At 56.3% G+C, this 57,671-nt stretch carries 47 protein-coding genes and 2 pseudogenes (2 of these 49 only partly in view); 20 read left to right on the forward strand and 29 right to left on the reverse strand.

Going from position 1 to position 57,671, the window contains the following annotated elements; all coding sequences use genetic code 11:
- A protein-coding gene (uvsE, locus tag JWG43_RS00830) for a UV DNA damage repair endonuclease UvsE (RefSeq protein WP_240193285.1) crosses the window boundary here: on the reverse strand, positions 1 to 860 show its 5' portion. It extends 112 nt beyond the left edge of the window; 860 of the gene's 972 nt are visible here — the first part of the coding sequence; it begins with the start codon at positions 858 to 860; its stop codon lies beyond the left edge, outside the window.
- Positions 861 to 1,036: 176 nt separating this feature from the next.
- Between uvsE and JWG43_RS00835 the strand changes: the two genes are divergently transcribed.
- A complete protein-coding gene (locus tag JWG43_RS00835; RefSeq protein ID WP_205240907.1) occupies positions 1,037 to 1,624 on the forward strand; it encodes a chalcone isomerase family protein in 588 nt (195 codons plus the stop codon).
- Positions 1,625 to 1,737: 113 nt separating this feature from the next.
- Here the strand turns inward: JWG43_RS00835 and JWG43_RS00840 are convergent, their stop codons facing one another.
- Positions 1,738 to 2,379, reverse strand: coding sequence for a TVP38/TMEM64 family protein (locus JWG43_RS00840; RefSeq protein ID WP_205240908.1), 642 nt, complete (start codon positions 2,377 to 2,379; stop codon positions 1,738 to 1,740).
- 78 nt (positions 2,380 to 2,457) lie between these two features.
- On the opposite strand from JWG43_RS00840, the gene JWG43_RS00845 reads away from it, so the two are divergent.
- Together JWG43_RS00845 and JWG43_RS00850 are read left to right on the forward strand one after the other, a co-directional pair.
- A complete protein-coding gene (locus JWG43_RS00845; RefSeq protein WP_205240909.1) occupies positions 2,458 to 3,171 on the forward strand; it encodes a SagB/ThcOx family dehydrogenase in 714 nt (237 codons plus the stop codon).
- 70 nt (positions 3,172 to 3,241) lie between these two features.
- Positions 3,242 to 4,240, forward strand: a complete 999-nt coding sequence (locus JWG43_RS00850; RefSeq protein WP_240193286.1) for a M28 family peptidase — start codon at positions 3,242 to 3,244, stop codon at positions 4,238 to 4,240.
- Positions 4,241 to 4,466: 226 nt separating this feature from the next.
- Here JWG43_RS00850 and minE read toward each other — a convergent pair whose 3' ends face one another.
- From minE to JWG43_RS00880, 6 genes are all read right to left on the reverse strand, one after another.
- On the reverse strand, positions 4,467 to 4,727 hold the full coding sequence (gene minE / locus JWG43_RS00855) for a cell division topological specificity factor MinE (protein WP_205240910.1): 261 nt from the start codon (positions 4,725 to 4,727) through the stop codon (positions 4,467 to 4,469).
- Positions 4,728 to 4,731: 4 nt separating this feature from the next.
- Complete coding sequence (gene minD, locus JWG43_RS00860; protein ID WP_205240956.1) at positions 4,732 to 5,541, reverse strand: septum site-determining protein MinD; 810 nt, start codon at positions 5,539 to 5,541, stop codon at positions 4,732 to 4,734.
- 360 nt (positions 5,542 to 5,901) lie between these two features.
- Entirely contained in the window at positions 5,902 to 6,759 is an 858-nt protein-coding gene (gene minC, locus JWG43_RS00865) for a septum site-determining protein MinC (RefSeq protein WP_205240911.1), read from the reverse strand.
- A gap of 348 nt (positions 6,760 to 7,107) precedes the next feature.
- Positions 7,108 to 7,338 carry a thioredoxin family protein gene (locus tag JWG43_RS00870; protein WP_205240912.1) on the reverse strand — a complete coding sequence of 77 codons (231 nt, stop codon included), beginning with the start codon at positions 7,336 to 7,338 and terminating at the stop codon, positions 7,108 to 7,110.
- An 81-nt stretch (positions 7,339 to 7,419) separates the two neighbouring features.
- Positions 7,420 to 8,718 carry a permease gene (locus tag JWG43_RS00875; protein ID WP_205240913.1) on the reverse strand — a complete coding sequence of 433 codons (1,299 nt, stop codon included), beginning with the start codon at positions 8,716 to 8,718 and terminating at the stop codon, positions 7,420 to 7,422.
- Between the two features lie 57 nt (positions 8,719 to 8,775).
- Positions 8,776 to 9,111: an ArsR/SmtB family transcription factor gene (locus tag JWG43_RS00880; protein ID WP_205240914.1), complete on the reverse strand. Its 336-nt coding sequence runs from the start codon at positions 9,109 to 9,111 to the stop codon at positions 8,776 to 8,778.
- 280 nt (positions 9,112 to 9,391) lie between these two features.
- Between JWG43_RS00880 and JWG43_RS00885 the strand changes: the two genes are divergently transcribed.
- The 4 genes from JWG43_RS00885 (at position 9,392) to pabB (ending at position 14,742) form a co-directional block, all read left to right on the forward strand.
- Positions 9,392 to 10,396, forward strand: coding sequence for a hypothetical protein (locus tag JWG43_RS00885; RefSeq protein WP_205240915.1), 1,005 nt, complete (start codon positions 9,392 to 9,394; stop codon positions 10,394 to 10,396).
- Positions 10,397 to 10,417: 21 nt separating this feature from the next.
- Positions 10,418 to 11,200 (forward strand): arsenite methyltransferase, encoded by a 783-nt coding sequence (locus tag JWG43_RS00890; protein ID WP_205240916.1) that lies wholly within the window; start codon positions 10,418 to 10,420, stop codon positions 11,198 to 11,200.
- 496 nt (positions 11,201 to 11,696) lie between these two features.
- Positions 11,697 to 12,881 (forward strand): acetyl-CoA C-acetyltransferase, encoded by a 1,185-nt coding sequence (locus JWG43_RS00895; protein WP_205240917.1) that lies wholly within the window; start codon positions 11,697 to 11,699, stop codon positions 12,879 to 12,881.
- A gap of 94 nt (positions 12,882 to 12,975) precedes the next feature.
- Positions 12,976 to 14,742, forward strand: coding sequence for an aminodeoxychorismate synthase component I (gene pabB / locus JWG43_RS00900; RefSeq protein ID WP_205240918.1), 1,767 nt, complete (start codon positions 12,976 to 12,978; stop codon positions 14,740 to 14,742).
- A gap of 82 nt (positions 14,743 to 14,824) precedes the next feature.
- On the opposite strand, the gene JWG43_RS00905 is transcribed toward pabB, so the two are convergent.
- From JWG43_RS00905 to JWG43_RS00920, 4 genes are all read right to left on the reverse strand, one after another.
- Entirely contained in the window at positions 14,825 to 15,988 is a 1,164-nt protein-coding gene (locus JWG43_RS00905) for a DHH family phosphoesterase (RefSeq protein ID WP_205240919.1), read from the reverse strand.
- A gap of 262 nt (positions 15,989 to 16,250) precedes the next feature.
- The gene (locus JWG43_RS00910; protein WP_205240920.1) at positions 16,251 to 17,384 is read right to left on the reverse strand and encodes an osmoprotectant NAGGN system M42 family peptidase; all 1,134 of its coding nucleotides are present in this window, start codon (positions 17,382 to 17,384) and stop codon (positions 16,251 to 16,253) included.
- Entirely contained in the window at positions 17,385 to 19,145 is a 1,761-nt protein-coding gene (gene ngg, locus JWG43_RS00915) for an N-acetylglutaminylglutamine synthetase (RefSeq protein WP_240193288.1), read from the reverse strand.
- A gap of 9 nt (positions 19,146 to 19,154) precedes the next feature.
- The gene (locus JWG43_RS00920; RefSeq protein ID WP_205240921.1) at positions 19,155 to 20,927 is read right to left on the reverse strand and encodes an N-acetylglutaminylglutamine amidotransferase; all 1,773 of its coding nucleotides are present in this window, start codon (positions 20,925 to 20,927) and stop codon (positions 19,155 to 19,157) included.
- Between the two features lie 902 nt (positions 20,928 to 21,829).
- On the opposite strand from JWG43_RS00920, the gene JWG43_RS00925 reads away from it, so the two are divergent.
- The 5 genes and pseudogenes from JWG43_RS00925 to JWG43_RS00940 all read left to right on the forward strand — a co-directional run bounded on the left by JWG43_RS00925 (position 21,830) and on the right by JWG43_RS00940 (position 24,337).
- On the forward strand, positions 21,830 to 22,378 hold the full coding sequence (locus JWG43_RS00925) for an REP-associated tyrosine transposase (protein WP_205240922.1): 549 nt from the start codon (positions 21,830 to 21,832) through the stop codon (positions 22,376 to 22,378).
- Between the two features lie 265 nt (positions 22,379 to 22,643).
- Positions 22,644 to 23,687: an RNA 3'-terminal phosphate cyclase gene (gene rtcA / locus JWG43_RS00930; protein ID WP_205240923.1), complete on the forward strand. Its 1,044-nt coding sequence runs from the start codon at positions 22,644 to 22,646 to the stop codon at positions 23,685 to 23,687.
- Between the two features lie 126 nt (positions 23,688 to 23,813).
- A pseudogene (locus tag JWG43_RS20135) lies at positions 23,814 to 23,882 on the forward strand (BrnT family toxin); the annotation flags it as partial.
- A gap of 109 nt (positions 23,883 to 23,991) precedes the next feature.
- A complete protein-coding gene (locus JWG43_RS20140; protein ID WP_371925133.1) occupies positions 23,992 to 24,081 on the forward strand; it encodes a BrnT family toxin in 90 nt (29 codons plus the stop codon).
- A complete protein-coding gene (locus JWG43_RS00940; protein ID WP_205240925.1) occupies positions 24,074 to 24,337 on the forward strand; it encodes a BrnA antitoxin family protein in 264 nt (87 codons plus the stop codon). The genes JWG43_RS20140 and JWG43_RS00940 overlap by 8 nt, the downstream gene beginning before the upstream one ends.
- Before the next feature lie 169 nt (positions 24,338 to 24,506).
- Here the strand turns inward: JWG43_RS00940 and JWG43_RS00945 are convergent, their stop codons facing one another.
- Both JWG43_RS00945 and JWG43_RS00950 read right to left on the reverse strand, forming a co-directional pair.
- Positions 24,507 to 24,965 carry a hypothetical protein gene (locus tag JWG43_RS00945; protein ID WP_205240926.1) on the reverse strand — a complete coding sequence of 153 codons (459 nt, stop codon included), beginning with the start codon at positions 24,963 to 24,965 and terminating at the stop codon, positions 24,507 to 24,509.
- Positions 24,966 to 25,284: 319 nt separating this feature from the next.
- Positions 25,285 to 26,649 carry a multiheme c-type cytochrome gene (locus JWG43_RS00950; RefSeq protein WP_205240927.1) on the reverse strand — a complete coding sequence of 455 codons (1,365 nt, stop codon included), beginning with the start codon at positions 26,647 to 26,649 and terminating at the stop codon, positions 25,285 to 25,287.
- A 271-nt stretch (positions 26,650 to 26,920) separates the two neighbouring features.
- Here JWG43_RS00950 and JWG43_RS00955 point away from each other — a divergent pair, with 271 nt between their 5' ends.
- Entirely contained in the window at positions 26,921 to 27,334 is a 414-nt protein-coding gene (locus tag JWG43_RS00955; RefSeq protein ID WP_205240928.1) for a (deoxy)nucleoside triphosphate pyrophosphohydrolase, read from the forward strand.
- A gap of 95 nt (positions 27,335 to 27,429) precedes the next feature.
- Here the strand turns inward: JWG43_RS00955 and JWG43_RS00960 are convergent, their stop codons facing one another.
- From JWG43_RS00960 to JWG43_RS00990, 7 genes are all read right to left on the reverse strand, one after another.
- The gene (locus JWG43_RS00960; protein ID WP_205240929.1) at positions 27,430 to 27,741 is read right to left on the reverse strand and encodes a P-II family nitrogen regulator; all 312 of its coding nucleotides are present in this window, start codon (positions 27,739 to 27,741) and stop codon (positions 27,430 to 27,432) included.
- A 1-nt stretch (position 27,742) separates the two neighbouring features.
- On the reverse strand, positions 27,743 to 28,684 hold the full coding sequence (locus tag JWG43_RS00965; protein ID WP_205240930.1) for a sodium-dependent bicarbonate transport family permease: 942 nt from the start codon (positions 28,682 to 28,684) through the stop codon (positions 27,743 to 27,745).
- 79 nt (positions 28,685 to 28,763) lie between these two features.
- Positions 28,764 to 29,348: an indolepyruvate oxidoreductase subunit beta gene (locus JWG43_RS00970; protein WP_205240931.1), complete on the reverse strand. Its 585-nt coding sequence runs from the start codon at positions 29,346 to 29,348 to the stop codon at positions 28,764 to 28,766.
- A complete protein-coding gene (gene iorA / locus JWG43_RS00975; protein ID WP_205240932.1) occupies positions 29,345 to 31,204 on the reverse strand; it encodes an indolepyruvate ferredoxin oxidoreductase subunit alpha in 1,860 nt (619 codons plus the stop codon). The genes JWG43_RS00970 and iorA overlap by 4 nt, the downstream gene beginning before the upstream one ends.
- A 137-nt stretch (positions 31,205 to 31,341) precedes the next feature.
- A complete protein-coding gene (purE, locus tag JWG43_RS00980; RefSeq protein WP_205240933.1) occupies positions 31,342 to 31,866 on the reverse strand; it encodes a 5-(carboxyamino)imidazole ribonucleotide mutase in 525 nt (174 codons plus the stop codon).
- Between the two features lie 276 nt (positions 31,867 to 32,142).
- Positions 32,143 to 32,520 (reverse strand): Na-translocating system protein MpsC family protein, encoded by a 378-nt coding sequence (locus tag JWG43_RS00985; RefSeq protein ID WP_240193289.1) that lies wholly within the window; start codon positions 32,518 to 32,520, stop codon positions 32,143 to 32,145.
- 54 nt (positions 32,521 to 32,574) lie between these two features.
- Complete coding sequence (locus JWG43_RS00990; protein ID WP_240193290.1) at positions 32,575 to 33,585, reverse strand: alpha-hydroxy-acid oxidizing protein; 1,011 nt, start codon at positions 33,583 to 33,585, stop codon at positions 32,575 to 32,577.
- A 214-nt stretch (positions 33,586 to 33,799) separates the two neighbouring features.
- Between JWG43_RS00990 and JWG43_RS20145 the strand changes: the two are divergent.
- Positions 33,800 to 33,901: pseudogene (locus tag JWG43_RS20145) on the forward strand (phosphoketolase family protein); the annotation flags it as partial.
- 39 nt (positions 33,902 to 33,940) lie between these two features.
- On the opposite strand, the gene JWG43_RS01000 reads toward JWG43_RS20145, so the two are convergent.
- Both JWG43_RS01000 and JWG43_RS01005 read right to left on the reverse strand, forming a co-directional pair.
- A complete protein-coding gene (locus JWG43_RS01000) occupies positions 33,941 to 35,680 on the reverse strand; it encodes a transposase (protein ID WP_205240936.1) in 1,740 nt (579 codons plus the stop codon).
- A 194-nt stretch (positions 35,681 to 35,874) separates the two neighbouring features.
- Positions 35,875 to 36,495 carry a superoxide dismutase gene (locus JWG43_RS01005; protein ID WP_205240937.1) on the reverse strand — a complete coding sequence of 207 codons (621 nt, stop codon included), beginning with the start codon at positions 36,493 to 36,495 and terminating at the stop codon, positions 35,875 to 35,877.
- A gap of 1,011 nt (positions 36,496 to 37,506) precedes the next feature.
- Here JWG43_RS01005 and JWG43_RS19830 point away from each other — a divergent pair.
- From JWG43_RS19830 to JWG43_RS01025, 5 genes are all read left to right on the forward strand, one after another.
- Complete coding sequence (locus tag JWG43_RS19830) at positions 37,507 to 37,911, forward strand: hypothetical protein (protein ID WP_275888405.1); 405 nt, start codon at positions 37,507 to 37,509, stop codon at positions 37,909 to 37,911.
- Positions 37,793 to 38,395: a sigma-54-dependent Fis family transcriptional regulator gene (locus JWG43_RS19835; protein WP_275888404.1), complete on the forward strand. Its 603-nt coding sequence runs from the start codon at positions 37,793 to 37,795 to the stop codon at positions 38,393 to 38,395. The genes JWG43_RS19830 and JWG43_RS19835 overlap by 119 nt, the downstream gene beginning before the upstream one ends.
- Positions 38,396 to 38,434: 39 nt before the next feature.
- Positions 38,435 to 38,860 (forward strand): cache domain-containing protein, encoded by a 426-nt coding sequence (locus JWG43_RS01015; protein WP_371925134.1) that lies wholly within the window; start codon positions 38,435 to 38,437, stop codon positions 38,858 to 38,860.
- 459 nt (positions 38,861 to 39,319) lie between these two features.
- A complete protein-coding gene (locus JWG43_RS01020; protein WP_205240939.1) occupies positions 39,320 to 40,663 on the forward strand; it encodes a DUF2254 domain-containing protein in 1,344 nt (447 codons plus the stop codon).
- Positions 40,656 to 40,832 carry a hypothetical protein gene (locus JWG43_RS01025; protein ID WP_205240940.1) on the forward strand — a complete coding sequence of 59 codons (177 nt, stop codon included), beginning with the start codon at positions 40,656 to 40,658 and terminating at the stop codon, positions 40,830 to 40,832. Before JWG43_RS01020 ends, JWG43_RS01025 begins: the two co-directional genes overlap by 8 nt.
- A gap of 312 nt (positions 40,833 to 41,144) precedes the next feature.
- Here JWG43_RS01025 and JWG43_RS01030 read toward each other — a convergent pair whose 3' ends face one another.
- From JWG43_RS01030 to JWG43_RS01055, 6 genes are all read right to left on the reverse strand, one after another.
- Complete coding sequence (locus tag JWG43_RS01030; protein ID WP_205240937.1) at positions 41,145 to 41,765, reverse strand: superoxide dismutase; 621 nt, start codon at positions 41,763 to 41,765, stop codon at positions 41,145 to 41,147.
- Between the two features lie 251 nt (positions 41,766 to 42,016).
- Positions 42,017 to 42,328, reverse strand: coding sequence for a BON domain-containing protein (locus JWG43_RS01035; RefSeq protein WP_205240941.1), 312 nt, complete (start codon positions 42,326 to 42,328; stop codon positions 42,017 to 42,019).
- 308 nt (positions 42,329 to 42,636) lie between these two features.
- Entirely contained in the window at positions 42,637 to 51,411 is an 8,775-nt protein-coding gene (locus tag JWG43_RS01040) for a glycoside hydrolase family 94 protein (protein WP_205240942.1), read from the reverse strand.
- Between the two features lie 33 nt (positions 51,412 to 51,444).
- On the reverse strand, positions 51,445 to 51,801 hold the full coding sequence (locus tag JWG43_RS01045; protein ID WP_205240943.1) for a response regulator: 357 nt from the start codon (positions 51,799 to 51,801) through the stop codon (positions 51,445 to 51,447).
- 566 nt (positions 51,802 to 52,367) lie between these two features.
- Positions 52,368 to 54,074, reverse strand: a complete 1,707-nt coding sequence (locus JWG43_RS01050; protein ID WP_205240944.1) for a sigma-54 dependent transcriptional regulator — start codon at positions 54,072 to 54,074, stop codon at positions 52,368 to 52,370.
- The gene (locus tag JWG43_RS01055) at positions 54,071 to 55,810 is read right to left on the reverse strand and encodes a PAS domain-containing sensor histidine kinase (protein WP_205240945.1); all 1,740 of its coding nucleotides are present in this window, start codon (positions 55,808 to 55,810) and stop codon (positions 54,071 to 54,073) included. Before JWG43_RS01055 ends, JWG43_RS01050 begins: the two co-directional genes overlap by 4 nt.
- 546 nt (positions 55,811 to 56,356) lie before the next feature.
- Here JWG43_RS01055 and JWG43_RS01060 point away from each other — a divergent pair.
- Positions 56,357 to 57,671, forward strand: partial view of a two-component system sensor histidine kinase NtrB gene (locus JWG43_RS01060; protein ID WP_205240946.1) — the 5' portion only. Its footprint extends 71 nt past the window's final position; only the first 1,315 of its 1,386 coding nucleotides appear in the window; the start codon lies at positions 56,357 to 56,359; its stop codon lies off the right edge, out of view.

Consider the following 57,671-nt stretch of genomic DNA (forward strand, 5'->3'; position numbering starts at 1 on the left):
TCCTTTGCCTTGGCTTCGACATCAACGGTCATGGCTCGCCCTAGCCAGCAGGAGGGGATATCGGCCGGATCGATATAATCGGCATGGGCCTTGGGATATGTTCCCTTCCAGCCGAATTTGGGGGATGAGAGGTGACAGTACTGCTCCCGGCCTGACCCCTGCCAGGTCGATTCCGCCAGCCGGGTCGCTTCTTCAACAGATAAGCCGTCGGGTTTGCAGCGGTGGTGATGCACATCGTAGACCAGGGGAATGGAGAGTTGCCGGCACAGCGGCAGCAGGTCGGTCACCGTATAGCTGACATCATCATTTTCCAGGGTCAGGCGGCTGCGGACATTGTCCGACAGCTGGGCAAAGACCCGGGCAAAACGCTCCAGGGCCTGCCCTTTATCCCCATACACCCCACCCACATGAATATTGATGACATCAGCGCCCACCGCTGCCGCCAGCCGGCCCTGATACTCCAACTCCTGGATGGAGCTGGCGACCACCGCCGGATGCGGTGAGGGAAGCACCACAAACTGATCCGGATGAAAACTGAGACGGATGTTCTTTTTTTGGGCGGTATCACGGACTGTGGTCAGCACTTGGGCAATGCCTTGTCCATCGGGGAGCTGGTCCAGCGAATAACCGACCTCGGGGTGGGTCATACGGGGGAACAAGGGCGACATGATGCGAAAAGCACCGATGCCGAGCCGGGCAACGGTGTCCACGGCACGGAGCAGGTTTTCCGCATTGTTGCGACAGATATGGGAGAGCTTGCGCAACTGCTCCCCGCGCGGCAGGGTCGACAGCGCCCTGGCCGTGGTGGTCCGAAACGATATTGGTTCCTCTTTGAACAGACAGCACAGTCCTAAACGCATCCTCACCCACCTCTCCAGATATCCCATGGATCCTGCTTGCAACCATAGCAGAGTGTGCTATTGTGATAACGAGTCCGATTTTCCAAGTCAGGCAGTCTTTGGCTCATCGCCTCTCGCCGGGGAGGAAGTCCAGGCAGAGAGGTACAATTTGATGCATCCACTTCCGGGAGAAGACCATGACGTCTCGTCGCACCGTTTGCGCCCTGCCCTTTTTCTGCCTGCTTCTGGTATTCCCGCTTTTGATCACCCGGGCAGCGGCTCAGACAGTGACCATTGAAAACGTCGTCTTTGCCGACCGGGTCACCATTGGCGGCGAGTCCGTGCCCCTGCGCAATGCGGCCTTGCTTCGTTATCTGCGATTCATCAAGGTCTATGTCGCGGCCCTGTATCTGCCTGCCTCGGCCCCCGGGGCAGATGTGCTGACCGATGTGCCCAAGCGCCTGGAGATTGCCTACCTGATGTCGTTTGCTAAGGATGATTTCGCCAAAGGCGCGGCTCCGGTTCTGGAACGTAATCTGACCGCGGCGGAGCTTGCAGCAGTGCAGGAACGCATCGACCGCCTCAATGCCGCGTATCGGGATGTCCAAGCCGGTGACCGGTATGCGCTCACCTATGCCCCCGGCGAGGGAACGGTACTGACCTTGAACGACGAACCCCTAGTTACCATCGAGGGCGCTGATTTCGCTGCCGCCTATTTCGGTGTCTGGCTGGGGCGGGAGCCCCTTGACAATAAACTGAAGCGGGATCTGCTGCGGGGTCCATGAATGGTTGACCGGGTTCCCGCGGCAGGTGGTCTTGCCTTCCCTGGAACACTGGAACACGCAAGGCAGTCGGTGGATATGTACGGTGCCATGGATCGCCGACCGGGGGACCATTGCTATAATTTCAGCGCCTTTTTGCCCCAGATCCCCATCATCGAGAAGGCAACAAGAAAAAACAGCGGCAGAAGGGTGGCGAAAGAAATGGCCTGGCTGCTCTCCTGAATATGGGTGGCGTGATACACGGCGGAGCAATAAATATAGCCTTTGAAGGCATATCCCAGCGCAGTACTCAACACGAAGGGACCGAGCTTGACCTTGAGAATCCCTGAGCTGTAATTGATGATGGAATGGGGAAACCCGGGAAAACAGCGCAGCGCAAAAAGCTGGAAAAATCCTGAATTCTGTTTGAGCAGCTGATACCCCTTGAATCGGGCGATTCTGGCGGTCCACACCGGGGACAGCCAGGCGGAAAAATAATAGGCCGCCAGAGCGCCGAGCAGGCCGCCGGCAACCACCAGCATTGTCCCCACCCAGGGCGGATAGACGGCCGCCAGACTGATTACAAGCAGGGAGCCGGGAAGCGCAAAGGCGTACAACACCGCCTGGATAAGGACCACCAGCAACATCATCCACCAGAGTTGCGCCACTGCCTCAAATTTTTCCAGCTGGCCTGTCAGATCGATATAGCCGGCCTGCTGGGCAACGATGCCGGCAAGGAGTACGCCGGGCAGAATCAGTAGTTTTATGGTATCTTTCATGAAACCCTGGATCGGTGACGGATGGAGGCTTGTTTGGGGTTTATAGTGGCGGGATACTTCGTTATCAAGGAGGGTTACATGCACCGATTTTTTTCTCAACTGGTCAGCACGATTCCATGGCGGCAATCAAGCGGATTGCTTGTGTTCGCCATCCTTCTTTTTGCTTCAGGAGGCAAGGCTATGTCCCTCGATCAGCAACAACCGCTCATCCCCCTGCCGGCCCCGGTGGTTGATGGCAGCGTTTCCCTTGAACAAACCCTGCTGCAGAGACGTTCCCTGCGTGATTTCGACGATGAACCCCTGACCCTGAGCCAGGTGGCCCAGCTGCTCTGGGCCGCGCAGGGCGTCACCCATACCAGGGGATTCAGAACCGCGCCCTCGGCCGGTGCGCTGTACCCCCTGGACACCTATCTGATTGCCGGCAAAGTGACGGACCTGGAGCCAGGGGTGTATCTGTATGTCCCCCAGAGTCATGCCCTGATCGAGAAAGCTTCCGGAGACATACGCCCCCAGCTCAGTCGAGCCGCTCTGGGACAGCTCCCGGTGCGTGACGCCCCGGCCACCATCCTCTTCACCGCCGTCTATGATCGCATTACCGGGAGATACGGCCCGCGCGGAGAGCAGTACGCGCACATCGAAGCCGGCCATACAGCCCAGAACATCACCCTGCAGGCCGTCGCCCTGGGCCTTGGCTCCGTGGTTATCGGCGCCTTCCAGGACGATCTTGTCCGCCAGGTGATTGAACTGGAATCCGGCTCAACGCCTTTATATCTCATCCCCGTCGGCCGGTGACGGATTAGGGTAAGCGGCCCGAGGAACCCTGTGACCGCTTACCATTCAAAAGCTTGATAAACGTAGCAGCATGCTGGAAAAAACCCTCTTATCCCGGATCCGGATCTGGACCCTGTGCCTCGCTTTTGCGGGCACTTTCTCTGTCAGCGAGGCCGCCATGACCGATCTTCGGTTTGACAAAGACATCAGCAAGCAGCGTATCGAGCAGCACCTGTATCTTCTCACCAAGGAGATCGGCGAGCGCAGTGTCCGCCGCTGGGAAAACCATGCCCAGACCCGGGACGCTCTCGAGGAGATTTTCCAGCGCATCGGCCTGCGGACAACCCTCGAGACCTACGACTACAAGGGCACCCCTGTTGCCAACGTGATTGGCGAAATCAATCCGGGCAAACATTCGACCCAACGCTATCTGGTCGGAGCCCATTACGACTCGGTTGCCGGTACCGTGGGTGCCGATGATAATGCCAGCGGGGTCGCCGTTCTCCTTGAATTGGCCGAAGTTCTTCAGGAAAACCGCAACCTGCTGGATCCGTCCCTGTCCATCCGCCTGGTTGCCTTTGCCCTGGAGGAACCACCGGTGTTTTCCACCTCGTATATGGGCAGCAAGGTCCATGCCAGCGCCATGAAAGCAAACCAGGAACAGTTGACAGGCATGATCTGCTTGGAAATGGTGGGCTACACCTGCCACCGGGAAGGGTGCCAGTCCTACCCCTTCCCTCTGCAGTTTATGAAGTATCCGAAAAAAGGGGATTTTATCGGTATTGTCGGCAACTTTCGCTCGAGAAAATTCACTGCCGCCCTGATGGACGCGTTCAGCAACAACCCGGCGCTGCCGGCAATTACCCTCTCAGTGCCCTTCAATGGCTGGCTCATGCCGGCCATTCGCCTCAGTGATCATGCCCCCTTCTGGGATCAGGGTTTCAAGGCGGTGATGATCACCGACACCGCGTTTTACCGCAACCCCCACTATCATCTCTCCTCGGACACCATGGAGACCCTGGACATCGACTTCATGGCGGAACTGGTCCGCAGCCTGCTGCTCTTTTTCCTCGCCGCGGATAGCCGCTGATCCGTACGCAGCTTTATCGCCCACATGGTGAGCTCCTACGGAAACAACGCAGTAAACAAAACAACACCCCCAACATACCGGCCGCAACCGGAAGCTCATACAACAGAAAACGGTGGCAGAGTGATCAGCAGGCGATCAATGTCCGCGCCGAGGGCAGTTGTCCCGACAGACGGGTGCAGTGCCGGGTGGGCCACCGCCGGTGCAGACAGGACCTGGATGGATGCGGCTATTTCCTGCTCGGCTCCGCCAGGGAAATGTTGAGTTCAAGCACCTCACAATCCCCTTTCCGATCCAAGGATAATTTGATCTGATCTTCGTTGATCTGGATATATTTCCGCACGACCTCAACAATATCTTTCTGCAGTCGCGGCAGAAAATCCGGTGTCGATGCATGCCGCCGCTCATGGGCAACGATAATCTGGAGTCGCTCTTTGGCCAGAGAAGCGGAACTGGGACGCCTCGATCGAAAAAAATCTAGGAATTTCATACCATCAGTTTCCAAATATGCGGGATATAAAGCTTCTTTTGGGAGCTTCCATAAAGCGAAGAGGCCGATCCTTGCCCAAAAACCGATCCACCATGTCAAGGTAGGCCTCCCCCGCATCGCACTCGGCGGTCAGGGTCACCGGAACTCCCGAGTTGGAGGCGGCAAGAACCGCTTTGGACTCAGGCACCACGCCAAGAAAAGGAATGGCCAGGATCTCCCGCACATCATCGGCACTGAGCATATCGCCCCGATCGACCCGGATCGGATCGTAGCGGGTCACCACCAGGTACTCCTTGACCGGCTCCATATCCTGGACAGCTCTGCGGGTTTTGCTGGCCAGCATACCGATAATCCGATCCGAATCACGCACCGAGGAAATCTCGGGGTTGGTGACCACCAGTGCTTCATCGGCATAATACATGGCGGTGATCGCACCCTTTTCGATGCCGGCGGGGGAGTCACAGATGATAAATTCAAAATTCTGCTGCAGGGAGGCTATAACCTCCCCGACCCCTTCCAGGGTCAAGGCCTCCTTGTCGCGGGTCTGGGAGGCGGGCAGAATGAACAGGTTGCCAACCCGTTTATCCTTGATCAAGGCCTGATTGAGCGAACCTTCCCCGTGGATGACATTGAGCAGATCGTACACCACCCTACGTTCGCAGCCCATGATCAGATCAAGGTTGCGCAAACCGACATCAAAATCAATAACAACCGTTTTATACCCGCGCAGCGCCAGTCCCGCTGCAAAAGCAGCACTGGTGGTCGTCTTGCCCACTCCACCTTTGCCGGATGTCACTACTACCACTTTTCCCAACTTCGGTTCCTCCTTTTGGTGGAATCTATCCTCATTCATCGAGTACGGCTCCTCAGGGATTGTTCAGGTCTTGCAGTCGTTCCCCTGCGACCCGGTGAACGGTCACGATTATTCAAGCTCCCCCTCTCCATGCAGGCCCAGACTGCCTGCCGGGGAACAGGTACAGGACGAGTACCTTGAAAAAAGGTTTGATTATACCATGGGCGGGATTATCCCGCACTGCAGTATTCCTGAATCCGTGACGGCTGGACGCTTTTTTTGAATATATACTGCTGTAATCATTTTATAATTGCAGCGGAATCCTTGATAATAACCATTCACCAACACCTCATTTACGGAGGAACGCTCACGGGTCCAGGTTCACGCATAGGGGGTAAAGGTCCCTATGGCTTTGAAGCGCAGGCCATTTTCCTCGAGGGAAATTATCACGCTCTGATTGAGAAATCGTTTATCCAGCATTTCGTTGACCACATATTCCCCCGCAACGGCAACGAGTTCGGGGTTGCACTGCAGACTGAAAATTCGCGCGCTGGTATTCCCGCCGGTGCCTGCCAGGGCCCGGCCGCGCAGGGTGCCATAGACATGAATATTGCCGGCGGCAAGAACCTCCGCCCCGGCGTTGACCGAAGAGAGAATGACCAGATCTCCGTGGGGCGCCACGATCTGCTGACCGGAGCGAATGGGATGGGTGATCACCCGGGTTGCGACGACGGGAGCTTCCTGGTCCGCCGCCGTTTCAACCGCTGGAGAGATTCCGGGTCCCGGCGGGGGCGATGGTGCTGGTGGCGCTTCTTCCTTTTGTGGTGGCTTTTTTGGTGACTTTTGTGGCGGCTCCTGCTCGACGGGCTTCTTTTCTTCCGGTATGGCGACGGCTTTCTCCGCCCTTGCCGCGGGCAGCACGCCCAGCCCTGCCTGATGGGCCCGCATCTCGATGTCGGCTTCATCCCCGCGGACCCCGACGGGAACCAGCCCCAGCCCGCGGATTGTGTAAGCAAGGGAGAGGATATCTACCGCGGCCTGCCGCTCTTCGTCAAGCCCCTTGAGGTCGATGATGACCGGCGCATTTTTAAAAAAGGCCCGGGCCTGGTTTATTTTTTTGCGCAGCTGCGAGGAGAGCAGGTCCGGGTCGACCTCTCTGACATGCAACACCATGACTGTGAGCACACTGCCTTTCAGCTCAAAAGCGGAATGCTCAGAGGAAGTATTGTCTGTTTTCATGGAACGATCCTTGTTCGGCAGAATTCAAGGCCATATCATATACAAACTCAGACCGCAAATCTCAACCATTACTCTGCGCTCCGCAAGTCCTGGTGATGCAATCATCCTGGATCCGCCCCGAAGGACGTCTGGTGAAAATCATGGGAGAGTGGCAGGTACAGCGGGGAGCAAGCATTTGCCCGCGGATGGTGGACGGGGAGCAATCCTTTATAGAAACCCACCATGAGCGATCACAGACCAACCCCGTGGGCGAAAGCAGATTCCCTTGTTGTGCTGGCTCTATCGCCCCGGGGTGGGTTCCTGCGGGGGAGTGCGGAGGACGACAAAACTCGCCGAGACGCAAGATTGTTACTGCATCATTTTTTTGATTTCTTCGATGCTTGGCACTTTACCAACACTTTTCACTGCACCATCGATGACCAGACCGGGGGTCATCATCACGCCATAGCCCATGATCAGATTGACGTCGGATACTTTTTCCAGCTCATACTTCACCCCGAGTTCATCGGCGGCGGCTTTTGCGGTTTCCGCCAGTTTGTTGCACTTGGCGCATCCGGGTCCGAGAATTTCAATTTTCATTGTTTGCTCCTTGTGTTTTCAGGGTGCCGTGGAACTGTCCCTTAAACCGATGTCAACCGGAAGGAAAGCTCCTGGCGGAAGTTAAAAAAATGTTCCGTAGAAATAGCCGCTGAAGGTGGCCATGACAACCACCAGGACGATAAAGGTGGCGGTTTTGCGGATGCCGAGCACACTGTTGATCACCAGCATATTGGGCAGGCTCAGAGCCGGGCCGGCCAGCAGCAGGGCCAGGGCCGGGCCCTTGCCCATACCGTTGCCGATAAGGCCTTGGAGGATCGGCACCTCGGTCAGGGTGGCAAAATACATCAAGGCGCCGGCAAATGAAGCGAAAAAATTGGCCTGGAGCGAATTGCCGCCCACAGCCCAGACCACCCACTCGGAAGGGATCAACCCCTCCTGACCGACCCGGCCGAGCAGGGCACCGGCGATAAAGACGCCAAAAAGCAGCAAGGGCAGGATTTGCTTGGCAAATCCCCAGGAGGTGGTAAACCAGTCCCCCAATTCCCCTTTATCCGTGCTGATAAAAATGGAAAGGCCGATAAAACCGGCGGTAAAGGCAACTACCGGATGCTCCGGGAGCAGCAGGGCCAGGATGGCGACCACAGCGGCAATGGCGGCGATTTGCCAGGCCCGCATCTGAAACCAGCGCACCAGCATCAGGCCGAGAGCCGCGGCAAAAGCCGCGGTCAGAAACCATTTCGCATCGTAGACAGCGGCCCAGATCCCGCTTGTCTCTTGCGGCTGTCCCCAGTTGGCAAAAACCAGAATACCGATCATGGCGGCAAAATACAGGCTATTCTGCCCCAGCGTCCGTTTCGCTTCCTCCTCGGGCATGGCCATCTGCAGGGCTTGCTGTTGTTGCTCTTCGCCACGGAAAATAAAAGCCATGGCCAGACCGATGACAACACTGAAGAAAATGGCGCCCACGGCCCTGGCAATGCCCATCTCCAGGCCCAGCACCCTGGCGGTGAGCACAATGGCCAACACATTGATGGCCGGCCCGGAATAGAGAAAAGCGCAGGCCGGACCAAGCCCGGCACCCATGCGGTAAATACCGGCGAACATGGGCAGGATGGTGCAGGAGCAGACGGCGAGAATCGTCCCGGAAACCGAAGCCACCCCATAGGCGAGAATTTTATTGGCTCTGGCCCCGAGGTATCGCATCACCGCATTCTGGCTGACAAAGACACCGATGGCGCCGGCAATGAAAAAGGCGGGGATCAGGCAGAGAAGAACATGCTCCCGGGCATACCAGCGGACCAGGTGAAAAGCCTCGAGCATGGCGTTGTCAAAACGGTCATACCCCACCGGCAGATAAAAACAGGCCAGAAACACGCCTGCAATCAGTGCCAGATATTGCCACTCATTTTTCCAGCTCATACCACAACCCAACCTGGTTATTTGGCAAAATAACCATATATTTTTCAACAAAAAAACCTACGCCAGCAGCGCTACCCGCTCCCTGACGCTCGTTTCGATCACCGCCTCGACACATGGCAGATATTTGATGATGCAAGGAACTTTAAGGCGATAATAGACCTGTTTCCCCCGTTTTTCATCCTCGACCACCCCGGCCTGTTTGAGCACGGCCAGATGTTTGGATATGGTGGAAAAATCGGCGTCAATAAATTCGGCCAGCTCGCAGACGCACTTTTCCCCATCAGCCAGCTGCTCGGCCATCCACAAGCGGGTCGGATGCCCCAGGGCTTTAAGCACATTGGCCTTGGCCTCGATCAGGGCTTTTTCCCTGCTGTTCGGTGGTTGCCTTTTCATGTGTCATTTGGTAAAACAACCATTCTTTAAAGTCAAGGGGAATTATCATGTTCCCGGGTCTGTGAGCGTCGGTTCCCGCATCAGCCTGGTTGCTCGTGGCCGTTCGATTAAAGTACACTTTATCGGACGGTTACGGGCAATGAAGATGGCGAGAGGTCGGAGGCCCCGAAGGGTGGTGGGTCAAGGCATATTGTAAAAAATGCCGCCGAACCGAGAATCTGAGTACAGCAAAATATATTCACAACAAGAATCCAGCCGTTACGGATTCAGATACAATACCATGGCTTCACAATTACAATACCCGCGAAAAAAAAGAGCGCTGTCTTTCCGCCTGGGTCAGTTGCTGACCCTGTTGGCAGTTCTGATGATTACGGTCGAAATCGGCATGCTGCTGCTGGGCGGCAAAGGCCTGTGCGCAAGCGAAGGGTGCCTGGTGGTCGATCAACTGACCACTGTTTCTCCCCTGCTGTTCAATCTCGTTGGCCTGTTCTTTTTTCTCCTCCTTCTACCGGGCTGGCGTTATGCCGGCAGTCAAAGCGATATCCGGGCGCAACTGTTCCGGCTGCTGCTCCTCGGCGGCCTGGCCGCCGAGGGAGTGCTCATCGGTTTTCAGCTGTTGGTTGTCGACACTTTCTGCCTCTATTGCCTCATTGTTTTCACCTTTATTCTGCTGCTGAACCTGCTGGCCGGGATCAGGCAGCTGCTGGCCGGTCTCTTTGTGTTCGCAACCGTGCTCCTGACTATGTTCAGCCTTGAATTCAGCCAGACCGTCGACGGATCACAAACCGTTGACAACGGTGTTTTTGCCAGCAGACCAAGCCCGACGGCGACCACCACGGCGCATTTTTTCTTTTCCTCCACCTGTCCCCATTGCAAGACCGTCCTCGATGCCATGGTCGACGACCCCGGCCTGACCATCCACTTCAATCCGACCGACTCGATATCCTCCCTCGAGGTGGCCGGCGTGACCCTGAATCCGGACTATTCCGCCGCCGCCAACAGGGCGTTTCTCCGCTCCGTGGGCATCGAGGAAATTCCGGTTCTTCTGATCCATACGGATACCGGCGGATATCTGCTCATCAGGGGCGAACAAGCTATTCTCCAGCACCTGGCCAGTCTGCGCGTTGCACAACACGAAACCGTATTCCCGGCGATTGGCACCTCCTCCTTCACCTCCGACACCGACCCCCTGATTCCCCCGGCGGCTCCGATTGATGGCGCCTGTTCGATAGCCACCGATTGCGACGAGGATCCTTTACTGCCCTGGATTGAACCAAGGCCATGAAAAACATAAACAGGAGTCATTATGTACCAAGTCGAAAAAGATGCCATCAGGATAGCGGTTCGGGAGCGATACACCCAGGCCGTGGAAAACAGCTGCCGGGGCCCCGGTTGCTGCAGTGCTCCGGAGGCGGACCGTTCTCTGGAGATGGGCTATTCTCCCGATGAAATGCGGGCGGCGCCAGAGGGAGCGAACCTTGGCCTGGGATGCGGCAACCCGCGGGCCATTGCCTCTCTGAGAACGGGGGAGGTGGTGGTTGATCTTGGCAGCGGCGCCGGTTTCGATTGTTTTCTGGCCGCGGGCCAGGTCGGACCGGAAGGCCATGTCATCGGGGTGGACATGACCCCGGCCATGATCACCAAAGCCCGCGCCAATGCCCAGCAGCATGGGTACACCAGCGTGGAGTTTCGTCTTGGTGAGATCGAAAACCTGCCGGTGGCCGACTCGACTGCTGATGTGCTGCTCTCCAACTGTGTTATCAATCTTTCCCCGGACAAACCCAGGGTTTTTGCCGAGGCTTTCCGCGTACTCAAACCCGGTGGTCGGCTGGCGATCTCCGATATTGTCGCCCGTGCCGAAATGCCCGCCCATCTCAAAGCCGACATGACCCTCTATACCTGTTGCGTTGCCGGGGCGTCATTGATCGGTGACCTGCGGGCCATACTGGAGGCCGTCGGTTTCACCCGGATCGAAATCACACCCCAGGAAGAAAGCGCCGCATTCATCCGTACCTTGGCCCCGACGGAGGTCGCCATCACCGACTATATTGTTTCCGCCACCATCACAGCGGTCAAGCCGCTCGGCTGAACCTTCCGGATGACCAGGCATCGGGGGGCGTGCGAACGGACGCTCACGGATCCAGGACAATGATATTGTCGCCTTTCCTCTTCCGCTGTTGCATCTCTTGTTTTATAACGACAGACTTGTTAGGATTCGTCGGGAATCGGTTCCTGAATCCGTGATCCTGAATCCGTGACGGCTGGACTCTTGTTTCGGTTATATCTTGTTGTAATCATTTTATAATTGCAGAGAAACCCTTGACAATACCTTTCACCAGCCGCCCTTCGGGGCATCCGTCCGCACGCCATCTTCATTGCCCGTAACCGTCCGATAAAGTACACTTTAATCGAACGGTCACGAACAACGAAGCTGACGCACGGACGAACGCTCACGGATTCAGGGAGATGGCTGACCGCTCACGGATATGACCCGCGTTCACCCTTTTTGCCCCACAATCCATTACACCGGTCCTGCCTTGCACGACCGGTTCCTTTTCATGAACCTCTTTGCAGGAGGAGTTGCGATGCGTGAAGTAGTTCTCGTTGGTGCCTGCCGGACAGCAGTCGGCAGATTCGGCGGCACCCTCAAAGATGTCCCAGCCGTGGAACTCGGCGCCCTGGTCATTAAAGAAGCCCTTTCCCGGGCCGGTGTCCAGCCGGAAATGGTCGATGAAGGCATTTTCGGTTGCGTGCTCTCCGGTGCCCTGGGCCAGAATCCGGCTCGACAGGCCATGCTTGCCGCCGGCATTCCCCAGGAAGTGCCGTCAATCACCATCAACAAGGTCTGTGGCAGCGGCCTCAAGTCCGTTATCCTCGCCGCCCAGGCGATCAAGGCCGGAGATGCCGACATCATCGTTGCCGGCGGCTTTGAAAACATGAGCGCCACCGCCTACGCCCTGCCCCAGGCCCGCTTCGGCTACCGGATGAATGCGCCCGCCAACGGTATGGTCGACATGATGATCCATGACGGCCTGTTCTGCGCCATGAACAAGTGCCACATGGGCAAGACCGCGGAAAATATCTGCGAACGTTGGAATCTCAACCGGGAAGAACTGGATGCCTTTGCGGTGGCCTCGCAGAACAAGGCGGAAGAAGCCATTGCCGCCGGGCGCTTCAAGGATGAAATCGTTCCCGTAATGATTCCGCAAAGGAAGGGCGAGCCGATCTGTTTTGACACCGACGAACACCTGACCCCGGGCTCAACCGTGGAAAAACTGGCAAAACTTCGGCCCGCCTTCAAGAAGGACGGCATGGTGACCGCGGCTAACGCCTCCGGCATCAATGACGGCGCTGGCGCGGTTGTGGTCATGTCCGCGGATAAGGCCAGGGAACTGGGGATCACCCCCATGGCCAGACTGACGGGTTATGCCTCCGCCGGTGTCGATCCGCTCATCATGGGTATCGGTCCTTCCGCGGCCACGCCCAAGGCTTTGACTAAAGCCGGCAAAACCCTGGAGGAGATCGAGCTGATCGAGGCCAACGAGGCATTTGCCTCGCAGAGTATCGCGGTTGCCAGGGATACAGGGTTTGACATGGCCAAGGTCAATGTCAACGGCGGCGCCATTGCCCTGGGCCATCCCATCGGTGCTTCCGGAACGCGTATTCTCGTGACCCTTTTGCATGAAATGGGCAAACGTGATGCCCGCAGCGGCTTGGCAACGCTCTGTATCGGGGGCGGCATGGGCATTGCCGCGGTTGTAGAACGCTGAAAGCAGCAACCCCTCTCCCGAAAACTCCATCGAAAAATCTATCGCCAGGCGGTGCAGACGGCACAGACGGCACCGCCTGGCGATCGGCACCGGCATGATTGTTCTCAGGGATCAAGATAGCGGCCGATGGCTGCATTTTTCCCGACCACGGCATGTGGTTGTTGCCCACAGGACCGAGGAGGTCGCGGCCTGTCTGGAGGAAATCGATCTGCTGGTGAGAAACCGGGGCTGGGCCGCCGCCGGTTTTCTCGCCTATGAGGCGGCCCCGGCCCTTGATCCGGCCCTGGAGGTGTTCAGTGATCAGGACCACTTCCCGTTGCTCTGGTTCGGCCTTTATCCCCCGCCTGAGCCCGTGGACCTTGAAAAGTCAGGCATGCCGCTGCCCGAGCTGGCCTGGACGGCCACGGTCAGCAAGGAGCAATACACCGGGGCCATCGCCCGCATTCAGGCCCTGATCGCCGCCGGGGACACCTATCAGGTCAACTACACCTACCGCCTGCACGCCCCGTACAAGGAAATCGGCGCAACGTGGCCGCTGTTCACCCAACTGGCCCGGGATCATGCCCCCGCCTACGGCGGCTATCTGGAAATCCCTGACTGGACTATTCTTTCCCTGTCGCCGGAGCTTTTTTTCCGCCTGCACGGTGAGCGGATAGAATCCATCCCCATGAAGGGCACCATTGGCCGGGCCCCGATAACGGCCGACGACCGCGAACAGGGGCAACATCTGCGCGACAGCGGCAAGGATCGGGCGGAAAATGTGATGATCGTCGATATGGTCCGCAATGACCTCAGCCGTATCGCCGAGCCGGGCTCGGTGCGGGTCAGGGAGCTGTTTGCGGTGGAACGCCACCCCACCCTCTGGCAGATGGTGTCGCCGGTGCAGGCCCGCACCCACACCCACACCTCTTTCCAGGAGATCTGCACCGCCCTTTTCCCCGCCGCTTCGATCACCGGGGCCCCCAAAGCCCGGACCATGGCCATTATCAGCGAGCTGGAAGCCGGGCCACGGCGCATCTACACCGGTGCCATCGGCTTTTTCCTCCCCGACCGGCGGGCGCAGTTCAATGTCGCCATCCGCACCCTGCTGCTGGACCACCGCGGCGGGAGGTTCGAATACGGCGTGGGCGGCGGCATCACTGCTGATTCCACCGCGGAGGGTGAATGGGAGGAAACTCGATTGAAAAGCCTGGTCTGCCGCACCCGGCCGCCGCAATTTTCCCTCCTCGAGACCCTGCTGTGGACTCCGCAACAGGGATACCTGTTTTTAGCCGAACATGTGCGCCGGATGCAGGCCTCAGCGGAATACTTCAGCCGTCCCTTTGATCCGGATCTGCTGCGGGCACGACTGACGACTGAGGCCAGGGAATTTGCCCGGGTGCCGCAGCGGGTCCGGGTCCTGCTGGACCGGGACGGTGGCCTGGAGATCGAGGCAACCCCGAGCACACCCCACGACCACGGGCGACCTGTCCGGCTCGTGCCGGCACCCTGCCCCATTGACGACACCGATGTCTTCCTCTATCACAAAACCACCCGGCGGGAGGTGTATGAACGAATGCGCGCTGCCCTGCCCCCGGAGGCGGATGATGTGCTCCTGTATAACCGCCGGGGGGAAATCACCGAGACCACCATCGCCAACATCGTGGTCACCATCGACGGCCGGGACTATACCCCGCCGGTCCATTGCGGTCTGCTGGCGGGGACGCATCGCCAGCACCTGCTCGATGGCGGCCGCCTGGAAGAACGGGTGCTGACCCTGGAGGATCTCAGCGGTGCCGAGAGATTTGCCCTCATCAATTCGGTCCGCGGCCGGTATCCGGCAGTGCTGCTGGCCGGCAGGCTCTCCGTCCGCCCAGCGTAAAAGCACCGGAACTGACGGCACGGGGTTGCGGGCATCGCAACAGGTATGATGGATGGGTTAGGTGGTGACGCCGTGGTCCTGTTCAGGTTTTACTGTCATCCTTGCCATGTTTGGCGCCAATCTTCGCGCACACCTTCTGGGTGATCTTCTCGTCAAACAGATTCCACTTCCGCTCCTGATAATCGCCCCCTTCCCCACCCGCAAGGAAACCCATGGGGACGTGAAAGCCGCCGGCTGACATTTTCCCGCCACCAAAATAGTGCCCACTGGCATCCTTGCCGAACACTTCCTTGATGAACTGATCAGGATCGATGGTGATCCGGTTGGTGCGCATGGAACCGACAATCGCTTCCTCCCAATTTTCGCCGGTGACGATGCCAAAGACAATGGCGGTGTGGACATTTTCCTCGGTGAGCAGGAAGTCGGCAGCCTGGGGGATCGCATCACGGTCATCGGCGCGCAGATAGCCGACGCCGGATAAGGAAAAACTCTCAATAATCTTGCGGCTGCCAAGGGCCTTGTGGATCACCTTCATGGTTTGCTTGGATCTGGCCTGATTCATTATCTGGGCCAGGATATCGGCATCCCGGTAGCGGGAGAGAAAGGCAGCCGCCTGGAAATCCTCATCCCGGGCATAGACAAAGCCGTTGGTATCGGTGATGATGCCATGGGTCAGCGCGGTGGCCATCAGGGTATGAGTCTTATCGCTTGGTTTCATTTCAATGATACCATTTTGCAGATACTGCGCATAAATGGAGGAGGTCGAGCCGATTTTGGGACGGATATCCTTGAAGAGTGGTTCAAGTCGACCCTGCGGTTCATGATGGTCGATGACAATGAGCGACGGCACCTTGCTTTTTTCCAGGTCATCAATGATTGTCCCGACGGTGGTCCCCTGGTTGTCGAGGAAAACAGCCCCGGCGAATTGGGTTAAATCCAGGGATGTATCATATTGCATCAGTTCAATGCCCAACAATTTCACCAGGGCGATATTCTGCTGATGACTGATGCGGCCGCCATGGACCAGGGTGGTTTGAATTTCAAAGGCCCGACTGATGATCTGATGGGCAAAACCACAGGCAATGGCATCCGGATCCGGAAAATCCTGGAGCACGACAACATGTTTTTCGCCTCGGCGTGAGGCCAGTTGCTCTGCCAGGTCCAGCCGAGCTGGCTGTTGAACCTGTTGCGTTTGTTGAACCTGTGCTTCACTGTCCGCGGGAACTTCTTTTATCGTCTCGTCCATATGCCCCCCTCCGAGCAATAAGGGATGTCCCCCTTCACCAGCAGTCCAAACAAGCAAAAACCGAAGACCCTCCGAGGTCACACCATCCATCTGCCGGTGAGTACAGGAGTCGCTGTTGAAGTGGTATAGAATGCTCTTTCTTTCCTGAATCCCTGACGGCTGGATTCTGGGTGGGTTTTATTTTACTGTACTCAGGGTATAATTACAGCGAAATCTTTGCTGACACCTGAATCCGTCAACGAAAATTCACGGATCCAGGCAGTCAGGACTCCCGCGGTCTCTGTTCCGATGACGGGTTGATGAGCGGGTAGGCCTGTTCCGGGCCGATGACATTTTCATCCTGGGCAAAAAGCGGTGGCGACTGCAGATAGGCCATGACCAGGGCAGCCACCGCCCGCAGGGATTGAATATGCAGCCGTTCATAGCCATGGGAGGCATCGAGCCCGAAGCAGATCAACGCGGTGCGGATATCATTGCCTGCTTCCAGGGCCGCGGCCGAATCACTGCGGTAAAAGAGAAAAACATCCCGGCTGAATTCAATTTCGTGCTGCATGCAGAGATTGATCAGGTGCCGGGTCAGGTGCATGTCAAAAGGCCCGCTTGAATCTTTCATCGCCAGGGTGACCCCGGTTTCTATGGTGTTCTGATCAGGGGCAATGGTTCCGTTGTCCACGGAAACCATCTCGGCCACGTCCCCGTGGAGGATATGGGAGGCCCCCACACCCACTTCCTCGGAAATGGTGAAGAGCAGATAACAGTCCAGCGGGAGCGCCTCGTCCTGTTCCTTGAGGGCTTTGGCCGCGGCGAGAATTGCCGCCACCCCGGCCTTGTCATCCAGATGGCGGGCATTGATATGGCCGCTGGCACTGGACTCATAACCGGGATCGATGGAGACATAATCGCCGACCCGCAGTCCCAGATCCCAGAGGACATCCAGGGAAGAACAGATCTCATCCAGACGGATCTCCAGGTTGGACCAGGCCGCCGGCTGGGCGTCCACCTCTTCGTTATAGCGGTGCCCCGAAGCCTTGAGGGGCAGGATGGCGCCCCGGAACCGGCGGCTGTCGGAATGCACGGTGACCCGGGCCCCTTCGGCAAAGCGGGCGGACCAGGTGCCGATGGGGACCAGGCTCAGACGGCCATTTTTTTTCAGCCCCTTGACCATGGCACCCAGGGTGTCCAGGTGGGCGACAACCGCCCGGCGGGGATGTTCCCGTTGTCCCTTGATTCGGGCCCGGATAGCGCCGCGCCGGGTCAGTTCATAGGGGATGGCCAGCTGTTCCAACTCGGAGCAGACGGCGCGGACGACATCGTCGGTCATGCCGGAAGGACTGGGGATATGGAGCAGTCGTTCGAGAATCTGCTCCATATAGGCGGAGTCGATGCGGTTCAGCATTCAAACGATCTCCGCCAGATATCTGGTCTGCGGAAAGAGCAGGTCGATGAACCGTTCCGCGGTGGGCTGTGGCTCGTGGTTGGCCAGCCCGGGCCGTTCGTTGGCCTCGATGATCACATACTCGGGCCGACCGATGTCCGGAGCAAGAAAATCAAAGCCCACCACGGGAATACGCAGGGCCACCGCCGCGGCCTCCGCCGCCTGATTGAGATCCGGGTGCACATCGGCGGTGACATCATGAATGGTGCCGCCGGTATGGAGGTTGGCGGTTTTCCGCACCCGCAGCCCCCGGCCCGCCGGCAGGCGATCATCAAGAGCGAAGCCTTGCCGTTCGATGGTGCGGACGGTTTCCTCATCTACAGGGATAACGCTTTCCCCGTGGGTGGCTGCTGCCCGGCGCCGGCTCTGCCGTTCGATCAACTCGCGCACCGTCATGGTGCCGTTGCCCCGGATGCACGCCGGTTTGCGTACCGCCGCAGCCACCACCTTGTAATCGATGACAATGATGCGCAGATCCTCGCCCTGGACAAATTCCTCGAGAATCACCTTTTCACAGAATGTCGAGGCCTTGTCCACCGCTGCCAGCACCTCGTCGATCTGGTCGAGATCAACAAAGACGCCTGCCCCCTGCTCGCCGCGGGCCGGCTTGACCACCACCCGCTGATGGCGGTCGAGAAAGGCGTTGACCTGTTCGTTGGATTGGGCCACCGCCTGGGCTGGGACCCGCATGCCGGCCTGTTCCAGGATTTTCCTGGTCACCACCTTGTCGTCGCAGCGGCTCATGGCGATGGCGGTGGTCAGTTCGCAGAGCGACTCCCGGCAGGCAATGCTTCTCCCGCCCAGGGACAGTTCAAAGTAGCCGTGTTCGGCATCGAGCACCTCGACCCCGATGCCCCGACGCCTGGCTTCACCGGTTATGATCCTGGCATAAATATTGAGTTCCTCTTCCGGGTCCGGACCGATGAACAGTGCTTCGTTGATGAGGTTCTTCTTTTTGATCGAGTACACCGGGACCTGCTCGAAACCAAGCTTGTCATAGAGCGCGATGGCTTCCTTGTTGGTGTGCATCACCGAAAGATCCAGGAAACTGCGCCCTTTTTCCATGAAATACATGATCAGTTCGCGGACCAGGGCCTCACCGATACCGGGAATCTGACTTTGCTGATCCACGGCCAGGGCCCACAGACTCGACCCGTTATCCGGATCGCGGAAGGCCTGGTGATGGTCCACGCCGGTGACCGCGCCGACAATGGCCCCGGAATCGGGATCCAGCGCCACCAGCACGATCAGCGCGGGATCCTCCAGGGTTTTGGTATAGAAGCCGTCATAGCAGGGCACCATGCCCCGGGCCAGATAAATCCGGTTTAAAGCCGCCGCATCGTCGCCGGCCCCCAGGGGCCGGACAAGCGGTCCGCCGGGTACGCCTGGCGGCAACCGGTAATTCTGGAAATCGAGCCGATAAGCCAGGGAGGGATCGAGAAAAAGTTCCTGCGGAGCGTAGGAGATCACCACATGGGGATCGCGCATGTAGATGGCGATATCCCGTCGGCCGCGCTGTTCACGGCGAATCATTCGTGCCAACTGCTCGGGGCTGGTAAAGGTCTGACCAAAAATCAACCGGCCCCAACCGCAGTCGACGCTCACTTCTTTTTCCATCCGGGTTGAGGTGTTTTTAAAGAGCGGCTTGCCCCAATGCTTGAGGGAAGCCATGCAGGAGGGGTCCATGGGGTTGCCGCAATCACCTGTGTCGTTGCTCGTCATGTCGAATCCTCAGATATTGTGGGTCTGCAGCCACATTTCCAGAAGCGCCACCTGCCAGAGCTTGGAACCGCGCAACGGGGTGATGTGCGCATCCGGTTCCTCGAGCAGCAGGTCGACATAGTCCTTGTTGAATAAATTTCGCTGGCGGGCAGTCTCATTGGTCAAGGTTGCACGGACAAACTCAAGATACGGTCCCTGGATATATTTGAGGGCCGGAACCGGAAAATATCCCTTGGGCCGGTCAATCACCGCGTGGGGGATGACCTGCCGGCCGGCCTCCTTGAGAATCCACTTGCCCCCTTCCCTGATCTTCAACTCCGCCGGGATACGCCCGGCCAGTTCCACCAGCTCATGGTCAAGAAAGGGCACCCGGGCCTCCAGACCCCAGGCCATGGTCATATTGTCCACCCGTTTGACCGGATCGTCGGCCAGCATGATGGTGGTGTCCAGGCGCAGGGCCTTGTCAATGGCCAGCGGTGCGCCGGGATGCTCGAAACAGGCGGCCACGAACTCGCGGCTGTAATCCGCGCCGAAAAAGTCGGGATGCACCACCCGGCTGTACTCCTCCTGATCGCGGTCAAAAAAGACCCGGCAGTAATCGGCCACCGGATCGGTACTCTCGGCCAGAGGCGGATACCAGTGATACCCGGCAAACACCTCGTCCGCCCCCTGACCGCTCTGCACCACCTTGACATGCTTGCTGACCTCCTGGGAGAGGAGGAAAAAGCCGACATTATCATAACTGACCATGGGCTCGGACATGGCGGCAAAGGTCTGGGGCAGGGTCTCGATCAAGCGGGCCGAGGGGACAAAAATTTTATGGTGCCGGGTCCCGTAGTGCTCGGCAATGAGGTCCGAGTACTGAAACTCATCCCCTTTCTCGCCGCCGGCCTCTTCAAAGCCGACGGAAAAGGTGTTGAGGCCCCGCTGCCCTTCCTCGGCCAGCAGACCGACCAGCAGACTGGAATCCAGCCCACCCGAGAGCAGCACCCCCACCGGTACATCGGCAACCATGCGCCGACGCACCGCTGTTTTCAGGGTCCCCAGGACCTGATCCCGCCAGACCTCCGCGGGGATCGCCCGGTCCTCCTCATTCTGTTCCACCGCCATCCGCCAATAGATATGGTCCTGGAAAGAACCACCAGCCTCATAGATGCGCATGGTGGCCGGCGGCAATTTGCGAATCCCCCGGAGCATGGTATGGGGTGGCGGCACCACGGCATGCCAGTGCAGGTAGTGGTGCAGGGCCACGGGGTCGATGCTGGTATCCACATCACCCGTGGCCAGAAGCGCCGGCAGGCTGGAGGCAAAGCGCAGCCCATCGGGTTTTTCGCAGAGATAAAGCGGCTTGATGCCGAGCCGATCCCGGGCCAGGATGAGCCGGCCGCTGTCGCGTTCAAAGAGGGCAAAGGCAAACATGCCATTGAAGCGCTGGACGCAATCCGGCCCCCAGGCGTGCCAGGCCTTGAGGATGACCTCGGTATCACCGTGGGAAAAAAACCGGTATCCCATCCCCTTGAGCATGGCCCGTAATTCAGGATAATTATAGATGCAGCCATTAAAGACAATGGCCAGACCCAGTTCGGAATCGATCATGGGCTGTTGCGCCCGCTCACTGAGGTCAATGATTTTCAGGCGTCGATGCCCCAGGGCAACGGGCCCCTGCATATAACTCCCCACCGCATCGGGACCTCGAGGAATCATTTGTGCCATCATTTTCTGGACAACGGTCAGGGACGCGGGAACTCTCTTAAAAGAAATATCACCACATATACCACACATGTGTCTGGGCCCTCCGGTATTGAAATCAACGAGAACAGGATCAGGATCCACCTGCATGCAGACGAGGCGCCGTGTTGATGGGGGATAAACGGCCAAGCGCGCCGGCGAATGGAACCAAGGCATGGGAGGTACTCTTCCGCGGGGTCCATTGGCCAGCGCAACAAAGAGTCAGGGAAGAGAGCCGTTTCTGAACAGGAACTGCGTCAACAATCGCAGCTGCTGCCGGTCGTGCCGACGCGACGGTCTGTTTTGACGGGTTGGCAGGATGAAGACGATCATGTCAGGGGGCGTCGGCTGACCAACCTGCCTTGACCAGGTGATCCGCCGGGAAGGCAGGCAATGTTGCGACAGCAAGACAGCTGCGGCTGTGTCGGCAGCAGTATGTCAACGGATATGATCAGTTCACTGCATTTTATATGCAATTTTAAATATTCATGCATTAAATATATATGAATTAAATGTATATATAACATATTGATGGGATTTGTCAATATTACGCTTGAAACGGACAAAAAATGACCATCTTTATTTCAAATGCGGCAAGGGCTTGTGCTGATCCAGGACGGTTGACGTGTTAAAATAGTGGTGCTGCTTGGCGGGTGAGCTATTCGCAAAGCATTTTCTCGGGTACGATGAGGACGACGAAAGTGACTTGTTCCGCGTGGGCAAACGATACGACCGTTTGCCCACCCTACGGAGCATCGGTGTTGATTGCTGTTTGGTCAATAATATCGTGGGCTTTGTAGGGTGGGTAGGCGTCTGTTTGCCTGCCCACGCCGATAAATTCTACGACCTTTTGCCCAACCAACCACGGCATCGGTGTCGATTGACGAGTTCGGCAAGGATGGGCACGGCAGTTTCGTGCCCACGCAGATTTTCATACACCAAAGAGGATCGAATGTATGGCACGATATCGCCGCTCCAGCATCGCCGGAGGGACGTATTTTTTTACCGTGGTCACCTATCGTCGTCGATTCCTGTTTGACCACGCAAAGAGCAGACAAATTTTACGGGAAATTGTTCAGGAGGTGCGGGCAAAGCACCCATTCACCATTGATGCCTGGGTTATGCTCCCCGACCACATGCATTGCCTCTGGACATTGCCCGAAGATTGTGCCGATTTTTCCCTGCGCTGGAACCTGATCAAGGCCGGTTTTTCCAGACGGGCCAAATCATTTTTTCATGTCGATGTCTGGATGAATGCATCAAAACGGAAGCATAGAGAATCGACCATATGGCAACGACGATTCTGGGAACACAGGATCAGAAATGAGAGGGAATTCCGAATATATGTAGATTACACCCATTACAACCCCGTCAAGCATGGGTGGGTTGACAAGGTTGTGGATTGGCCTTTTTCAACATTTCACCGGTATGCGAAGGCCGGTATGTATCCCCAAGGGTGGGGTGACCATGCGATGGATATTGACCTTCCTGGAGTAAGGACATGAGGATTTTGTGACACCGGCAAACAGCCGCGTGGGCAGACGATACGGCCGTTTGTCCACCCGGTTGACAGAAGAGATTGATGTGCAGAAAACATAGGTGCTGGTTGTCGGGGGAGCGATTCCCGAATTAGTTTATTCGAGTAAGACAACGACAACAACAGCAACAACGTAAGGCACCGCGTGGGCACGATACTGCTGTGCCCACCCTACCGCTCTAATCGCGTATAAACAAAGGGTTAACAGATAATGTGCACTGGAGATGATGGTTATGAAGCCAATGAGCATCGATGGCAGTTATGGTGAGGGGGGCGGGCAACTTACCCGTCTGACGCTGGCATTAGCCGCCCTCACCGGCAGATCCGTCCATCTCTCGCGCATCCGGGCAGGGAGGGCCCGGCCCGGGCTGCGGGCACAGCATCTTGCCGCGGCACGGGCGGTGGCAGCCCTGTGCGGGGGTGAACTGCAAGGCGACAGGGTTGACAGTTGCGAACTGTATTTTCGCCCCGGCCGGATTGCGGCCGGGGATTTCCGGTTCGAAGTGGGAACGGCGGGCAGCATCACCCTGGTTCTCCAGGCGGTCCTGCCGGTGGCCCTGCGGGCCGGTAAACCTTGCCGGCTCACCATCACCGGCGGCACCGATGTGCCCATGGCACCACCCCTGGATTATCTCCGCCTGGTGTTTCTGCCCTTGCTGGAGCAGATGGGCGTCAAGGTCGAGATCGAATGTATCCGCCGCGGGTATTATCCACGGGGCGGCGGCGAGGTACGGTTTGGTCTTGATCACTGCCCAGACCTTAAGCCGCTGCAGCGTTTCGAAGCAGGCACCCTGCACACCATTGCAGGAACGGCCCACGTCGCCCACCTGCCCGGTCATATTGCCGAACGAATGGCCCAGGCGGCCCGGGAAACGTTGGCTGAAAATCAGCCGATGCAAATTGCTGCCCATGTCCTGGACGGTACCCTGGCTTCCGGCCCGGGCGGTGCGATCGTTCTGGCCGCCCGGACAACCACCAGCATCCTGGGTGCGGCCGCGGTGGCTCGGAAAGGGGTTCCCGCTGAGCAAATCGGCAGCGAGGCCGGTCACGCCCTGTGGATGGAACTGGACTGCGGGGCAGCGGTGGATGTGCATGCCGCGGACCAGTTACTCATCTATCTGGCTATGGCAAAGGGCCGATCACAACTCTTCGTGCGCGGGGTGAGTCAACACGCTCAGACAGCGATGTGGATTATCGAGAAATTTCTGCCGGTCCGGTTCACGGTGCAACCGTGGCAGGGGCTGTATCGGATTGATGTTGCCCAGATCGATGGGTAAACAGCAGGTAAAGATGACAGAGAGGACGAAGGATAATAATACCGCGGCGAGGTATGTCTAGTTGCCGGACCGATATGCACACTATCCAACCTTGACAATATGTATTGAATATGCATAAATTAACACATGGATATTGAATTTGACCCTGGAAAATCGAGGGAAAACTTACGAAAACATCGTGTCAATCTTGCTGACGCTGAACAAGTGCTCCATGATCCGATGGCATTGACAATCGAAGATCCGGAAAGCAAAGGGGGAGCAACGCTTCATAACTTTGGGGATGGACGCAACAGGGATCCTTCTCATGGTTGTGTATACTTTTCGGGGAGAAAATATTCGTCTTATCTCGGCGCGTAAGGCAAGTAAGGCAGAAATGGAGATGTATTATGCGTAAAGAATATGATTTCAGTCAAGCAAAGCGGGGATCGGTTCTGCCTGCATCTGGAAAAACTCGAATCACCATCATGCTTGATGATGATATCCTGGAGTTCTTCCGAGCCAAAGCAGCCACAGCCGGGGCCGGTTATCAAACGCTGATCAACAGTGCTCTACGGGAAGCTGTCGTCAAAGAGAACAAGAGTACACAGGGAGAACCGTTGACTGTGGAAACGTTGCGTCAGATATTACGCGAAGAATTACATTCGATTTAACAACACTTGGGAACAGATTGCGGTTCCTGTTCAGTAAATCAGGTCAATGGGGCAAGCTCCTGACAGTCAGGACGGTTTTTTGGGACTGAGCGCCTTGCCCAAGGCTTAAGAAAAGACCTGGGGGCAGAGTTGAACAATCAGACCTCCCAGGTCTTAAGGTGTGCAGCCATTACTCGTGCATTTTGAACTGTGCCAGGTCCTCCTCGGTCAACTCATGGGATCGCTTCAGGGTCCAGTGGCCGACCCATTGCTTGAACACAGCCAGATTTTCCTGACGTTCTTCATCGGTTGCGCCCAGGTACATGAACATGTTGCCCGGGGAGCCGTCCTGGGTATTGGTGCCGTCATCGAGGCGCCGCATCAACGCGCCGGCATCATCACCGCTCACGAATTCCTTGACCATCTCTAAGGTGGTCATGCGCGGCCCCTGGGAAAGGGCCTCATACTTTTCTTTGTCGGCATCAAATGCTTCCAGCAGCGGAGCATGCTCCCCGTGACAGGCAAAACAGTGCTGTTCCATCAAAGGTCTGATATCATTCTGGAATGTGACTCCTCCTCCATGGGAAGCGGCATAGGCCAGGGAGACACCAAAACAGAGCGCACCTAGTGCCAATAAAGTTTTTTTCATCGAATGACCTCCTTTGTTTGATTACTTAAAATACGTCCGCAACAGCAGCAAGAACCTGAATCCGTGGCGGCTGGACTCATATTTTTAATACATCTTACTGTAATAATGTTATAATTGTAACGGGACCCTTGGCGATAACTTTAACCAGCCGCCCTTCGGGACATCCGTTTGCGCGCCATCTTCATTGCCCGTAACCGTCCGATAAAGTCTACTTTAATCGAACGGTCACGAACAATAAAGCTGACGCACGGACGAAAGCTCACGGATCCAGGAAGAAATTTTGCCCGTGTCGAGACGCTTGCACCGCATCAGTTGATGGTCAGATGGTCACATCCGCCCGGGCCATTTCAATGGCCGGGACTTCTATACCCTCAATACCGAGGCCGTTGGCGACTTCCTGGCTCATGTTGCGATAAAGGAAACGAACGCTCACCTGGACCTCACCGTCACCGGGGGCGGCAGGAATGTGAAAGACCTGCTCGTCATATCCTTGCGCCGGGATACGGCGATCATAGGCAATCTCTTCCGCCAGCCAACTCTTTGGGGTCAGGTTCCCCTCGGCATCCCTGAAAATTATCTGATACAGCACCGCCTCAGGATCGACATGATTGCCCTCCACTATGTGACCGGATCGATAGAGAACGTCCCCTGCGGCATTGACCGCAATGACCTCCAGCCACATCTTGCGGATATAGGTCACGCCGGTGGGTATTTTATGCCCGGCACCGACATTTTTTATCCGGGCGAGCAGCTCGATGCCGTTTTCCGAGCGGGTGACCTCGGTTTCCAGTTCAGCCGCCGCTTTCAGCATCTGCCTGGCAAGCTCGGCTCCCTTGTCGTTGCCGGCACGCTCATGAAAGAAGACGCTGCCTCCTGAGAAGGAATGGGTGGCAACATGCTCCCTTGTCCTTCCCATCGGGCTCGATTTCCCTGGATTTTTTTCCACCCCGGGTCCAGGGGTCATATGGCAGTCCTGGCAGCGGATGCCCTGGGCCGCATACGGGCCCTGCTGCCAATCGTTGAAGGTATCGATGACAAATGTTCCCGAGGTCGGGTGGACAACGTTGTGACAGGCACCGCAAAAAGCCGCGCTGGTATGGATCTCCGAATACTGTACCTCGTGGTATGGAGAACGACCGTCTCCCCTGGGGCCTCTTTTTACTTTTCCGGGATCGGAGACCGTCCGCACATTGACCGTCTCCACCACCTCGTGCACCGTGTGGCAGTAGTCACAGGAGACACCCTGCAAAGATGTATCGTCCATCAGGCTTCCGTCCGGCGGTGGCAGCTGTCCGGTCCGCACGCCGGTGGGGGTATGACACTCTCCGCAGAAAATATCGGTAAAGCCCCCTGTTTCCTTACTGGCCTGCAGATAATCCGGATGATAAAATTCATTGGCCCAGGCAAAACGATGCATGCTTTGCGACCAGGCGGTATAAATATCCCGGTGGCAGCCGATACAGTTGCGGGGATTCTCAAAGGCCCCGGCTTCAAATCGATTGACTTCCGCCAGATCAATCTTCTTAGCCGTGTTGTTGGCGGTATCGCCGGTACTGTGGCCGACATCACCGGTGAGCAGGTTCATGAGCAAAGCAGCACCCAGGATGACACAGAGCATCAACATCCCATGAAAAGGCACACACCTGAAAATCGTGCTGGTGTTCTCAGACGGTTTGTTCATCATAAAGATTCTCCTTGCCCTGAAATAAACTTGATCGAGTACCACAAATCCATGGCCCTAGCTGCAAACTGTCCCCCTTTTCAATGTGCCTGGTCTTGACTTCAATCGAATCTGAACCTAAAACAAATCTCCCGACAAAGCAATACCTATTCCTAACAACTTCCCTTATCTAGGATCACATAAAATTTTTCAACCAAACAGAGGCAAGGAAAAAACTGCTCGTCAGTGCTGCATATACAAACACGAAGCAATAAAAAGAAAAGAGGAAGAAAAGATGAAAAAAAAGATCGAGGTGGTCTGCCTTGTTCTACGGGACCAGAGCGGGTACATATTGGCCACCCAGCGCCCCCTGGGGAAACGGCTGGCACTGCACTGGGAATTTCCGGGCGGCAAGGTGGAGGAAATCGAGGATCCGGAAGAAGCCCTGCGCCGGGAAATCAGCGAGGAGCTTTCCCTGCGCATCGGCACCCTGGTCAGGCTGCCGGATGTCGAACATACCTACGATTTCGGAGCGATCCGCATGATCCCTTTTCTGCACCAGTGCGCAACACGACCAGCCCTGACCCTGCTGGAACATACCGCTGCCCTCTGGATCCATCCAAGCGCCTGGACAGAGCTGACCTGGGCTCCGGCGGATATTCCTGTTCTCCAGTATCTTCTGGCCGCTGAATTCAGCAAAACGACCTGATCATCTGGAGTCGACGCACGGAAGCTCGCGGATCCAGGCGAGAGCTATGCCTTGACAATGGAATCAACCATATAAATTATCATGATATGGTTGGATTATAAAATCTGCAAGGATACAGAGGGGTAAAAGGTGACATCCACCGTAAAGATCGTCATGGCAAAGTTGGCGTAGTAATGCTCCTGAAAATAGGCGACTATGATTTCAGCCAATTCCTGATCGCAGATGACCTCCACGCGGATGCTGCTGTTTGGCTCCCAGCTGGAATTCCGAAGCCCCCGAGACCCTTTACCGCGGACGTCGGATATCGTATAGCCCGTAGCCCCAAGTCGTTCGATGTCGCGTATGAGTGTTTTTTCCAACGCGGCTTCGGTGAAAATAGTCAAAAGTTTGCATGTACGGAATGTCATCTTATCCTCCCAGCAGGTTATGCGCATAGACGGCCAGCATATGGCAGATTGGTATGCCGAAAAGAACGTTGAAAGGGAATGTTACCCCCAACGAAGCAGACAGGGAAAGGGTGGGATTGGCTTCGGGGACCGAGATCCGCATCGCTGCCGGAACGGCGATATAGGAAGCGCTGGCCGCAAGAATAGCCAAAATGGTGGTACCCCCTACCGATAACCCAAGCAGACAACCCAGCAATGTACCCACCAGTCCCGAATACAGCGGCATGATCACGCCAAAACCAAGTATAAACAAACCATGCCTCCGCAGGCTACCAAATTGAGAGGCTGTTAACAGTCCCATTTCAAGAAGAAATAATGCCAGCACTCCCTGGAAAAGATCGAAAAAAAACGGTTCAATTGAAACCAAGCCCTCGGGACCGGCAAGCCACCCAATCAACAGGCCGCCAAGCAGGAGGACGACCCCTTTTCCTAATAAAACTTCGTGGGCGACATCTCCCCACTGGGTTTGCCGGTCAATGCCGCGGGCAAGAATGATACCGATGAGGATGGCGGGCACTTCCAGCACCACCAGCAGCAGCGGCATATGCGGTTCAAACCCGATGTGACGGCTCCCCAGATATGCTATCGCCACGGCATACGTGCCGACACTCACAGAACCGTAGTGGGCAGCTATCGACGCGGCATCGGCCCGTTTGAATTTGCCGAGGTGACGTAAAGCAGGGTAGGCCGTCAAGGGGAGGACGATACCCATAGCGATCACGGCCAGTATCTGCGGCAGCAAGTCGACGAACGGTTGCTTGGCCAGTTCGACCCCCCCCTTGAGCCCGATAGCCAGCAAAAGGACAATACTGAGAAAATCATAAAGAGCGGCTGGCAAACGCAACTCCGAGCGCAGCAACCCAGCCGCCAATCCGAATAAGAAAAACAGTATGATTACGTCCATTTAAATCTCTCCATCGGGTGTCTTACCGGGGTTTATTCAGACTGTTTTTTTGTCATCGGAATGCGGTGACAACTCTCTTCTACACGGCCTCCAAGCCCATTCTGAAGGCCCTCAGATTGACCTCGACCTGTTGCTTCCTGGTTTTCTGCTCAATGGTTTGCTGGAGCAGATCGGGGGACAAAGGCACGGCCCCGCTTTTTGCCAATGCTCCCAGCATGACCATATTCAACGCCAGCGCTGAACCGGCCCGCAGGGCAAGGGAAGTGGCATCAAAGGCCACCAGTTTTTTCACTCGGCCGGCCATCAGGGCCAGGGCCTGGTCCATATCCGGATAATGGGCTTTTCCCAGCGCCACCGTGTAGGGCGGTACCGGCGTGGTATTGGTGATCACAATGGTATCGGCGCTGCATTTTTTTGCGGCCCGCAGGGTTTCCGAGGGTTCAAAGCCCAGCAGGACATCGGCATCGCCATCGGCGATGCAATAGCTTTTCCCCTCACCGAACAAGACCATGGACTCCACCACCCCACCCCGCTGCGCCATGCCATGAAACTCCGACATCCGGACCGGAAGGTGCGAAGCCAGGGCCGCCTCACCCAGAACCCGGGCCGCCGAGATATTGCCCTGGCCGCCAACAGCGACGATGATCAGCTTGCTTGTGTTCATTTCTCCTCCATTTTTACTGGCACAATGGCGTTCTCAGGGCAGAACTGCACACAGAACGCGCAACCTTCGCACCGGTTGGCGTCAATACGAACCTCCTGGTCCTGGAGATAAAAGGCCGGACAGGCCACTTTGGTCACACAGTGTCGATGGTTGCGGCATTTTTCCTTGTTGACGTAAAAGGCTCTTTTTTTCCTGTAGGAAGGCAAGGTCCGAACATGCAGCGGACAGGGGGCACGGGCGATAAGGACCGAGACACCACGATGCAGGGCAAGGGACTGGATTGCCTCCAGAGTCTTGCGGTAGGCAAAAGGATTCACCGTGATCACCTGCTCGACCCCCAGTCCCTTGACCGCGGCCTCGATGGACACTGTGTTGCGGGCAAGATTGAGGTGGCTGAGGTCAACACCCGGGTGCGGCTGATGACCGGTCATGGCGGTGGTGCCGTTATCCAGCACGACCAGGGTGAAATCGTGATTATTATGAATGGCATTTGCCAGGGGAGACAACCCGCTGTGGAAGAAGGTCGAGTCACCGATAAAGGCCACGACCTTGCGACCGGTGGCTCGGGCAAACCCGCCTGCTGTGCCGATGCCGGCCCCCATGGCAATAAGAAAATCGCCCATATTGAGCGGCGGCAGCACCCCCAGGGTGTAACAGCCGATATCCGTGGGATAGATGGCCAGATCACCGAACACTTCCCGCACGGCCACAAAGGTTGCCCGGTGTGGGCAGCCGGCGCACAGATTAGGCGGCCGCGGAGGCGCTTCCGGCAGGTCGTCGGTCTCGATGGGTTGATACGCCTGAAACGGTAACGTGAAAAAATCGCCAATGACCTGCTTCACCAGGGCAGGATTCAATTCATACAGACGGGAAAAAAGCCCCTCGCCTTTTCCCTCCACCCGCAGGGCAAGGCCGGCTTTCTGGGCGCTGTTGCGCACCGCCTCTTCCATGTATGGTTCCCCTTCTTCAACCACCAGGACCTTTTCACAGCCCTCAAGAAACGCCTGGGTCATCCTGTCCGGGAAGGGGTGGGAAAAACCGACGCGCAGAATCCGAAAAGCATCGGCAGCCCCGAGTTCCCGCAGGGCATCACTGACGTAGCCGTAACTGACGCCATTACAGACAATGCCCCATTTTCCTTCGCCTTCAATCCGGTTCCACGGGCTGCGGTTGGCACGATCATTGGCCCTGTTGTATTTGTCGAGAAGTTTCGGGTGGAGATTGCGGGATACAGCCGGTATGCAGACATAGGCAAAGGGGTTTTTCTCGAACACGCCCTTGGTTTCTCTTTGCTGCAGGGGCCCCAGAATCACCTCGCCGCTGGAATGATTGATCCGTGTTGTCGTACGCAAAATGACGGGCAAACGAAGTTCCGCCGATAACTCGAAGGCATGGATCGTCATTTCCTTTGCCTCGGCCACGGTCGAGGGCTCAAGTATGGGCAGACAGCTGAGTTTTCCATAATACCGCGAATCCTGTTCGTTCTGGCTCGAGAACATGAAAGGATCGTCGGCAACCACCAGGACCATTGACCCGACAATGCCCGTATAGGCCAGGGTCATCAAGGCGTCGGCCGCGACATTGACCCCCACATGCTTCATGGTGACCATGGTCTTCAGACCGCACATGGCTGCTCCGGCGGCAACTTCAAGGGCAACCTTTTCATTGGCGCTGTATTCAAAATACAGGTCAGTTTCCATGGAACACTGAAAAAATTGCAGCGCGATTTCAGACGACGGCGTCCCGGGGTAGGCAGCGGCAAAGGCAACCCCCGCCTCGAGTGCTCCTCGAGCTATGGCTTCGTTCCCCAGCATGAGCATCTGATCGCCAGGGCGATCAACGAGCAATGGATGCATTCTCATCTCCTTGCAAATCAGTTAAATACCTTGCAGGTCCGCGCCTTGACGGCGACAGGAGCATTCTCCCATTTCGTCGCTGGCGGCCTGAGAGCAAGGCAACAGATGGACGGATGCTGTCCACCTGCCGCCACTTTTCAAACAACGGTGCTGGCCCGCACCTCGGCGTCCGCGGCCTCAACTTCGGCGCGCATGTTTGTTCTGTATGCCTTGAGCGCATCGCGCAGCGCGGGATCCGACAAGGCCAGGACAGCCACCGCCAGCAGGGCCGCGTTCTTTGCGCCTGCCTTGCCGATGGCCGTGGTACCCACCGGGATACCCGCGGGCATCTGAACCATGGACAGCAGGGAGTCAAGCCCGCCGAGATCCGATGTGGTCATGGGAACGCCCAGGACCGGCAGGGTCGTCATGGCGGCGAGAACACCGGCCAGATGGGCGGCCTTGCCCGCCGCGGCGATAATAACCTGAAGCCCCTGCTTTTCGGCTTCGGTGGCAAAGGCATAGGCCCGATCCGGGGTCCGGTGGGCGGAAATAACCCGCACCTCATGCGGCACACGGAAGTCGGCAAGCACCTTGCTGCACTCCTTCATGACTTCGAAATCGGACTTACTGCCCATGACAATGGCCACTACAGGTGGTTTTTGTGCTGCTGTCTCACTCATCTCAATAGACTCCTTGAAAGAAAAAAAAAGGCCGCCATCGGTCTTCTGAACCAATGACGGCCTGTTATTTCTTGCGCGCCCTCGCCTCTCGACGCAGAGCCCGCGCAAACTCTCAGACGTGCTGTTATAATACCCTTCCAGGAAAATGCAGTCGCCTGCCGTTTCCCGGATTGGTCCGATCTATATACTTTTCACAGGTGAACCTGTCAACAATATTTCCTCTCATTAACCCTCGTCGCAAAAATTGGAAGAATCAGTTGTCATGCTCCTATACAGTCATGAAGATTGAGCATGAATGACAGGGTCTGCCAACGAAAAAAGAATAACCTTCTCACCGGTGACCGTGCTGATGTCCGAATGAAAACTGACGATCTTGACATCAAGAATATCTTCGACAACGGACTCCAGCAAAGGCCGCCCTTGTTCAAGCAGTGCAATCCGGGTGCGCTTGACCAATTCTCGTCCTTCACTGTGCCCGGAAGCTTTGGCCAGACTCATTTCCGCCTGGGTGAGAACATTTTTCAAGCGAACCAGGACGATGTTGTCAAGGATATACGCTTTGATTTCCAGGGGTCCTCGACCCATGTACTCTTTTTCAAATTTGGTCACCGCTTCGCAGATCTGCGCCTCGATCTGCCCTTTTGTCCTGTTCAAAGTTTTCACCCGTGTCGTCAGTGATTGGAGCTTGCCTGGATCCGTGAGCATTTGTCAGTGCCTGAGAATTTCCGGGGCTACCTTGTCCACCGCGGCCGTGCCGGTGAGGACCATGCACTGGGTCAGCTCCTGACGGATTTTTTCCAGGTATTGGACGGTGCCGTCCTTGCCGCCGCCAAGAACAGCCACGGAAAAGGGGCGGCCAATGAGCACGGCATCCGCCCCCAGGGCCAGCATGCGCAAGACGTCCAGCCCGGAACGCACGCCGCCATCCACCAGAACACACACCTGGCCCCGGACCGCGGCGACGATCTCGCGCAGGACCCTGGCTGTTCCCGGGGTTCCATCCAGCACCCGGCCGCCATGATTGGAGACCACGATGCCGGCGGCGCCGGCATCGACGCAGATTTTGGCCTCATCAACGGTCATGACGCCCTTGACCACAAAACGGGCCGGGGTCTGACGGATCACTTCGGCTAACCGGGCTGCCGGTTTTGGCGTAACCGGACGTCCCATCTTGCGCAGGGTAATCAGACCGGCGGCATCGACATCCATGCCCACCACCGACGTACCGGCAGCCAGTGCCTTGTCCAGTTTAGTGAGGAGTTCCTTGTCCTCCCAGGGTTTAATGAACGGGATCGCCCGTCCCTGCACAGCCTTGATGGCGGCAAAAGCACTTTCATGGATGAAGTCCGGAACACCGTCACCGGTGCAGCCGATGGTCCCGGCGGCAACACAGGCAGAGAGTTTGGCGGCAATGTACTCTTCTTCAGGCATTCCACCGCCCATATTGAAGGAAACGCCACCAATGGGCGCCGCCAGTACGGGCATGGACAGATCAAACCCGAGGATACTGACATCCAGGCGTGGCTCGACCACATCATGAAGACAACGCATGTTCATTTGCAGTTCTCCAAGGGCCCTTACATTATCCTGGAAAGCCGACGCGGTCCCCAGCCCGCCCATGCCCGGCACCTCGCCGGCACAGGCCCGACCATCACAAACCGGGCAAACCCGGCAGAAACCTTTCATCAATGTGCGCGCCTGCGCCTGAATTTCTTTCATGTGTTCCTCCCTTGCCAAAATACTATTGTCATTCGTTGCTGTACATCCGATGAACAGTACCAGCTGTTATCTCTACCTTCCCGGCATCATACCCATAGACCGGTCGGAGAGTCAATCAGCACGCCTGCAACGTATGCACTGAAAACCAGATCTGTCTTCGCGTAAGCGATCCCAGACACCACATTTTTGCACGGACTCGGCTGCCCGCATAGGGCTCACCTATGGCCGCACCAACCATAAAAACCTGCACGTGCCCGGCTTCAAAGAGGAAGAGTCCACCGCGATGCCGTTCGACATGGTGGTGATTAACGATCTGCTTTTAATCGAATGTAATATGTGATGGACTCGTAAAAAGTCAAACCGCCAAATCCCTTCGAAGGGAAGATGTCGGTTGATAGTTTTTGCTCAGGCGAGCTCTTGTTGAGAGCCATTCTCGAATGAGCTCTTTGAAATGTGCCTGGAGCACTAAAAGAAGGAAAACAAGGCTGAAACAGGGTGTCATGGGGCTGTTTTTCTCGCCCCAGTGCCTACCGGCCCGCAATATGTTCAAACCGATGGCTTTCATGAAGGCGGCAAACCGCACTGCTTTGATGCCTCGGACTCGGAGATGTTTGACACCAGTGCGCCGATCGAATTCCGACATGGTCGCCTCGACTCCGGCCCGGTACCGGTACTTCTCCCTGAACGTCGGGCTTGCTTCTTCCTGGCGTCGGCGGGCCAGGCGGATATCCTTGTCGGTGTACCGGTAGTACCAGCCCTTTTTTCCCGTGGAGACGGGGCACTGATCAACCGAGGGACAGTCCTGGCAGGCAGCGATGGGGAAGACTACACTGTAGCCGGATTTTGCTTTCTTGACCGTGTCTGGTGTCGTGCCTTGCGGGCAGGCGAGAACCTTGCCCTGATCGTCCAGGGTGAATTCGGCCAGATGGAATTTCTTCTGATTGCCCGGCATCACCGGGGAGATGACCGCCACTTGATACTCTTGCCGGGCCGTTTCACAATTGCTGTCGCTGCCGTAGATGGAATCGACCAGCAGTTGCTGGGGCAGCATCTCCTTCTGCTCGAGTTGGTTCAGGGTGGGCAGGAGGGCGTTGGCATCATGCTGATCCGCTGATTCCACCTCGACATGCGTGATCAGGGAGGGGCCTCGCTCATCGGTGGTGGTGTAGTTTTCCACCACCTGCACCTGATACCCTTGGCCTTTATGACTGCTGTAGCCGGCATCTGGATCGGACGGGTTTTGCAGTGAATCGGAGGGCACGTCCTTGTTCGGCCGGGCCACGGCTTTCGTACCGGAATCGGCGGTGGCGTCTTCCTCGATGACGCATTGCTCGCTGAATAACCGGCTGAGCAGCTTGAAGCTCTGCATGGCGCGGACCTCGTCCACGGTTGCGAAACGCTCGATCAGGAGCAGGACATCGGCAGCCAACTGATCAAGGGTGCGGCTGGACTCGGTGGGCTTGACCATGGCAAACACAGACGCCTGCGATGTACTCAGATACCGTTGGATCAATTCCGTGTCGAGTTGATCAAAAAGCTCCCGGTGGTGTCGTTTCAGGTTGACCAGGAACTTCTTGATCGTTTTGGTGAACAATCCGATGCGGCCCAGATTGCGCATATTGGATTTGACATGCACGGAATCCATGCGCTGCTTGCTCATATCGGCTTTGAGTAACTTGGCCAGGATGCTCAAAGATGTGTCAAATATCTCGGCATAGCTTACGTCGGATGCCAGGTGGTCGCGCATGGTCCAGAGCGTCTTGTGGCTGATGTACGCGGCTGTGTCGGAGCCCGATGTGATGTTGAGGGCATAGTGCCATTGGATATTGAAGCAGAACTGCTCAACGGCCTCCTGGTCGGTACAATCATGCATTTGCTGGAGGATCATCAACCCCATCATGGCATGCAGTTCCTTGGTAGGCCGGCCATTGTAGTCATGATAATGTTGGCGCAGGGACTCCACCGGGAGTTCTGGCAAGATGTGCTGCTGAAAAAGACCTGCCCAGGAGTTGTCCAGGAGGGCGCGGCGCTTGGGTCCTAAATGGCCCCATGGATCGAGGATGTTGAGCTGTTTGTGATTTTTCACGTGAAACATTATTTCGCCTCGCATTTATCTGATTTTACGCAAATATATTAACCAGATGCGAGAAATTTGACAAGAGAAAAATGTGCGACAATCTTGGAAAGTTAACCATTTAAATAAAAATACTTTTTACGAATCCATCATATGTGGCGCGGGGATTTGAGGCCGAATTTGCCGGCCAAATCGCCACCCAATTATATAGCCAGTCATCCCAGGTTCTCTGCAGCAAAATCCCAATTAATCAGTGAGTTCAGTACTGCCTTGACATAATCCAGCCGCCGGTTCTGATAATCCAGGTAATAGGCGTGTTCCCACACGTCGATGGTCAATAAGGGTTTCATACCGCTGGTTATCGGTACATCCGCATTACCGGTCCTGATCACCTGGAGTTTGTCGCCATTCAGCACAAGCCACGCCCATCCGCTACCGAACTGGGCCATTGCCATCGTCGCCAACTCTTCCTTGCAGGCATCCAGAGAACCGAAGGACGCCTCAATGTTGCGTTTCAACGCTTCCGGTGGTGCACCGCCACCCTCCGGCCTGAGACTTTGCCAGAAAAACGTGTGGTTCCACGTTTGGGCGGCATTGTTGAAAATCTTGGTGTGCTCGGCCTTGCCGACTGCCTTGGTAATAATTTTCTCCAGCCGCATGTCCGCGAACTCCGTATCCGATATCTCCTTGTTCAGGTTGTCGACATAGCTCTGGTGATGTTTACCGTAGTGGAAGCTCAGCGTCTTTGCCGAGATTATTGGTTCCAGCGCGTTTTCAGCGTAAGGCAGAGGGGGCAGCTTATGCGGAAAGTTGCTTATAATTGTATCTTTACTCATGGCTTCTCCTTTTTTTCCTTGGTGACGTGAAAGTGAAGGGGGTTGCCTTTGGCGAGGCCGCGACTGCCCGCGTAGAAGGGCTATATGGGGCAGCCACGTCTGCATAAATCTGGGTCACGTGTAATCGCTTACAATATTCAGGCCCGTTATAAACCGCACAGGCTCAAACCCCGTGATTGGTTACCGACAGCATGCTGATCCACCCATGAAATGCTGGTAACCGGTTCAGTTTCCAGGTCACGCAACCCTCACTTGCACCTGGTGAACGTTTACCAAAAAACCACATATTAACAAGGTCGTTAATCATCAAACACGTTTTTGACCCTAGTTCAAAGAAAATGCTGAATTTCCGACCATAGTGCTAATTGACCCAGGAAATGGCGGGAACAATGTTCGGCAATTAACGCACTCTTTAATAACGGTTTCAGGTGCCGGGTCATGCAGCTCGATGAATGCCTGCTCTGGGTGGACACTAACAAACAAAACTAAGACTGTAACAGCGCAACGATATCGTTGTGTTGCTACAGGCTTCGAATGCTGATTTATTATAAAAATTTATTTAAATATCTGGTTTTTTTAAAAAAATTATTTTACGGGTCACCAGTTATTCAGGCTCAAAAATTGCTAATTATTAAATCAACAGGCAGAAAAATCTTGTTTCTGGATGGACACGAGGTTGAACAGACGTATGAACCGCTCCGTGAGAATTTTTCCGACAACCACTACGGGGCGAGGTTATAAAAACAACCACATAGGCGAGACGTGAATAATTTAAACTATTACGAGAGGAGCGAGCATCAATCCATAGGCTTCAGGCAAAGGCGACCCGACTTTGCTGAAGTTTCTTTCAACATCCTTGGCTCGATTCGTCACCCTCTTTTAGTTCTTGATTATGAATTGGATGTCGTTAAAGCCAATCGACACTATTATATGCATTTTTTTAGTGAACCAGCTCAGACCGAGGGGAGATCACTTTTTGATCTTGGAGATCGCTCATGAAATATTCAGAAATTGAAAAAAATGCTCAAAGATGTCCTTCTTGAAAATACGGTGATTAATGACTTTGTCGTCGAACAGGACTTCGAGTTTATGGGACGAAGAGTTATGCATCTCAATGCCAGCCGGATTTTACATAGAAAATCGTCAGTATCGCAACTTATCCTTTTGTCCATTGAAGATGTTACGGACAGGGAATTGCATAAAAGAAATCTTGAAGACATCGTTAAAAAACGAACAGTTGAGTGTTTTACCGCACAGGAAGAGGCGGATAAGAGGCGACAGGCAGCTGAAGACTCTCTTGCAGAGATACAGCTCATCAAGGAACAGTTGGAAGTGGAAAGAGCATATCTCCCGGAAGAGATTACCCTCGATAACAACCAAAGTCGATACACGAATTATTGCCGCTACAAACCGTAACCTGGAAGAGGAAGTGCGGAAGGGAAATTTTCGGGAAGATCTCTGGTACCGGTTAAACATTTTCCCGATCACTGTACCGCCGCTCCGAGATCGTCAGGACGACATACCGATTCTGGTTGAGTATTATGTGAGAAATATTGCCAAAAGAACTGGAAAAATTATTGATATCATCCCAGCCGGGGTCATGAATGAATTGCAGCAGTATCATTGGCCCGGCAATATTCGGGAACTGGAAAACGTTTTGGAACGTGCGGTGATCAACTCATCAGGTCCAAAACTGCGCCTTGCGGATGACCTCAAAAAACCATCAAAGGGTTTATGCACAATTCCCAAAACTTTGGCCGCGGTTGAGCGAGACTATATTTTTCAAGTGCTTGAGCAGACCAAATGGAAAATCAGCGGAAAAAACAGCGCGGCTGAAATCCTCGGTCTTGACCGCAGCACCCTACGTGGCCGAATGAAGAAACTCAATATTCGGAAATAGTAATGTGATCAATCTATCAGCTTTTAGAACTTTCGGAACTTGCATGGGGCAAGGTTCGATATTCAACAAACGTGGAGGAAAAAAATGAAAAGATTAATGGTAATGCTGTCCATGGTCGCGGTTGTTCTCTTTGCCACTCAGGCTTTTACCGCGGAAAAAGACAAAGAGGCTATTACTAAAAATGTAGATGAAGTTGTTGCTGCTATTAATGGTGGCAAGGGAGCTGCAAGCTTTGCCCCCGATGCGTACACTCCCTATGTGTTTATCATGGAAGCAGATGGGCTCCTCATAGTGCATCCAACATTGGCCGAGAAGGATCTGAAAGTCGAAGGTATGCCAATCTATGAGGCAATAATGGCTGCAACTGAACAAGGAGAATGGGTAAAATACGATTGGAAAGGAAGTGAGAAAAATACCTACATCAAGAGGACAGATAACAACCTTGTTGTAGGTAGCGGATATTAATTAATAAAACATATAGTCATTGTTTGATTGTAGGGATTCCCTGGGGAATCCCTACTTTTTCTCGCGAAACCTTTCGCAACCGTTTTTTTCACTCCATCTGCGGTCGATCAGGCTGCCGTACAGAGGACCACTACCCCGTCAGCCGTGTAGGCGATCACGCAAACGTCACAGTCACCCCGGATTTGTGCGGACGCGGTTGCCCGCTATAATTCCACTATGCGGGCAACCGCGTCCGCACAAATCCGGGACACCTTTGACCCCTTACCATACAGGAGCGTGGTAATCAGACAGGTATAAACTCTGTGATCGGTTACCAACACGAAGCCGTGACCATCGAGAAACAGGCACGGCAGGCACAGCCATTAAAGAACGGGAAGAATTTCCTGCCGGTTGCTTCCGCGGCACCTCTCTCAAAAAACATCCGGAGGAACCGATGTTCTAAAAAAGAGGTTAACGATCATGCACAGAAAACTCCACCTTTGGTGGCAGGACAATCGTTCCAGTTTCTGGTTCCTCCCCGCCGTGATGGTCCTGGACGCCGTGGCGCTCGCTATCGTTTTGATCACCGTGGATGCGACCGTCGATCTGCCTGTCGTCGAGCGATGGCCGCTCCTCCTCGGAGCCAGTACGGACGGTGCCCGCAGCCTGCTCACGGCCGTTGCCGGCTCGATGATAACTGTGGCCGGGGTGGTATTCTCCATCACCCTTGTAGCCCTCTCTCTGGCCTCCAGTCAGTACACGTCACGGGTCATCCGTACCTTTATGAACGACCGCGTCACCCAGACAGTACTCGGCGTGTTTGTCGGTATCTTCGCCTACTGCCTGGTGGTACTGCGAACCATTCGCGAAGGAGACGAAGGGGCGTTCGTTCCAGAGCTGGCCATGCTGGCCGGGTTAATTCTTGCCTTTGTCGGCATCGCCTATCTGATCTATTTCATTCATCACATCTCGGTGGCCATTCAGGCGTCAAGCGTTATTGCCGCAACCGCAAACGAGACCATTGCGGCCGTGGATAACCGTTTTGCCAAAGAACTAGGCGATAACGACCGGGATGGCATCATCTGGACATCTCTTGCCGATCAGTTCTGGTCGGCGATCCCAGCCCACAAAACCGGTTACATCGAGGCTATCGACATGGAAGTTCTCCTGAGTGTAGCCCGAGGACACGGGATAATCCTGCGGATGGAACACGGCATCGGAGAGTTTATCATTGAGAGCGCACCGCTGCTCTCGGTGGCGGACACGAGGAGCATGGACGATGAAACGACGGCCGGGTTGAACGCGGCTTATAGCGTCAGCCAACAACGCACGGTGGCAACCGATGCCGCGTTCGGCATCCGGCAAATCGTGGACATCGCCTTGAAAGCGCTGTCACCCGGCATCAACGACACCACGACAGCAGTGATGTGCATCGATTACCTGACAGCAATCCTGGTCCGACTTGCGACCCGTAGGTTTGCCCCTTCTCACTGTCTGGAGCAGGGAAAACTGCGCATAATTACCCGTGGCCCGAGTTTCGAAAGTCTGTTGGCCGACGCCTTTGACCAGATCCGGCAGAATGGTGTAGGTAACGTTGCCATTATGATGCGTTTGCTCGGCGCCCTGCATACCATCGCCGGTCAGACAGTCGATCCAGGCCGACGGCGGGCAGTAGGTGATCGAATGCTGTGGGTCGCTGAGTTGGCTGAACGTACTCTTGGATCCCCGTACGACCGGAAAAGATTTGAGCGCGAACTGGCGCGGGTACGCGAAACGTTTAAAACGGTGACAAAACCGGTTGTTCATCGAACATCGGTTGAATAAAGCCGCTACCCCGACAAATCTCTTCGAAAATGACGCCATCGATATTATCGCCGTCTCGATCAGGGGCAACAGGCGGCCCCTGGTGAACATAGCCACCATGGCACTCGAGGAAGCCTATTACCACGACCAGAAAACCATCACCGCCGAGACCCTCTACAGCTCGGAATAGTTCAACAAATCCGAGTGAAACAGCGGCGGTTGTTGGGGGGACTCCACCGCCACGGGACAACTCGGTGCGGTAGACTGCTGTCTACTTCTCTACAGGCGGCTGGATTGCTCCAGCCTTAAGCGGTCACAGGACAGGAGCGTAAGAAACCAGACAGTTGCAAACCCTGTGATCGGTTACATCCAGCCGCCTGTTTCTTTTACTCGTATCGGGGGTACTGGTATTTGAGATTATTATTGGTTTTGGGGATGAGAATCAACATTGCCACGGAACACCTTTATATCCGGTGGCTGGGTGATAGTAGGCAAGTTGCCATCATCCCAGGTTCTCTGCAGCAAAATCCCAATTAATCAGTGAGTTCAGTACTGCCTTGACATAATCCAGCCGCCGGTTCTGATAATCCAGGTAATAGGCGTGTTCCCACACGTCGATGGTCAATAAGGGTTTCATACCGCTGGTTATCGGTACATCCGCATTACCGGTCCTGATCACCTGGAGTTTGTCGCCATTCAGCACAAGCCACGCCCATCCGCTACCGAACTGGGCCATTGCCATCGTCGCCAACTCTTCCTTGCAGGCATCCAGAGAACCGAAGGACGCCTCAATGTTGCGTTTCAACGCTTCCGGTGGTGCACCGCCACCCTCCGGCCTGAGACTTTGCCAGAAAAACGTGTGGTTCCACGTTTGGGCGGCATTGTTGAAAATCTTGGTGTGCTCGGCCTTGCCGACTGCCTTGGTAATAATTTTCTCCAGCCGCATGTCCGCGAACTCCGTATCCGATATCTCCTTGTTCAGGTTGTCGACATAGCTCTGGTGATGTTTACCGTAGTGGAAGCTCAGCGTCTTTGCCGAGATTATTGGTTCCAGCGCGTTTTCAGCGTAAGGCAGAGGGGGCAGCTTATGCGGAAAGTTGCTTATAATTGTATCTTTACTCATGGCTTCTCCTTTTTTTCCTTGGTGACGTGAAAGCGAGAGGGTTGCCTTTGGCGGGGCCGCAGCATGCAAGATAGCAGGAAGTCTCCTGAAAGCTGGTAACCGTTCATAAACACACCATCTGCGGAAGATCAGGCTGCCGCGCAAAGGATCATTATAGCCCAACAGCATGCTTATCCACATTTGAAATGCTGGTAAACGGTTCAGTTTTCAGGTAATGCGGCCTTTTTCTTGCGTCCGGTAAACGTTTATTGTCATTTTAGTTGTATGCTGTTTTCAACCGATTTAACCCCCTCAACACCACGTGCAAGCTCTACCGCTTTATTGATTTCGGCCTGGGAATTGACAAAACCGCTCAGTTGCACAATACCCTTGAAGGTTTCAACCTTGATCTCTCTAGATTTCAGGGAATCATCTCCGAAGATTGCCGCCTTGACTTTGGTGGTGATAACCGTGTCATCAATAGACTCACCAAATCCCGCTTGCTTTTCTGTCGATGCGCATCCCAGGAAAAGTGCCATCAGGGTAATTAAAAAAAATGCGGTGAAAAAATTTGTTCGTGTCATGATTCTGTTCCTCCAAATGATGAATAAAACTGCGATCCCCGATGCTGAGTACAGCGGGGGGGTGAGGGTTGTGAGACCATTCTCAACACCCCTTGTTAGTGCCCATCCGTAAACGGATCTATTCTTCTGACCTTTTGTTGCGCCGTAAAAATTAATCCAGGGAATATTAGATAGATGCCTGCGGTTAAATTCGCCGCTGCGTCCCTATTCAGCACAATATATCTCGTTTCCGGATGGACACTTATTAGTTGCCGAAACCTTCTTACATTCGTTGAACGTCCACGTGTTGGTCATATCTGTCATCCCGGTCATCCGCTGTGCTCATTGCTGACCGGCCCCGGTATTTTCACCTCGACCGCGTGCTCCTGATGATCGTCGATCAGAGGAACAACCCGGTCCTCCCGTTCGCTCCCGTCCAATGTCACCTGCATTGCACCCGAGCCAGTCTCTGTTTGCAGGACCTTGATATGGTAAGTGGTTTCCCGATACCGATAGTGCAGCACAAATTCCTGCCAATCTGCCGGAAGGCAGGGGGTAAAACGCAGGGTATCCCCCTCCAGGTTGAGTCCGAGGAGAGATTCCACGATCAGGCGATACATCCAGGCGGCCGAACCCGTGTACCAGGTCCACCCACCGCGGCCGGTATGGGGTGCGACCGCATAGACGTCGGCGGCGACAACGTACGGTTCCACCTTGTAGATGTCGGTCTCCTCGGGTGTGCGGGCATGGTGCACCGGGTTGATCAGGTCAAACAACTCCCATGCTCTCCGGTTATCGCCCAGGCGGGCAAAGGCCATGGTCGCCCAGATGGCCGCATGGGTGTACTGGCCTCCATTCTCCCGCACACCCGGGACATAGCCTTTGATGTAGCCTGGTTCAAGCGCGGAGGTGTCGAAGGGCGGGTCGAGAAGTTGGATCAGCCGGTCCTCGCGGCGCACCAGGCGCTCGTTCAACGCTTCCATGGCCAGGCGCGAACGTTCGGGATCGCCGGCCCCGGAAAGCACTGACCAGCTCTGCGCAATCGAATCGATCCGGCATTCCGGGTTCTCTGCGGATCCCAATGGCGTGCCGTCGTCAAAAAAAGCGCGGCGGTACCACTCCCCATCCCAACCATGCTGTTCAATATTGCGGCGCAGCAGCACCGCCTCTTCCTGGGACCGCTTGAAAAACGGTATATCACCTCGTTCCTGGGCAAGTTTGGAGAACCGCATCAGCACATCATAGAGGAAAAATCCCAGCCATACGCTTTCCCCTTTGCCATGCCGGCCGACCAGATCCATGCCGTCGTTCCAGTCGCCGGAGCCGATGAGCGGCAGGCCATGTTCACCGAAGTTGAGACTGCGGAGAAGGGCGCGAACACAATGCTCATAGAGGCTGGCCGTCTCTTCCGAGCGTCCGGGAAGATCATAATAGGAGTCTTCATCAGCCTTGACCGGGCGACCCAGAATAAAATGAACCGCTTCGTCGAGCACGCTGCTGTCCCCAGTGGCCTGAATATAGCGGCAGACAGTCAGCGGCAGCCAGAGGTAATCATCCGAGCAGAGGGTGCGCACGCCGCGACCCGTGGGGGGATGCCACCAGTGCTGGACGTCACCCTCAGGAAATTGATGGGCCGCGCACAGGAGCAGGTGCTCGCGGACCAGATGCGGTCGGGAGTAGACCAGCGCCATCACGTCCTGCAACTGATCGCGGAACCCAAAGGCGCCGCCCGACTGGTAGGTTGCGCTTCGCGCCCACATACGGCAGGCCAGGGTTTGATAGAGCAGCCACCCATTGACCAGCACATTGACCGATTGATCCGGGGTTTCCACCTGCACCGCTCCCAAGGTGTGCTTCCAGTACTGCCAGACCAGATCAAGGGCGCCGCGGGCCGCAGTTGTCCCGCGAAAACGTTGGATCAGGTTCCTGGCGTCTTCGAGGTTTTGGCCCACCCCGAGTTTGAAGATGATCTCGTGCTCCTGCCCGGCGGCCAGATCAAAGCTTACCCGGATCGCCCCGCAGGGGTCGAGGGCGGCGCCGACCTTACCCGAAAGGCGGGTGCGCATTTGGGCAGCGGGCGTCCGCAGCGAACCGTTGCGGCCCAGGAATTCGGTTCGGTCGCCGGTGACGGTGCGCTCGGTGGCGTCAACGTCAAAAAACGCGGTCCGGCCAGAAAATTCCGTGTTGTACGGGTTGCGCGCCAGAAGCGCGCCGCTTGCAGGGTCGACCTCGGTCACCACGTGCATGGTCGATTTGGGCCGCAGGTCGCCCAGCACCCATTCAACATAGCCGGTGGCCGAGAGGCGGCGGAACCGGTCCGACTCGTTGCGTACATTGAGCACCATGAACTTGATCGCCGCGTCCAGGGCCACATACACCGTCAACTCGGAGCGGATGCCGCGCTCGGTATGCTCGAAAATGCTGTACCCGAATCCGTGCCGGGTGGCGTAGGGTGTTGCCCCGCGGCAGGGGAGCGGCGTCGGCGACCAGAAGTGGCCGCGTTCTTCATCGCGAAGGTACAGGGCCTCGCCGCTCGAATCGCTCACCGGATCGTTGGCCCAAGGGGTGAGGCGGAACTCATGCGCATTTTCGGCCCAGGTATAAGCAAGGCCGCTTTCGGAAATGACGGTTCCGAACCGCGGATTGGCCAGCACGTTGACCCAGGGAGCCGGTGTCAGCTGCCCCTGGGCGGTGGTGATGACATATTCGCGGCCGTCCGGGGTAAACCCGCCCAGACCGTTGTAGAACGACAGGTCGTGACGTGGTGCAGGGGGGACTGCCAGGGGTTCGGAACGATGGGTTCGGGTCGGGGTGAGGACAGGGACAGTGACTTCAGCCAAACTGCGCCCTTTGATCTGGTCCGCCAGCGACCCGCGCCTGTCGGAGATGATGGCGCGGGCAACGGTTTGGATCAGGATACGGTCCTCTTCGGCGATCTGATCACCAGGCCGCACGAAAATGCCGCCAGGCCGGTCTATCAGGCTGGCCTCGATGCCAGCGGCAATCAGCCCCATAATCTGATCGTGGAGCAGTTGCCGGTAGCCAGTGCGGTCTTCGTTCCAGATAACCAGATCCACGGCCAACCCCTTGAGGCGCCAGTAGGCGTGGGCCTGCACCAGTTGCCGCACCAGTTCGATATTGGTCGGATCTTCGATCTGCAGCAGCACAATCGGCAGGTCGCCGGAGATGGCATAGCCCCAGAGACCGGTTTGTCCGCGCTGATTCCTGATCAGGATATTCGACTCCGCCCGCAAGGCCGCATTGGCATAGATAATCGAGCTGGCAAGACGGCGGTAGAGTTGGGCGTCAGCCTCCGAGGCATTGAACTGAAGGAGCAGCACCTGACCATGCGTCCAGGCCAGATCGTACACACGATCAGCCAGACGCCGGTCCTGATATTTCCCCACCAGGCGCAAGGCGTCGTCGTGGGTGGCGCCGATGCCGGAGACTATGTTGGCGGAGACCGATTCCTCCGGTTCGAGCGTGATCCTGTAGCGGATGGCCACGATCGGATCGAGCACCGAGCCTTCGCTGCCCGAGAGCGCCCCGGTGAAGAAATCGCCGCTACCGCTCATTGCCTCGGGAGCGGCCACGGTGTTGCCGCGGCCGATGAATCGCATTCGGTCGGTTTCGTAGGAAATATCGCCGACCTCGGCGCCGTGCACCGCCATCAGATGAAACATCCAGGGTGTCGGCTCGTCGATGGAACGGGGCCTCCGGGTGCAGAGAATCGCCCGCTGATGTCGGACGATTTCGGTCTGGACAAAGAGGTTGCTGAAGGCCGGATGGAGCGCGTCCCCGGCGGGCGGGGCCAGAACCACTTCCGCGTAACTGGTGACATCGAGATCTTTGCGTTTGCGGGAACGGTTGGTGAGCGTGATCCGGCGTATCTCGATATCATCCTCGGATGAAACCACCACTTCGGTATAGGCGTCTATTTGGTCGTGGCGACAACGGAACTCGGCGCGTTCTTCCGAAAAAACCGTTTCAAAATGGGACGATGGCCGCGCCACCGGCTGATGGGTCGTTGACCAGAATGTGCCGCTGGCGACATCCCGGACGTAACAAAATGTACCCCAGTTGTCGCGGGTGCTGTCTTCACGCCATCGGGTCACGGCCAGGTTCCGCCAGCGGCTGTACCCGCCGCCGGCGTTGGTGATCATCACATGGTAGCTGCCGTTGGACAGCAGCTGCACTTCGGGATTCGGCGTATCCGGGCTGGTGAAGATGCGCACCGGGGTCTGGAAATCACTGGAGGTCTCCTGCAGTTCAGCAAGTTCGGTGGCGTGGGTAAAGAAGGGGGCGGCCTTGGGAATCCGTTCCTGCAACAACAGCATGGTGGCCTGAAACAAGGGCTCCATGGCAAATCGTTTCTGCATGGGACGGTCCAGCAGCAGGAAAGCGAAAGAGAGCAGGCTCATACCCTGATGATGGGCCATGAAGGAACGCACCACCACGTTGGAGAGCCCACGCGGCAGACGGGAGGGCGTGTAGTCGATCGCTTCGTAAAAGCCGAATTTTCCCGCAAACCCTTCCGTCGCCATCCGTTCGAGATTGAGACAGGCCTTTTCGGGATCGACCATCAGCGCCATTGCTGAGGCATAAGGAGCAATCACCAGGTCTTCGGCCAACCCGCGCTTGAGCCCCAGACCGGGTACACCGAAGGCCCGATATTGATAATTGAGTTGGGCGTCGATGGCGTTATAGCCACTTTCCGAAACACCCCAGGGGACCCCGGATTTGCGACCGTAATCGATCTGGCTGGCGACAGCCGCCTTGCAGGTCTGCTCGAGCAGGGTATCCTCGTAGGACGGCATCACCAGGAGCGGCATCAGGTATTCGAACATGGACCCGCTCCACGAAAGAAGTACCGGTCCGCAACCGGTGGTGGTCAGCAGGCGGCCCAGGGCAAACCAGGTTTCCTGCGGCAATACCCCTTGGGCAATGCCCACGAAACTGGCAAGCCGTGCCTCGGAAGCGAGCAAATCATAATAGCTTGGGTCCCGGCGGTGGTCGGTGACGTTGTACCCGATGGCCAGGAGCCGGCTTGCCGTGTCAAAGAGAAAAGCATAGTCCACCTGTGCCAGCCTGTTTGCCAGCTGGGCAAGGCCTTCAAGGGTCGCAATCCGGGCTTCGGCGCGGCAACCCGCCTCCCTGAGCAAGGGCGGGAGCGCCTCAAGCCATGCCTGCTGCTCGGGGCTAGTCTGCCCGGCAAGACGCTCTTCAAGCGCAGGCCCAAGGTTGACCTCCAAGGTAGCCAATTCCCGCAGGGTGGGAATCCGCTCGAGATCGGGCATTGTTCCGGAACCAGGACGAACCGTTGCGGTCTCCAGCCACGGAGCAAGGAACAGCAACTCCTCGAGGCCGTCCCGGCACTGGCGGACAAGGGCCATGGTCCACGAGTGTACGGGGTTCTCAATCTCGGTGCCCTCCGCCTGCGTATCGACGACCGCTTCTGCCTCCGTGGCCCAGTACGTCAGGTGCCGTTGCATGCTCGAGAGCTGGGTGGGGTGGGCATCGACGACCGCTGCAAGCTTCTGGTACAGTTGGGTGAATCGCAGGCCTTCTTCCGGGTTGGCGTCTGTCGCCTCCATGGCACATGCGAGGGTGTCCCCTAAACCCTCAAAAAACCGTCTTCCCAAAATGGGGTCGTCCGCCAGCGCAAGCAGGCCCTGGCGCAGAATCAGCAGATGGCCGGCAAGATTGCCGCTGTCGACCGACGAAATATAGTGAGGCAGCAGGGGTTTAAGAGATTGAGTGTCGTACCAGTTGTAGAAATGCCCCCGGTATCGCTCCAGGGTGTCCATGGTGCGGAGGGCGTTTGCGGTGCGTTCGATCAGCCTTCCAGGGCCAATATACCCGAAATCATAGGCACTGAGGTTGGCCAGCAGGGACAGTCCCATGTTGGTGGGCGAGGTGCGATGTGCAACTACCGGTTTGGGATGCTCCTGAAAATTGTCGGGCGGCAGCCAATGATCATCCGGACCAACGAAGGTCTCGAAAAACACCCAGGTTTTCCGCGCCATGGTGCGAAGAAAGCGGGTCTGTCCGATTGAAAGCCTCGGTCGACGGCGGGCAAGCGGCCGGCTGATCCACCAGGCGATACCAGGGGAAATAAACCATAAGGCCAGAATAGGCATCGCCACCAACAGCGAGATGGGCCGCAACAAGGCAAGAGTCATCACCGCGGCGATGGCAAGGACCGGGGCGAACCACATGATCCGGCACGAGTCGGCAAGGCTGGGATTTGTGTTGCTCTTCGATCTGCTCGAGGGGTTCCATTCGAGCAGTCTCCGACGGGTGACCAGCAGGCGCCAGGCGGTACGCGCAATCGCATCCACACAGAAAAACGCTTCGTAGGGGAGAGAGGCAAGAGTAAAGGCGGCCAGCGCCAGGCTTTGGCCGGTCGAGCGTCCCGCCGCGGCAAGATGCTGAGCCAAGGGGACGTCAACCGGCTTGCGCAGTACATTCAGGGTTGAGGCGATCAGGGAAGGGATCACGATGATACCCAGCACGGCCACGGTCCAGAACCAGGGCGACGGCAATATGGTCCAGCCCACCAGCAGCAGCAGGGTCAAAGCGGTCGGCACCAGACTGCGCCGCAGGTTGTCGCCAATCTTCCAGCGCGACAGCAGGGTCAGCGGGTTTTTCCGCAGACGTCCGTCCAGGCCGGGAACAGCGGGTGTCATCCACCAGGCGATCTGCCAGTCGCCCCGAATCCACCGATGCCGGCGGCTCACATCCTCGCTGTAGCGCGACGGGTATTCTTCGTAAAGCTGGACATCGCTCAACAACCCGGAGCGGGCATAACACCCCTCGAGAAGATCATGGCTGAGAATACGGTTATCCGGGAAGCGATGGCCCAGGGCGCTTTCGAAGATATCGACCTCATAGATTCCCTTGCCGATGAACGAACCTTCGTTGAACAGATCCTGATACACATCGGAAACGGCTCGGGTGTAGGGATCGATGCCGGGTTCGCTGCCGCACAGGCGGCTATACAGGGAGCGGTTGGTACCGGACAGACTGATCGCTACCCGGGGCTGAAGGATGCCGTAGCCGGAGACAACCCGCTGTCTGTCCTGGTCATAGCAGGCGCGATTGAGAGGATGGGCCATGGCGCCGACAAACTGCCAGGCTGAATCCCGCGCCAGTTGGGTATCCGTGTCCAGGGTGATGACGTACTTGACCTTGGCGAGAATGGCCGTTGCCCCGACAATCAGCGAGAAGCGTTCTCCGAAGTCGGTATCCGGGCCGGCGCGCAACAGCCAGTTCAGGTCGGCCAGCTTGCCGCGTTTACGCTCGTAGCCCATCCACATCCGGTCCTGGACATTCCAGCGGCGCGGGCGATGAAAGAGGAAAAAGGTGTCGCCAGCCGAATCCTGATACTTGGCATTGAGCGCTTCGATGTGCTGTTGGGCCAAGCGCAGGATTGGTTCGTCTTCCGGCACGGTTTCCGTAGCGGAATCACAAAAATCGGTGAGCAGGCCAAAATGGAGATGCTCGTCCCGATTGGCCAGGAAGCGGACTTCCAGGGCCTCGACCAGTTCACCGACACTCTCCTTGCAGGTGAGCATGGTCGGCACGATCACCAGTGTACGCAATTCCTGGGGGATGCCCTTGGAAAAATCCATGCGCGGTAAAGACCGGGGCGTTGCCAGCAGGGTGGCCAGCCAGTTGATCAGGGCAACCGCCGGATGGCTGGCGCTCAGCAATGTCAGCAGGCCAACCAGGCCGAGCAGCCCTCCGTACAGGCCGCCTTCCTGCGCCTTGGCCGTCAAAAACCAGGCAAGGACCACGGTCAGCAGCAGGATGGAGCCGCTATAGAGGAGGAAAGGAAAACGGCGGCCGGTAACGGCCACCGTTTCCAGCGTGGAGTGTCGAACCTGGGTCCGTTGCTCGAGCTGCACCCGTCCTTTGTCGATCAGGTAAAATCCCACATGGGAGGCGGGGTCGTCGCAACCATTCCGCGTCGCTCCCTCTTGCGCCAGCTCGATTGCGGCACGAGCAACCTCATTTTCCGAGCGGTGGCTCTTGCGGGCAATTTTTTCCACCGCATGACGATAGTTATCACGGGTAGCAAAATCCATCTTGTCATACACGTCGCCTGGATCCTCACGCAGGGTCTGTTCGACAATGCTCATCGTCTCGACAAAGACACGCCAGTCCATGGCCGTCAAAAAACGCAGACTGCTGATGGTATTGCTGATCGAGACCCGGTCAGCGGCCTGTTGCTGATTGTCGGCCCGCACCAGTTGCTCAATATTCCGGCCCGATTCGAACAGACGCTGTTCGATCCAGGTGAGCGGCAAGCCCAGATCCTGGCTTTGCCCCTGGAGACGGCGGGCAAATTCGGCAACAAAGGAACTCACCAGATCCGGCTGGGACCTCGCCATATCGGCGATCACCAGAATCAGACTCTTGGGATCCTTCTGGGCGACTTCGATCATCTGGTCTGCCCAGGAGTTGGCAAGGTTACGGTTGACCCTGTCCGCAGCCACCAGAGCGGCGACCCGACGAAGATTCTCCACCAGTGCCAGGCGCAGCATGATGGGGATGGCCCACAATTCGCCAAGGGTGAGGCTGCTCACGGTCTGATAAGCGGTAACGAAACTGCCGAGACTCTCCGGATCGACCAGGCCATCGCCATGGGTAATCGTCTCCAGGGCAATGTCATAAACCCGGGGATGCCCGGCCGATTGACCGTCCCGCAAGCGAGGCAGTTCCTGGCTATACCCCCTGGGCAGGTGCCGTTTGGCTGTTCGAATCTGTTCCTCGATCAGATAGAAGTTGTCGAGCAGCCATTCCCCTGCCGGGGCAATACGGAGGTTTGCCTGGACTGACTCGGCCAAAAGGTCACGCACACCTTTCAGTATCTCTTCGTTTTCAGCCAATCGCTTGAGCAGACGATCCTGGGTTCGTTCCGAGATCAAGGTATGCGAAGCCGCCAGGGCCTTGCCATGATGCTCCATCTGCTCGGCGCTGAACAATCCCGAACGTAACGGCGGTTCGCCGGCGGCATAGTGCCGTGCCGGCCGGTTGCCTCCGAGGAGCGCCCGCAACCGCAGCGCAAAACGGTGGATGGGGGTGATACCTCTGTTCATGGCTGAAGCTCCTGAGCACGCCGATTCGTTCCTTCATTGCAATACATTCTCGACGCTGCGGACAAGGTTTTTTTGTCGCAGCGGCTTGACCAGGTAATCCTTTGCATGCCGGCGTAAACTCTCTGCACGCGTCTCACTGGTTGGGTAGGCCGTCATGATGATGACGCGAGTGTTGAGATCTCTCCGCACCACCACGTGCAGGATGTCGATGCCCCATCCGTCACCCAGGTTGATATCCGCCAGGATCAGGTCAAAGTACTCCTCGTCTATTCGTGACAAAGCCGCACAATAACTATCGGCAGTGCTCACCTTGTGTTTTTCGGCGGAGAGAAACCTGTCGAGGGTGAACAAAATGGACTCTTCGTCATCGATCACGAGTATATGCGCCATTATGCATGATCCTTGCGAGGGCACCTCGGGCCAGGAGATCCCCAGCAGTGCCCGGGTGATGGAATGGAAAGGTTGGCGATCACAGGCACTCCATCTTTGCACGGTCGCGACTGCCCGCATAGAGAGGCTAGAGCGGACAGCCACGCCTGTGCAAATTTGAGACACCTGAGAACACTTACGCCTGCGCACCTCGATTCCGAGGAAAAGATCTCGCTTCCGGGGTACTTGGTACTACAAGCTTTCAAGAAGTGCTCCAGAATGGGGATAAATGGTGGCACGTTAGAATACTAACCGTTTATTCAAACGATACGACTTCAGGCAGAGTGTTTGGCTTATCGCCGGCGGGCAAAAAAGATGTTGCAATCAGCAAAAACGTTGCACAGATCCAGGCTGATTACGCAACAGTTGACGGACTATTCCGCGACGAGGACTACGACATCACGGACAAAAAAGAACCGGTTCCCACAAAAAAAAAAGATCAGTGCGGCCTGGCAAGGTCACGCTGATCGTTTCAAGGGCTGGGGGGGCTATTAACATGCGCGGTGCACGGTAGCCGCGGCAGGGTCTCAGGATTGCGAGGGTGTCTCGATCAGGTTGAATTTTTTGATTCGCCGGTAGAGGGTGACGCGATCAATCCCCAATAAACGGGCGGCCTTGGCTTTGTTCCAGGCGGTTTTGTTCAGAGCCGCCAACGTTTCGCCGGGATCAACCTCCTTGCCCTTTGTGGAAGAACGCCGCATTCCTGGAACCCTCATGAAGTCCGGCGGCAAATGGTCATAGGTGATGATGTTCTGATTGCACAGGACAAAGGCATGTTCCATGGTATGTTCGAGTTCGCGGACATTGCCCGGCCAGGGGTACCTGGAAAAGGCCTTGAGGACGTCGGCGGAGACGCCGGCAATGTTTTTCTTGAATTTGGCATTGAACTTGGCGCGAAAGTGTTCAAGCAGCAGGGGGATGTCTTCGCGCCTGTCCCGTAAAGGGGGCAGCCTGATTTCCACCACCTTGAGCCGATAGTAGAAGTCTTCCCGCATTTCGCCCGACCCGACTTTCTCCTGGAGATTTCTGTTGGTGGCCGCAATCAAACGCACGTTCACCTTGGTGGAGGCCGAGCTGCCGACCCGCTCGAATTCGCTCTCTTCGAGGACACGCAGAAGCTTCACCTGGATCTTGGGGGAGATGTCGCCGATTTCATCGAAAAAGATGGTGCCGCCGTCCGCCCTGTGGAACCGGCCCTCGTTGTCGCGGATGGCACCGGTGAACGACCCTTTGGCGTGGCCGAAGAGTTCCGCTTCCAGGAGGTGTTCGGGCAGCGCCGAACAGTTGACCTTGACCAGCTGCTTGTGGCTGCGGTCGCCGGCAAGGTGCAAGGCCTCGGCCACCAGTTCTTTGCCCGTCCCGCTTTCCCCGGTAATCAGCACCGTGGTCTGTACGCCGGCCAGGGCTTTGATCAGGGAATAGACCTGCTGCATCGGCTCGCTTTTACCGATGATACGATGGAACTGCCGGTGTTCGGTCAGCTTTTTTTCCAGGCCGATCACTTGGGTGTCGTCATGGATTACCATCACGACCCCGGTGGTCTTTTTCCGGCTATCCAGAAGGGGATAGGTCCGCACACTGACCACGCGGGAGTCCCGGTTCTTTTGTTGACATTCGACCCGGTCCATCTCGACCGGTTCGCCGCTCCTGATCGCCGCCTCGATAATTTCTCCGCATCTACCCCCGCATCCTGCCGAGAGCGCGGCGAAGGGTTTACCGATATCGTCCGGGGAAAAGGTGCACAGGGACATGGCAGCCTCGTTGAGTGCACTCAGCACCGCCTCCTGGTCGACGGTGATGATCGCATCCCTGACGCTGCGGAAGATCGCCTCCAAGTTGTTGCGGTAACGCTCGTTTTCTTCATGAAGCGCCTTGAATTTGAGCGCCGTTCTGGTGACGCCCAGCAAGGATTCCTGGTTGACGGGTTTGGGGATATAGTCGAAGGCACCCAGCCGGATGGAATCGGTCGCGGTCTTGACTCCGGGGTCGCCGGTGATCATGATGACCGGGCAGCTCAGTCCCCGCGCCTTGATCTCGCGGAGGAGATCGATCCCCGTTCCATCCTCAAGAATGATGTCGGCAAAGACCAGGTCAAAGCTGGTCTCGCTTAAACAGGCCATGGCCTCGCCGCAGCTTGCCGCAGTGGCCACGATGTGCCCCGCCGCCCGGAGAAATCGCTCAAAAGTGAACCTGATCGATTCCTCATCGTCGATAACCAGAATCCGCGCACTCATACCCCCGCCTCGACATCGTTTTGATGCACCGGTAACTCCATTATAACTCTGGCCCCCGCGCCTTCGATGCTTTCGAAGCGAAGCGTGCCGCCATGGTCCGTAATAATCTTCTGGGTTATGTTCAACCCAAGGCCGGTCCCTTTGCCAAACGGCTTGGTCGAAAAGAAGGGCTTGGTCAGCATGGTCAACGCTTGCGGTGCTATCCCCACCCCGTGATCGTCAAAGACGATGCGCACCCAGGGGCAGCCATCGATCATGACACTCTCGCCGGTAATATCGAGGCGTTTGTCCGCATGCCGTCCCGCATACTTCTCATTCAAGGCATAGCGGGCATTATTGATGATGTTGATCATGCACTGCTGGATCTGCTGAAAATTGGCATCGACCCGCGGCAGATCGTCGGGAAGGTCGACCGTGAGGGTAATGCCCTCTTTGCGCATCTGCGCCTGGGTGAGCACGATGGATTCCGCCAGAATAGCGGCGATGCTCGAAGACCGTTTATCTTTTCGCCGATCATGCTGAGCGTACGAAAGAAGATTCTTGACGATACAGGCGACCCGCTCCCCCTCCTTGACAACGCGGGCGCCGATGTCCACTCCCAGACTGTCGGGACTGCATTCATTGATCAGGATCTGGCCGTAGTTGATAATGCCGGTGATGGGGTTGTTGATCTCGTGGGCCACACCGGCCGCCAATTCCCCCAGCGAGGCCAGATGGACCGCCTGGATCGCCTCTGCCTGCATTGCCATCTTCTCGGTGATATCGCCTACCAGCAGGAGCACGTTGCTGACCCTGTCCGTATCATGCACAGGAAAAGCCCGGATGTCGAGCACGGCCCCGTTGTAGGTGACCATGGCGACTTCCTTGCGTCCTGTTTCGAAACAACGCCTGACCGGGCACTCTTCCAGGAGTGCCTGCCGATCATGGAAGAGTTTGTAGCAGTATTCCCCGGCCGGGTCGAGTATCTCCCCGTTGAATTTCAGCCTATTATCGCCGTTGATCCACAATATTTCAATCTCTGGGGAAAACAGAATCAAGGTATCGCTGATCGCATCCAGCAGCGTACGGAACTCCTGGGAGAGCTTCCTGAACTCCTTTTCGCTCGCACTGAGTGCGATCGTCCGCTCGAACACCTTGTTTTCCAACTCGCCATGCAGCCTGATCAGCGCCTCTTCGGCCGCTTTCCGGATGGATATGTCGGTGATCGAAGTCCGGCAGGACGGGCTGCCGTCATCATGCAATGCCCGAATGCTGTCTGCCTGCACATACAGGCCTGATCCGTTTCGTTGTTCCAGCCGCACTTCGCAGGTGTGCCGTTCGCCGCTGCGGAAAACCTGCGCAAGGTGCGCGCTAAAGGCCGCCCTGTCGGGTGCCGCGGCGTACAGCGACAGGGCGGTGTTGATCAGGCGGCCCCGGTCCATGCCCAGTTGATCGGCAAAGGTGAGGTTTGCCTCCAGGATGCGCCCCTTGATGTTAGTCGTGACGTAGCCGACCGGCGCGAAATCAAAGAGATCGGAGTATTTTTCCAGCGATTCGCTCAGTTGCTCCTGGGTCATGCGGAGTTCCTCGTTCTGCATCTCCAGCTCGATCTGGTGCACTTGCAATTCATGCACAAGCTGCTGGTAATCTTGCTTGCCCGCTGCCGAAACGTTCGAGGACGTTCGCTCCTTGTTCTGTTGCTCAGCCAGGCGGCGCAACTTTTCGAGACGTTTATCACCTGATTGCTGGTCAGTCATAGATCGCTTGGCTCCCTGTCCTTATGATTGTTCCGGCAGGCCAACGGGCAGGCCGGTATGCCTGGCTCGAATATGTCCCCCCAAAAACCCATATTGTCTCTTGTCGTTTATTTAACATCAACGCTTAAAGCGTAGCGCTTTCCAGTCAAATAGCAACACTTTTATGCAACGCGCAACACTTTCGCTCTTACCAAAAATGCCTCGCGCCCAAACGCTTAATCTAGATAACTTATCAATATACTGCCTTTTAATCAAATAATGAACCTGACTGGTATACCGGTATTGAATTTGCAAATACAAACCATAGAGAGTGACGAACAGGCACCGGGGCCTTTTGCAGCAAACTCACTGATCGAAAACAATACCGTCAACTGACCAGTACCCATCCGGAAACGATATGTTTTGTTCTGAATCGAGGCGCGCCGGCGAATTAAACTGCAGGCATGTGTGAGTGTCACGAGGATTCGATTTCGATTTGACGGCGCAACAAATATTCAGGGAAATAGAAGCGTTTCTGACGAGCACTAACCAGGCAAGGATAAGACTATGGAGAATAAGAAGCACCAACCCGGCGACCTTTCCGCACTTCGTAAATGGGCGGAAGAAATCGCCCGCAGGAAAACGGTAGCCAAACCGGGAAACCTGGCGTTGCGATCATCCCAGGAAATTGAAGAAATGTTTCATGAGCTGCGGGTGTATCAGATCGAGCTTGAAATACAGAACGAGGAACTGCGCCAGACCCAGATGGAGCTCGAAGCATCGCGGGCGCTTCTCGCCGATCTCTATGATTACGCCCCGGTGGGGTATATAACCGAGAACCAGGCGGGAGTCATTGTGGAGGCGAATCTTACCGTCACCACCCTGCTCAATATTCCCTGGAGTGAGCTGATCAGGATACCGTTGAGCCGCTTCATTCTGCCCGAGGACCAGGATATTTATTATCGTCACCGCAAACAACTGCAGGAAACCAGGGCGCCCCAGGTGTGCGAGTTGCGGATGCTGCGGTCCTCAATTTCTCCGTTCTGGGCACGACTGGAAGCGATTGCCGCACGTGACCATGCGGGCATGCCCCTCTACCGGGTCATCCTGAGCGATGTCACCGCTTACAAAAAGGCTGAGGAAGGACGGGAACGGCTGAAAAAGCAACTCGCTCAAATAGAGAAAATGGAATCAATTGAACGGCTGGCCGGAGGCGTTGCCAACGATTTCAACAATATGCTGGGCATCATTCTTGGCAATGCCGAAATGGCCTTGGACCATGTCGACCCGGAGCAGCCGTTTTTTGCCAATCTGCAGGAAATCGGCAAAGCGGTTGATCGCTCCGCCAACCTGACCTGGCAACTGCTCTCGTTTGCCCGCATGCAGACCGTGGCCACCGAAGGGCTCGATCTTAATGAAACCGTGGCAGTCATGATGGCGATGCTGCGGCGGGTCGCCGGCTCGGAAATCGATCTCGTCTGGATACCCGAGCCAGGGCTGTGGCCGGTCACGATGAATGTACCCCAGATCGAACAGATCCTGGTCAACCTGTGCAGCAACGCCCGGGATGCGATCACGGGCCGTGGGCAAATAACCATCGAGGTAAAAAATACCCAATGGAAAGCCGAAGACAACGTCAATCAAGCAGGCTTCCCCCTGAGCGAATATGTAATGATCACTGTCAGTGACAATGGGTACGGCATGGGGGGGAATGTCATTGACAAGATGTTCGAACCATTTTTCACCACCAAAAAAAAGGGCCAGAGCGCAGGCTTAGGATTGGCGATCGTGCACGGCCTCGTCACACAAAACAATGGCTTCATCAACGTCTACAGCGAACCGGACCAGGGCACGACTTTCAATATCTACCTGCCCCGTCATG

The organism is Desulfobulbus alkaliphilus (assembly GCF_016918545.1).
GTDB lineage: Bacteria > Desulfobacterota > Desulfobulbia > Desulfobulbales > Desulfobulbaceae > Desulfobulbus > Desulfobulbus alkaliphilus.

Bases quoted from the DNA above. Each gene is read 5' to 3' on its own strand.
- JWG43_RS00835 (WP_205240907.1), top strand. From the start codon at position 1,037: ATGACGTCTCGTCGCACCGTTTGCGCCCTGCCCTTTTTCTGCCTGCTT.
- JWG43_RS00840 (WP_205240908.1), bottom strand. From the start codon at position 2,379: ATGAAAGATACCATAAAACTACTGATTCTGCCCGGCGTACTCCTTGCC.
- JWG43_RS00845 (WP_205240909.1), top strand. From the start codon at position 2,458: ATGCACCGATTTTTTTCTCAACTGGTCAGCACGATTCCATGGCGGCAA.
- JWG43_RS00850 (WP_240193286.1), top strand. From the start codon at position 3,242: ATGCTGGAAAAAACCCTCTTATCCCGGATCCGGATCTGGACCCTGTGC.
- minE (WP_205240910.1), bottom strand. From the start codon at position 4,727: ATGAAATTCCTAGATTTTTTTCGATCGAGGCGTCCCAGTTCCGCTTCT.
- minC (WP_205240911.1), bottom strand. From the start codon at position 6,759: ATGAAAACAGACAATACTTCCTCTGAGCATTCCGCTTTTGAGCTGAAA.
- JWG43_RS00870 (WP_205240912.1), bottom strand. From the start codon at position 7,338: ATGAAAATTGAAATTCTCGGACCCGGATGCGCCAAGTGCAACAAACTG.
- JWG43_RS00875 (WP_205240913.1), bottom strand. From the start codon at position 8,718: ATGAGCTGGAAAAATGAGTGGCAATATCTGGCACTGATTGCAGGCGTG.
- JWG43_RS00880 (WP_205240914.1), bottom strand. From the start codon at position 9,111: ATGAAAAGGCAACCACCGAACAGCAGGGAAAAAGCCCTGATCGAGGCC.
- JWG43_RS00885 (WP_205240915.1), top strand. From the start codon at position 9,392: ATGGCTTCACAATTACAATACCCGCGAAAAAAAAGAGCGCTGTCTTTC.
- JWG43_RS00890 (WP_205240916.1), top strand. From the start codon at position 10,418: ATGTACCAAGTCGAAAAAGATGCCATCAGGATAGCGGTTCGGGAGCGA.
- JWG43_RS00895 (WP_205240917.1), top strand. From the start codon at position 11,697: ATGCGTGAAGTAGTTCTCGTTGGTGCCTGCCGGACAGCAGTCGGCAGA.
- pabB (WP_205240918.1), top strand. From the start codon at position 12,976: ATGATTGTTCTCAGGGATCAAGATAGCGGCCGATGGCTGCATTTTTCC.
- JWG43_RS00905 (WP_205240919.1), bottom strand. From the start codon at position 15,988: ATGGACGAGACGATAAAAGAAGTTCCCGCGGACAGTGAAGCACAGGTT.
- JWG43_RS00910 (WP_205240920.1), bottom strand. From the start codon at position 17,384: ATGCTGAACCGCATCGACTCCGCCTATATGGAGCAGATTCTCGAACGA.
- ngg (WP_240193288.1), bottom strand. From the start codon at position 19,145: ATGACGAGCAACGACACAGGTGATTGCGGCAACCCCATGGACCCCTCC.
- JWG43_RS00920 (WP_205240921.1), bottom strand. From the start codon at position 20,927: ATGTGTGGTATATGTGGTGATATTTCTTTTAAGAGAGTTCCCGCGTCC.
- JWG43_RS00925 (WP_205240922.1), top strand. From the start codon at position 21,830: ATGGCACGATATCGCCGCTCCAGCATCGCCGGAGGGACGTATTTTTTT.
- rtcA (WP_205240923.1), top strand. From the start codon at position 22,644: ATGAAGCCAATGAGCATCGATGGCAGTTATGGTGAGGGGGGCGGGCAA.
- JWG43_RS20140 (WP_371925133.1), top strand. From the start codon at position 23,992: ATGGTTGTGTATACTTTTCGGGGAGAAAATATTCGTCTTATCTCGGCG.
- JWG43_RS00940 (WP_205240925.1), top strand. From the start codon at position 24,074: ATGCGTAAAGAATATGATTTCAGTCAAGCAAAGCGGGGATCGGTTCTG.
- JWG43_RS00945 (WP_205240926.1), bottom strand. From the start codon at position 24,965: ATGAAAAAAACTTTATTGGCACTAGGTGCGCTCTGTTTTGGTGTCTCC.
- JWG43_RS00950 (WP_205240927.1), bottom strand. From the start codon at position 26,649: ATGATGAACAAACCGTCTGAGAACACCAGCACGATTTTCAGGTGTGTG.
- JWG43_RS00955 (WP_205240928.1), top strand. From the start codon at position 26,921: ATGAAAAAAAAGATCGAGGTGGTCTGCCTTGTTCTACGGGACCAGAGC.
- JWG43_RS00960 (WP_205240929.1), bottom strand. From the start codon at position 27,741: ATGACATTCCGTACATGCAAACTTTTGACTATTTTCACCGAAGCCGCG.
- JWG43_RS00965 (WP_205240930.1), bottom strand. From the start codon at position 28,684: ATGGACGTAATCATACTGTTTTTCTTATTCGGATTGGCGGCTGGGTTG.
- JWG43_RS00970 (WP_205240931.1), bottom strand. From the start codon at position 29,348: ATGAACACAAGCAAGCTGATCATCGTCGCTGTTGGCGGCCAGGGCAAT.
- iorA (WP_205240932.1), bottom strand. From the start codon at position 31,204: ATGCATCCATTGCTCGTTGATCGCCCTGGCGATCAGATGCTCATGCTG.
- purE (WP_205240933.1), bottom strand. From the start codon at position 31,866: ATGAGTGAGACAGCAGCACAAAAACCACCTGTAGTGGCCATTGTCATG.
- JWG43_RS00990 (WP_240193290.1), bottom strand. From the start codon at position 33,585: ATGAAAGAAATTCAGGCGCAGGCGCGCACATTGATGAAAGGTTTCTGC.
- JWG43_RS01000 (WP_205240936.1), bottom strand. From the start codon at position 35,680: ATGTTTCACGTGAAAAATCACAAACAGCTCAACATCCTCGATCCATGG.
- JWG43_RS01005 (WP_205240937.1), bottom strand. From the start codon at position 36,495: ATGAGTAAAGATACAATTATAAGCAACTTTCCGCATAAGCTGCCCCCT.
- JWG43_RS01020 (WP_205240939.1), top strand. From the start codon at position 39,320: ATGCACAGAAAACTCCACCTTTGGTGGCAGGACAATCGTTCCAGTTTC.
- JWG43_RS01030 (WP_205240937.1), bottom strand. From the start codon at position 41,765: ATGAGTAAAGATACAATTATAAGCAACTTTCCGCATAAGCTGCCCCCT.
- JWG43_RS01035 (WP_205240941.1), bottom strand. From the start codon at position 42,328: ATGACACGAACAAATTTTTTCACCGCATTTTTTTTAATTACCCTGATG.
- JWG43_RS01040 (WP_205240942.1), bottom strand. From the start codon at position 51,411: ATGAACAGAGGTATCACCCCCATCCACCGTTTTGCGCTGCGGTTGCGG.
- JWG43_RS01045 (WP_205240943.1), bottom strand. From the start codon at position 51,801: ATGGCGCATATACTCGTGATCGATGACGAAGAGTCCATTTTGTTCACC.
- JWG43_RS01050 (WP_205240944.1), bottom strand. From the start codon at position 54,074: ATGAGTGCGCGGATTCTGGTTATCGACGATGAGGAATCGATCAGGTTC.
- JWG43_RS01055 (WP_205240945.1), bottom strand. From the start codon at position 55,810: ATGACTGACCAGCAATCAGGTGATAAACGTCTCGAAAAGTTGCGCCGC.